This is a genomic window from Pandoraea commovens, assembly GCF_902459615.1.
In the GTDB taxonomy this organism is placed as follows: domain Bacteria; phylum Pseudomonadota; class Gammaproteobacteria; order Burkholderiales; family Burkholderiaceae; genus Pandoraea; species Pandoraea commovens.
In genome coordinates this window covers 1-57394 of the sequence record NZ_CABPSA010000011.1, presented here as the reverse complement: position 1 = coordinate 57394, position 57394 = coordinate 1, and the positions used below count along the sequence as shown (strand labels likewise).

The window sequence follows — 57394 nt, the reverse complement described above, 5'->3', positions numbered from 1 at the left end:
CTGCTGGGCGTACCCATCGCGTGGGGGATCGTGCTCACCGCGCTCGACACGATGATCGTGCTGGGACTACAGGGCAAAGGCTTCCGTCAGATCGAAGCCATCGTTTTCGGATTGATCGGCACGATGGCGTTCTGTTTCATCGCGCAGGTCGCGATGGTGCCGCCCGACTGGCACGCGGTGGCCGCGGGTCTTGTCCCGGGCGCGCCCAGTCACGACCGGCGCGACGCGATCGTACTGGCGCTGGGCATCGTCGGCGCGACGATCATGCCGCACAACCTGTACCTGCACTCTTCCGTCGTGCAGACCCGGCGGGTCGTCGGCGGCAAGCGCGGCGACGTGCACGACACGCTCGCGTTAGTGCGCATCGATACCTGGGTCTCGCTGCTGATCGCCATGTGTGTGAATGCGGCAATTCTGATTCTTGCTGGCTCTGTCTTTCACGCCAGCGGTCAGACCAACGTCACCGATATCGAGCAGGCGTATCAGTTAATTACGCCGATTGCGGGGGGTGCTGCCGCCTTCATGTTCGGCATCGCCCTGCTCGCGTCGGGGCAAAGTTCGACACTGACGGGCACTATCGCCGGGCAAGTCATCATGGACGGTTTCCTGCACATGAAGATTCCGTGCTATCAGCGTCGACTGATTACGCGCGGACTCGCACTCGTGCCCGCGCTGATCGGGGTGTTGTGGCTCGGCGACGGTGCTGTGGGCAAACTGCTCGTGTGGAGTCAGGTGCTGCTCAGCCTGCAACTGCCGTTTGCCATGTGGCCGCTCATTCGCTCGGTCAGCGATGCGCGCGTGATGAACGGCAATACGATCGGACGTCCGACGCAGGTGTTCGCGTGGTGCCTTTTTGCCGTCATCACTGCGACCAATCTCTTGCTGATCTTCGGGCTGGGCTGAGAACGGCCAATGTCGACAGAAATGTCTCCAGACGATAGGAAAACTCACAAACCGAGGTCACTCAAGCCAGCGGCTATCGGCCGTATAAGCCAACGCAACTCGCGCCGGATCACGCGAGTCCAGCCATCCTCGGCCATGCGAACTTTCTGAATTGCAGTCTCCCACGTGAACCGCGGACTCAGGGTACGCAGGATGCAAGTGGGCGTTACAACGCACCGAAAACGCGTGCTACCATCAGCACCCCTTACCAACGCTTACTACAAGCGACAGACAACTTTAAAGAGGTAAGGGCTTCAGATGTCCGCATCGGAACGATGCCACGATGCATCGTCCGGCGGGTGACAACACACTCAGGGGTATCACCGTGCAGAAAAGGAAGTCCAGCATTGCGCTGCTCAGCGCTGCCACGCTCGCTATGGCCGTGCTCGGCGGTTGCGCCACCGAAAGTTCGCGTACCGTGGAAGTCGCCAAGGTCGAGAGTGCCAGCCGTCCGTACGTTGGCGTGCGCACGCCGATCGCTGTCGGCAAGTTCGACAACCGTTCCGCGTACATGCGCGGCGTCTTTTCCGATAACGTCGATCGCCTCGGCAGTCAGGCCAAGACGATTCTGATTACCCATCTGCAACAGACCCAGCGCTTCAACGTGCTCGACCGCGACAACATGGCCGAGATCCGTCAGGAAGCCGACATCAAGAAGACGAAGCAGACGCTCAAGGGCGCCGACTACGTGATCACCGGCGATGTGGTCGAGTTCGGCCGCAAGGAAGTGGGCGACAAGCAACTGTTCGGCATTCTCGGCCGTGGCCGCGAGCAGATCGCTTACGCAAAGGTCAACCTGAACGTGGTCGATATCGCCACGTCGGAGGTTGTCTACTCAAGCGGCGGCGCGGGCGAATTCGCACTCTCCAATCGCGAAGTCATCGGCTTCGGCGGCACTGCGGGCTACGACTCCACGCTCAATGGCAAGGTGCTTGACCTCGCCATGCGCGAAGCCGTCGACAAGCTCGTTGCCGGTATCGAGAGCGGTGCCTGGAAGCCGGGCAAGTAAGCGCACCGACACCCTTTTTTGCAGCAAGCCGTAGCGTGTGATTCGTCACGCGCTCGGCTTTGCACGTCAGGACATCAATCGTCATGAATCGCACGTTCTCGTCCGGCCGGATCGCCGTCGCCGCTATCGCGGGCAGCGTCATCCTCGCACTCTCCGGCTGCGCCACACCGCCCAAGCCGCTGTATGACTGGGAAGGCTATCAGCCGCAAGTCTACGAATACTTCAAGGGCGAATCGAAGGAAGCCCAGATCATTGCGCTGGAGCGCGATCTGGAGAAGATCAAGGCATCCAATCACGCTGCGCCCCCCGGGTATCACGCTCACCTCGGCCTGCTCTACGCCTCTGTCGGCAAGTCCGACAAGATGGTCGAAGAGTTCCAGACCGAAAAGCAACTGTTCCCCGAATCGGCCAGCTACATCGACTTCCTGCTTAAGAACAAGACCCCGGAGGCCAAGCAATGATCGCCCGACTCTGCAAATGGATGACGGTCGCCGCGCTCGCTGCCGTGATGACCGGTTGCGCTGTGCATCAAGCCAAGCCGTATGACTACACCGCGTTCAAGGAAAGCAAGCCGAAGTCGATTCTCGTACTGCCGCCGCTGAACGAATCGCCGGATATCGACGCGACCTACAGCGTGCTCTCGCAAGTCACGGTGCCTCTGGGCGAAGCCGGCTACTACGTGATGCCGGTGACGCTGGTCGACGAGTCGTTCCGTCAGAACGGTCTGACCGTCGCCGGTGACATCCATCAGGTCAGCCCGGCCAAGCTGCGTGAAATCTTCGGCGCGGACGCTGCGCTCTACATCAAGATCAGTCAGTACGGCACGAAGTACATGGTGCTCGACAGCGCCACCGTCGTGACGGTCTCGGCCGAACTCATCGATCTGCGCAACGGTGCGAAGCTGTGGAGCGGCGCAGCCAGTGCGTCGAACAACGAGGGCAACAACAGCGGTGGCGGCGGGTTGATCGGCATGCTGGTCACAGCGGCCGTCAAGCAGATCGTCAACAGCGTGTCGAACGCCGGTTACACGGTCGCAGGCACGGCCAATGCGCGTCTGCTGTCCGCCGGACGTCCTAACGGCATGCTCTACGGTCCGCGTTCGCCGAAGTACGGCACTGACTGACCGGGAAACTGGGCAGACCTCGCACTGTCACCTATAGTGGTAACGCATGGCGCGGTCGGCCTTCCCGACCGCTCATCGCCCGGACCGATAGCGACACCCCGCCGCAGCGCGGGGGCAAAAGTGCCAGACGATGCGCCCGTCAGGTGTGCGCCTCGTCGGCTTGCGTATGTGTCGGCAAGCCTCGTCCGGGAGTCATCATGGTTCACCGCTTCGCTTCTTCTGTCCCCCAGCCCCTTCGCATCACCACCCTCGCTGCGGTCGCAGCGCTTCTCTGGTTGCCCGGACTCGCCGCCGCCGATCCGATGCATCTCTCCGACATCAAAGACGCCAACGGCCAACAACTCAGTGTCGACGACTTACGTTCGCTAATGCCCGGCGCTCACATCACTAACGTTATTCAGAACGGCAGCACACGCAAGTGGGTCAACGAGTCCGGCGGATCGCTCAATGCGACGAGCGACAACAAAGGCAACATCGGATCGGGTGGGCGCAGTGTGCAGGTCGCGCATGCCACCGGCACCTGGTCGGTCAACGACAACGGCTCCTATTGCGTGAATCTGGAATGGCGAGCGCTCACCGAAAACTGGTGCCGCTTCATGTTCAAGGTGGGCGACAAATACTACGGCGTCACTTCTCTCGCCAACGGAGCGGCGATCGCGACCGAGTTCAGCATCGAGAAATGATCCATCCGGCAAGCGGACAAAAAGCGGACGAAAAAACGCCCCGGGCTGCGAACAGCACCGGGGCGCGACTGCAAGCTGCGTTTTCCGTCGTCAGCGAGGCAGTGAGGTCGCCAGGACCGCGACGACTTAGAAGTCCGTCGTCATGGACAGCAGGAACGTACGCGGCGCCCCCAGCGTCAGGTAGTTGCTCGACGACACGCTCGACCAGTACGCCTTGTTCGTCACGTTGAGCACGCTCAGACGGAACGTCGTCGACTTGCCGTAAATCTGCGTGGCATAACGCGCGCCCACGTCGAATCGATCCCATGCCGGAATCGACGCCGTGTTCGCAATATTCGCGTACTCACGGCCCGTGTGAATCCAGCGCGCGTTCAACGTCAGGCCCTGCACCCAGGGAATGTCGTATTCCGCACCGAGGTTGTACTGGAACGTCGGCACGCCGACCGGACGATTGCCGTTCGTCGCCGCGCTCGATTGATTGAGCAGCGTGCCGTTGATGTACGACACCCCGGCGATCACGCGCACATTCCTGACCGGGCTGCCATACACCGAAGCTTCGACGCCGCGGTGGCGCTCAAGCCCGTCTGCCACATAGACGTTCGATGCATTCGTATAAGCCGACGGCTTTTCGATCTGGTAGAACGCAATCGACGCACCGAAACGCGCCGTATCGTACTTCGCGCCGAATTCAATCTGCTTCGAACGATACGGCGGTAACGACTGACCGTAGTTCACGGTCCCCTGCGGTGCCGTCGTCCCTGCGGCAAGACCTTCGCTACGGTTCGCGAACAACGACACGTTCTGCCACGGCTTGACGACGATGCCGAACAGCGGCGTGGTGATGGCGTCGTTGTAAGCCAGCGATTGCACACCGGTGTAACCGTAGTTGTTCACACCGATCGACTGATGACGCACGCCGACCGTGGCCAAAACGCGGTCGTTGAAGAAACCCAGCGTGTCCGACGCGGAGACACTACGCAACAACGTGAGCGCCGTCGTCTGCGGGTCGTTCAGGTTGCCACCTTGCGACGACGTCGCCGGATAGGCCACTTGCGGCGGATTGACGAAGCTCGTATTGAAAGCGGAGGCGAACGTGAACGCAGACTGCGAGTCCAGACGCGTTCCCGACGCCCCTGCCGTGAAGAAATGCGACACCGGCCCCGTCGTAAAGCGACCGCGCACGCCCACTTCACCGGAGAGCGCATCTTCCTGGTGCGGTGCATTCAGACGCGTCGCCGTCACAGGACTCGACGCCCCCTTCCACGTAGGATTCGAATACTCCCCGTTCTCGTTCGTGTGACGGATACCGCCAGTGACGTAGGCCGTCCAGTGCGGCAGGAAATCGTACTCGGCACGCAGAATACCGACGCTGTCTTCCAGCGTGGTGTAGCTCCACGACTGCGCGTAGTTCGACGTCGCCGCCGGCGGTTGCGGCAGCACGTTGCCCGAGAAGTTGTACAGCGCCCGACCCGAGCCGATGTGCTGCTTCTGATAGAGGAAGTCCGCCGACAGACGCAACTTGTCGCCGCGCCAGTCAAGCGCAACCGATGTCGTCCGCGAGTTCGAATGCTCCCGGTCGACGGCGGTCTCACCGTCACGAATCGCCTGATTCACACGAATACCGAACTGGCCTTCGCTGCCGAAGCGGCGGCCGACGTCGATGTGCGTCCCGAATTCGCCTGAACCGCTGCCATCGATGGTCACACGGTTCAGAGGCGTGTCGTCTGCCCGCTTGAGTTGCAGATTCACACCGCCACCGATGGACGAACCGCCCGGCGACGCGCCATTCAGAAACGCGTTCGCCCCCTTGAACAGCTCGACACGTTCGAGCGCTTCGGTCGAAACCAGTTGACGCGGCGTGATGCCATAGAGCCCATTGAGCGAAATGTCGTCGCCCGCCAGCGTGAAGCCGCGAATCACGAACGTCTGTGCGAAGTTGCCGAAGCCGCGCGACATACGCACCGACGGGTCGTTATCGAGCACGTCGGAAAGCGTGCGCGCTTGCTGATCTTCGATCATCTTCGACGTGTACGCACTCATGCTGAACGGCACGTCGAGCGTGCTCTGATTACCGAGCACCCCGAAGCTCATGCCGCGTGCCACCTGTCCGCCCACATACGCTGGCTGCGTGTCGTTGGGCGACGTCTCCCGATCTCCCGACACGGTCACCGTTGGCAATGCGACAGGATTTTGTGCGCCTGCCTGTGCTGCCCCTGCAGCATCACCCGCCTGCGCAGGCTGCGCCACGGCGTTGCCACCGAAAACGACCGAGCCGAAGGTCAGCGCCGACGCGACGACAATCGGGCGCAGCGAGCGCCATTGACCTGCACTGGGCGTGACGATGCCAGCGCGAGAGACTCGAGCAAAACGGGAAGAACGGGAAGCGAGCGACATGAGGAACAACTTGTTGGAGTGCGCCCCGGCAACGGACCGATACCTGGACTGGGAAGAGACTTGCCGGTCGGCGGCGAATCCCTTTCCACAAGAGAGGAAAACTGCGTACGACAACGGCACCCTCGAGAGCCTCGCCGGGCACGACGCGACATCTCAATTCGGTGAAAGTTTAATAATAATAGTAATGATTATCAATACCATTACCAAAAACGACACGTCAGGCGGCCTTGAATCGAGCTACGGCTCTGAGGGCAAATCGGTTGCGAATCAAGCGCTCATGCACGTCAGGTAGCACTTGAGCACAGTAGTGCCGTTCGACTCACTGAGCCGTTGAGGAAAACCTATCAGTTTCGGGAGGGGACGGAAATGAAGGGAGGCGGACGGCCGACAGCAAAGAGCGTGCGACGACGCGATGGGGCCGCCGTAAACGACAAAGCCCGCCAAAGTGGCGGGCTTGTGTGGCCAATCCCGGAACAGCGGGAGTGGCATCCGGACTCACGGTTGGGCGCCGTCGCACGTCATCACAACGATGACGGGAATCGCCCGATAAGACGATCGACTTGCCTGGTTGCGCCAGCAGCGACCGCTCGTCCGGAAGGACTTCTGACTTGCTTAGTAACCGGCGGTTTCGAGCGCGCGGATACGGTGTTCCAACTCAATGATGTCCTTCGACTCAGCCAGGAATGCTTCACGACGACGGCGCTCAGCAGTTTCAAACCAAGTGTTCACGACTTCAAACAGGGCGGCAAACATGACGTTTCTCCAATTCATTAGTGTGCTGCATCGCAGCAGTGCTTCGCATTATATAGGGTTTTCCCGTTAAGGGTTAGCCCCTATATGTGAAAAACCAACAAATTCTGCTAGAGCATCACTTCGAATGGAGTCAATTCCATAAAATTCACATAAAAATCAAATGTTTATATAAAAACAACAGCACCAAAACGACCCGCTGCGGCATGCCGTCGCACTGCGCAATCAAAATTCGCGAGACAAAAAAAGCGCCGCTGTTGCGGCGCGTCATCCTGAAAAATGAGGCTTCCCATGTGACGGATCCGTACCGTCACATGACTGTCACGACCTCGGCACCCTTACGGCACGTGGCGTGCGACCTGGGCATCGCCGTCAGCGACCGCCCCGCCGGTGGGTGCCCCGGTGGTCGAAGTCGTCGGCACGGTGCCCGGTTGTGTCGCGGTGCCGCACGCGGCCGCTGCATTCGTCGCGCAATCGCTCTTTGCGCCCAAATTGCCGGACAGATCCGCCGATGCCAGCCCTTCCAGAATCGGGCAGTCAGGGCGGTCGTCGCCGTGGCAATGCATCGCAAGATGCGAGAGCGTGTCGCGCATGGCGACCAGTTCGCCGATGCGCTGGTTAAGTTCGTCTACATGGGACTGCGCGAGCGCCTTCACCTGTGCGCTGGAGCGCCCCCTGTCCTGCCAGAGCGCCAGCAACTGGCGAATCTGGTCGATGCCGAAACCGAGCCGACGCGCCTGACGAATGAACCGAAGCAGATGCAGGTCCTGCTCGCCATATCGTCGGTAACCTGCCTCGGAGCGAGGGCTCGGAGGCATCAGGCCGATACTCTCGTAGTACCGGATCATCTTGGCCGTCACGCCGCTGGCCTGCGCCGCTTGTCCGATGTTCATAGCTACCTCACTGGGGGGAACGAGGGTTGAACGACGGGAGAGAGGAACCGTTCATGTCCTTCCCGGTATCCGACGGCACGAGTCGGGCACTGATCGGCGCATGATCGGAAATCCGTGACCAGGGGCGCCCGTGCAAGACTTGCGCCCCTTCGATATGAAAGCCGCGCGCGTAGATGCGGTCAAGTCGCAACAGCGGCAATCCACTCGGAAAACTGCGTGCCGGACGCCCGACACTGTTCTGAAACACCTCCGTCAATGCCAGCTTGTCGGCTAGCAAACGGTCCGCCTGATTGCTCCAGTCGTTGAAATCGCCCGCGATGATCAGCGGCGCATCTGCAGGAATGGCATCGGCCACCCGCTCCGTCAACATTTCGAACTGACGCCGACGTCCCTGCCCTGCGAGCGACAAATGCACGCAGAGACAGTGCAGCGGCTGGGGCAGCCCCGGCACGGCGATTTCGCAATGAAGCATGCCCCGCTTCTCGAAACTATAGGTCGTGATGTCGTGATTGTCCGATCTGACGATCGGATAACGACTCAAAATCGCATTGCCGTGGTGCCCGTGCTCATAGACCACATTGCGTCCATAAGCATGATCGCGCCACATCGCGCCCGCCAGAAACTCGTGTTGCGGTTGTACCGGCCAGTTAGTGTGACGCACTGCGTGGCGTTGGTGCATGCCCTGCACTTCCTGCAGGAAGACGAGATCCGGTGCGAGCCCCTCCAACCCCGCGCGCAGTTCGTGGACGCGCAAGCGGTTGAACGCGGAAAAGCCCTTGTGGATGTTGTAACTCGCAATATGCAGACTATTCATAGGCGGCAGCATTGACTCCGTGCCGGAAGACAGACGATATCACCTAGATGATGTCGCTTTCGGCGAATTTCAAGTCAGGTGGAAATCCGGGCGACGCATCGGAAGGTGGCTTCCAGGACGTCGCCCCTGATCATTTCATTATGCGCCGTTCACCTTATGCCCGTGGGAACCCTCTCAAACTCCCGCCCGGCGGGCCTCTCCAACGGCATCCGACTTTCCGGCGCTGCCTGCCGACACGGAGGTCGTCTCCTGATCGGCAGGACGCCAGCGGCGCAACATCAGTGCATTACTGACGACGCTGACGCTACTGAGCGCCATGGCCGCCCCGGCAATCACCGGACTGAGCATGCCAAACGCCGCGAGCGGAATCCCCACAACGTTGTACGCAAACGCCCAGAACAGGTTCTGACGGATTTTCGACCACGTGCGGCGGGACACATCGATGGCGTCGGCGACGCGCAGCGGGTCGCCGCGCATCAGCGTAATCCCCGCAGTCTGCATCGCGACATCCGTGCCCGAGCCCATGGCAATGCCGACATCGGCGGCAGCCAGTGCCGGTGCGTCGTTGATCCCGTCGCCGACCATGGCTACGACCGCGCCGTCACGTTTGAGTTGCGCGATGACCTCCGCCTTGTGCTCCGGCAGAACATCGGCATGCACCTCGTCGAGCCCCAGCGCCGTGGCAACCGCCTTCGCGCTCCCTGCGTTATCGCCCGTCACCATCACACACCGCACACCCAGCGCGTGCAGGCGGTCGATAGCCGGACGAGCGGTCGCCTTGAGCGTATCGCCGAACGCGAGTAGCCCGAGCAGACGACCGCCGCGAGCACGCTCATTCGCAACATCCCCCGCGACGTCGCCCACGTCGGCACTGCCCGTCTCGACCAGCCACGAGACAGTCCGTCCCTCGCCTGCCAGCCGCACGGCTTCCGACGCCAGCGCCCCCTGCGAAATACCGAGTTCATCGAGCAATCGCGCATTGCCCAACTGGAGGGTGTGACGGCCACTTAACGGGTCACTCAATGAGCCGCTAAAGGAGCCGCTCACAGCACCCGCACCCTGCACTTCCCGAATGTCGGCCCGCATACCGCGTCCCGGCAATGCAGCAATATCGGACGCGACCGGCACCGCCAAAGCCAGCCCGGCCTCCTCAGCGGCCGTCGTCACAGCCTTGGCCAGGGGGTGAGAGCTTCCCGACTGCACCGCGGCAGACCAGCGCAGCAGCGTGTCGGCGCTCGTCCCTTCCGCAGGCAAGTGCGCGACGAGACGCGGCTTGCCTTCCGTCAACGTCCCCGTCTTGTCGAACGCCACGACGCTGATCCGGTGCGCCAGCTCCAGCGCCTCGGCGTCCTTGATCAGGATGCCTTGTCGCGCGGCCGCCCCGGTGCCGACCATAATTGCCGCTGGCGTCGCCAGTCCCAATGCGCACGGGCAGGCGATGACGAGTACCGCGACAGCGTTGAGCAGCGAGGCCTCAAGTCCAAGCCCCAGTGCCCAACCGGCGACGACCGTCACAATGGCGATCAACACAACCACCGGAACGAAAACCGCCGCCACCCGATCCACAGCGCGCTGAATCGGCGCTTTGCCCGCTTGCGCGTCCTCGACCATGCGAATGATGCGGGCCAATGCCGTATCGGCCCCCACCGCCGTAGTTTCCACACGCAATGTGCCTGCACCGTTGATCGAACCGCCCACAACCTTGTCGCCATCGGCCTTGTCGATCGGCAACGGCTCACCGGTCAGCAACGATTCGTCGAGCTGGCTCGCGCCATCGCGGATCACCCCGTCGACCGGCACACGCTCACCGGCGCGCACCACAACCCAGTCGCCCACCTTCACCTGCGCCAGCGGCACCGAGACTTCACTCGCCGCGCCGTGCGGGTCACGCACGACACGCGCCGTCTCCGGACGCAGCGCCGCCAGCGCCCGAATCGCTTCCACGGTCCGCCGCTTTGCCCGCGCTTCGAGCCACTTGCCCAGCAGCACCAGCGTGATCACCACCGCCGCCGCTTCGAAATACAGATGCGGCATGCTGCCCGCCGGTGCGCGCCACCACTCATACAAGCTCAGACCGTAGGCCGCCGACGTGCCCAATGCCACCAGCAAATCCATGTTGCCGCTTCCGGCACGCACCGCCTTATAACCCGCCCGGTAGAAACGCGCGCCCAGCCAGAACTGCACAGGGGTGGCGAGCAGCCACTGCACCCACGGCGGCGGCATCAGATGCACACCGAACGGCTCGACAAGCATGGGGAGCAACAACGGCAGCGACAGCACGGCAGCGACCGCCACCGGCCACCATGCCGGACCGCTCTGCGCCGATGCCGCCTGCGCGGGGTCCGTGACGACCGACGCCTCATACCCCGCCTTCTCGACGGCAGCACTCAGTACCGCAACATCGACCACCCCGCGCACGCCACGCACCGCCGCGCGCTCGGTCGCCAGATTCACATTGGCTTCGACCACACCCGGCACATTGCGCAACGCCTTTTCCACGCGCCCGGCGCACGAGGCGCATGTCATGCCGCCAATGGCCAGTTCGAACGATTGCTCCGCAACCTGATACCCGGCGTCGCTGACGGCGGCCTCAACCGCGCCCAGCAGCGCGGCCGGCGCGACGTCAGGCGCAGCCTCCACCGCCGCCGTTTCGGTCGCAAGGTTCACACTGGCGCTCGCCACACCGGGCGTGCGCCGCAAGGCCTTCTCCACCCGCGTCACGCAGGATGCGCAGGTCATGCCTTCAATACCGACCGACCAGTTCTGAGTCATTTATAGGCCTCCAGGAGGACTGTCATCATGCGTCACAGCATAGACCTTGCCATGACAGGAAGGTCAAGCACTGTGCGGCAACTTGTTACGCATTCCGGTGGAAACAGCAGGACCACACCCGTCACACTTTAACGATAGCGCTACCGGAACCGGCCATGTTTGGGGGACGTCTGACCCGACACGCGATTCGTCTGAAAAAGCGCTTGAGCTTACCTCTATGGGAAGGTCTATCATCCATTCACCTGATCAGTGTCACCGTCAACTGAATCGTCTTTCAAGGAGAGCAACATGCAAGTCCAAGTCGAAGGTATGAGCTGCGGCCATTGCGTTAAAGCCGTCACGCGTGCGATCACCGAGCTGGACGCCGATGCGAAGGTCAACGTCGATCTGGGTGCTGGTCGCGTAGACGTCCAAAGCGACCTGTCGCCCGCAGAAGTCAGCGCCGCCATCACCGACGCCGGTTACACGGTCAAGGGCACCAGCGCCTGATTGAGTGACGGCCGACCAGCGTCCAAGTTTGGCCTGAACTTCGTTCGACGGACGTTCGACGCCCTCAGCCGACGCCATCTGCCCACATCAAACACGGCCACAAGAGGCTCCCCGCGTCTTGTGGCCGATGTGCAATCCCACGCGCCTCGCGCGGCCTTCCCTGCAGACCTCTCCCGCCCTGTGCTACGCTCTGTCTCGCCGCATACGTAATGACGCCGCGCAATGCGTGACTACCACGCGATGCAACGCAACGTTCGTACGGCATACACGTCTTCAGGGCGGGGTGAAAGTCCCCACCGGCGGTATGTGACACCACGCAGTTCGCTGCGTCGTCATGAGCCCGCGAGCGCTTGTCACCGTCGCTTTCGCGACATCGGCAGGGTCAGCAGATCTGGTGCGAAGCCAGAGCCGACGGTCATAGTCCGGATGAGAGAAGATGCGTCGATACCCGCGTGCTATGGGATGCCGTCCCATGGCGACGTCCGTTCGCATGCCCCGAAAACGTTTTTCGCCCGATTGACTTACGCGAGGAGCGTTTCATGTCCACCAGTACCCGCAACACCCAGGCTGTTTCGCACGACACCCCCTCCGCCGCCTCGACCGACGACCTGCATGCCTACCCCGCATTCGTCGACCTGCCGCCGGTGGAAGTTCGTCTGCCCGCTGCGCTCGACGCCATGCGCGAAGGCCGTCCCGTCATTCTGATGGATGATCTGGACCGCGAGAACGAGGCCGATCTGATCGTCGCCGCAGAGAAAATCACGCCCGCCACGATGGCCATGCTGATCCGCGAATGCAGCGGCATCGTCTGCCTCTGTCTGCCGGACGAGACGCTGCGCCGTCTCGATCTGCCGCCGATGGTCGAGCAGAATCAGAGCCGCTACGGCACCGCCTTCACGGTGACGATCGAAGCGCGTCAGGGCGTGAGTACCGGCGTTTCCGCCGCCGACCGCGTCACCACGATCCGCGCCGCCATCGCCGACGACGCCCAACCCTCCGACCTCTCCCGCCCCGGCCACGTCTTCCCGCTGCGCGCGCAGCCGGGTGGCGTGCTCACGCGTCGCGGACACACGGAAGGCTCCGTCGACCTCGCGATCCTCGCAGGCCTGAAGCCCGCCGCCGTGTTGTGCGAACTGATGAATCCGGATGGAACGATGACGCGTGGTGCCGATATCGAGCGCTTCGCCAAGCAGCACGATCTGCCGATTCTCACCATCGACGAACTGGCGACCTACCGCCTCAGCCACGCGCAAGCCGCCTGATCGAACGCTGATCGGGTAAGCGACAGCCCTTGCGGCAACGACGCATCACGTCGTTGCCGCATCGCCTCCATCCGGCTCCGGGCATCGGCCTCCACCGATCTCGCCCCATCGTCACCTATCGGTCGACGCTTCCCTCTAACGCGAAACGCACATCCGGGCGCGGCGACTTCTATAATCGCTGACAAGCCGATTGCCTAGCATCATAAAAGTTACGAGGAAGACGTCATGAGCATCAAACCGGAAGCCGCCGCCGTTTTGGCCCAATGGGAAGCCGACGAAGCCGCCGTGCGTGAGCGCATTACGCGCAACGGTCCGGCGCGTTATGGCGTCGCGACACCGTCCGACGTGACCGGCCTCACCGGCCAGGAAATCTTCGACGCGATGTTCGACGGCAAGCTGCCGATGCCGCCGATCAGCGAGACGCTGGGTTTCATCGCCGTGGAAGTCGCCAATGGCCGCGCTGTGTTTCAGGGGCGTCCGGCGCTGCCCTATTACAACCCGCTCGGTTCTATCCACGGGGGATGGTTCGCCACGCTGCTCGACTCGGCCGTGGCCTGCGCGATCCATTCGACACTACCGGCCGGACGCAGCTACACCACGCTGGAACTCAAGACGAACATGGTCCGCGCCCTCACGCGTGACGTGCCCGTCGTACGCGCCGAAGGCAAGGTCATTCAGGCGGGTCGGCAGATCGGCATTGCGGAAGGCCGTATCGTCGGGCCGGACGGCACGCTCTATGCCCATGCCACGACCACCTGCCTGATCTTCGACTTCCCGCCGAAGAAGGCATAAGCCTCCCGTCGTACCAAAGAAAAAGCCCGCCGAGGCATCCCGGCGGGCTTTTTCACGTGACGGCAGACTCAACCGTAGCGTGTCCTTCAGTGCGACGACGATCCCCCGCCGCCATGCTCACCATCGGGTTGATGTTCGAGTGTCTCTTTCAGCGCAATCTGAAGCTTGGCGTGCATGCGCACGAACCAGCTACGCATGATGACTGCAAGCACCAGCGTGCCCGCCACAATCAGCACGATCATCTCGGTCGACGGCAGGATGCTCGCGGAGAGCGCCGCCACCAGCAGAATGACCCCGACCATCGCAGCAATCGGCAGGATCTCGGCGACCACGCGGCGCACCTCGAAGGTGTAGCGGCCCGTGAGGCTCGGCGGAATCGACAACTCCACCAGCAGCAACGACAGCGACTTGAGCTTGCGGTACACGGCGATCAGGAAGGGCAGCGACAACACCAGTGCCCCGCCCCAGACCACCGCACTTTGCAGACTCGGGTCTGCGACCCACGGCTTCATCAGATCGGCAAGACGACGATAGAAGAACGCACCACCGAGGAAGATCGTCACGACGAGCGCCAGATTGATCGCCACGCTCACCACAATACGACGCACGATGGTGACGAGCGCCGCGCTGTCACCCGTCAGTTGAATGCTTTGCAGCCATTGCGTGTACTGTCCGAGCACATAGGACAGACGCCCCGGCATCACGCGACCCAGCCAGCCGGTGAACGGGTCGGCGCCCTTGATCAGATACGGCGTAAGCAGCGTCGTGATGACCGAGACGGCCACCGCAATGGGATAAAGGAAGTCGCTGGTCACCTTCAGCGACAGACCGAGCGACGCGATGATGAACGAGAACTCGCCGATCTGCGACAGCCCCATGCCCACACGCATCGACGTGCGGCCGTCCTGCCCCGAGAGGTAGGAGCCCAGCCCGCACGACACGATCTTGCCGACCACCACAGCCACCGTGATCACCAGAATCGGCCACACGTACGTGACCAGCACATGCGGGTCGAGCAGCAGGCCGATGGTCACGAAGAACACCGCGCTGAACATGTCGCGCAAAGGCGCGACCAGCCGCTCGATGGTGTGCAACTCCCGCGCTTCGGCCATGATCGCGCCGATCAGGAACGCGCCGAGCGCCACGCTGTAGCCCATCTGAATCACGAGCAGGCAGAAGCCGAAGCACAGGCCCAGCACCACGACCAGCAACATTTCGTCGCTCTTGAACTTCGCCACATAGCCGAGAATGCGCGGCACCAGCAGAATGCCCACGACCAGCGACACGACCATGAACAGCAGCAGCTTGCCCAGCGTGAAGGTCGCTTCGCCCGCATCGACCTGACCGCTGATGGCGATGCCCGAGAGCAGCGCGATCATGCCGATGGCGAGCACGTCTTCCACGATCAGCACGCCGAAGATCAGTTGCGCAAAACGCTCGCGCTTCATGCCGAGTTCGTCGAGTGCCTTGACGATGATCGTGGTCGACGAGACCGCAAGCATCGCACCGAGGAAGATCGAATCCATCGCCTTCCAGCCGAAGAAGCGGCCGATCTCGTAGCCGATCCAGAGCATCAGCACGATTTCGGTAATCGCCGCCACGAACGCCGTCACGCCCACCCGGGCGAGCTTGCGCAGGCTGAACTCCAGACCCAGCGAGAACATCAGGAACACGACACCAAGTTCGGCAAGGATCCCGATGGTCTTCTCGTCATGTATCAGCGCGAACGGCGGCGTGTACGGCCCGATGATCACGCCCGCCACGATGTAGCCGAGCACGACTGGCTGCCGGAACCGGTTGAAGATGACCGTCACGATGCCTGCCAGCAGCATAATGACGGCCAGATCCTGAATGAAGTCGATGGCGTGATGCATCCGATACGTTCTCCCCGCAGCGCGTTGCGCCGATATTGATGTTCTTGACTCCACGCCGATGACACGCCGCGTCTCCCCCGGGAGGCGCAGCGACAACACGAGACGTGATGCTTGATGAAGGTGGGAAGCCGGCCGTGGGCAGCGTATGAGCTGCTTGCCTGCCGACTTGATAGACGTTGCGTTCGTTCGCCCGATTCCCTGCAAGTCCGGACGGACCAGCCGTCGAACCCGTTGCCGACGCCCTCGTATCAAAGGGCTCCGGTTCGGAGACCGGAACGGAAAAGCCAACGAACATTCGGCCCAAAACGGGCGCCGGATCAATATACGCGATGGCCTGACACGCGCGCAACCCAAGATTGACGGGGGTTTTCATAAAAAATTCCCGTTTTCTACACCATCGCACGAAATTTTTTTTCTTGATTTTTGTCTTGTCTCCTTGTGAAATATCACACAAATATCAATTGAATTTCACTGTGTAATTCCCTGGAGTGGTCGACGTATGAGTTCCTGTTTGTCTTTCACGGTGGCCGGTGACGGCGCTGCCCTTCGTATCGATGTCTCCATCGACACGCTCATCATTGCCGGATGGGCCGGACGCGACCGACACGCGGTCGAGCATCACATCGCCGAACTGGCCGCGCTGGGCGTGCGCCGTCCGTCGACCACCCCTTGCTTCTATCGCCTCGCCCCCGCCCTGCTCGCTCAGGACGACGCCATCGACGTCGTCGGCGAGACAAGCAGCGGCGAAGCCGAATGCGTGCTGGTCCGCCACGGCGACGAACTGTTCGTAAGCATCGGCTCGGACCATACCGACCGCGAGGTCGAAGCCTATGGGGTGACCGTCTCCAAGCAGGTCTGCGCCAAGCCCGTGGCACGCGAAGCATGGCGTTTTGCCGATGTCGCGGCGCATTGGGATCAATTGGAACTGCGCTCATGGGTGACGCGTGCAGGCGAGCGGCGTCTTTATCAGGAAGGCACGGTCGCGGGTCTGCTCTCGCCGCAGGAACTGATGGCCAAACTCGGGCCGGACGGCTTGCCCGCAGGCGCGGCAATGTTCTGTGGCACACTCGCTGCCATTGGCGGCGTGGCTGGCGGCGAGCAGTTCGAGATCGAACTGCACGACCCGGTCCTCGGCCGCACGATCCGGCACCGCTACGCCACGCAGGCGCTGGCGATTGCCGACTGACTGCCCCCATCCGATGCCCAACGAGACACTTTTCGAGCCCCACCAGACGGAAGTCGCGGGCGACGCCCACCGCATGCCGCCTGAGCCGTCTGTGCCACATGACGGCCGCAGCCTGACCGAGCGCGCCTACGAAGCCATCAAGCACGACATCATCACGTTGCGTCTGCGCCCCGGCGAGACGCTCAACGAAGCGCAATTGATGCAGTCGACGGGGCTGGGACGCACGCCCGTGCATCAGGCGATGCATCGTCTGGCACTCGAAGGGTTGTTGGTCATCTTGCCGCGCAAGGGGGCCATGGTCGCGCCCGTCTCGCTGAACGACGCACTCGAAATCATCGATGTGCGCATGGTCAACGAGACGTACTGTGTCGAGCTGGCCGCCCGCGCCGCAACGCCGGAGGATCTCGCCGCCATCGAGGCCGTGCTGGCCCGCTCGCGTGAGGCCATCGCAGCGCGCGACGTCGCCGCCATGATGCGCATCGACCGCGAATTCCATCTGGCGATTTCACGCGCATCGCGCAACCAGACGCTTGCCGAGTTGCTGCGCGGCTTGCACGAGCGCTCGCTGCGCTTCTGGTTTCTCGCACTGTCGACGCCGAGTCATCTGGAAGGCGTCTACGAAGAGCACCTCGAACTGTTTGAAGCGCTGGCCGCCCATGACGGCGAACGCGCCCGACGGGCGATTGCCCGTCACATCGAAGAATTCCGCACCCATATTCTGAAAGCGATCTGAACATGAGCCACGACGCCATCGATCTGCAACGCCCCCTGTCCGACCTCGCCGCCGCGCTCGACGCAGGCCGCACCACCAGCCGTGCCCTCACCGAGCAGGCGCTCGCGCGCATCGCCGATCCGGCCGGTCAGGGCAGGGTCGTCTTCACGCAGGTCGACGCACAAGCCGCCCGCGACGCCGCCGACGGCCTCGACGCCCTGCGCCGCGCCGGCGCCCGTTTGTCGCCGCTGATGGGCATTCCCGTCTCGGTGAAAGACCTGTTCGACGTGGCAGGTCAGGTCACGCGGGCAGGCTCCACGGTGCTCTCCGACGCCGCCCCCGCCACGCACGACGCACTGGCCGTCGCGCGTCTGCGTCAGGCAGGTGCCGTGATCGTCGGTCGTACCAACATGACCGAGTTCGCCTTCTCCGGTCTCGGCCTGAATCCGCATTACGGCACGCCGCGCTCGCCGTGGCAGCGTGAAGTCGGGCACATCGCGGGTGGGTCATCCTCAGGCGCCGCCGCGTCGGTGGCCGATGGCATGGCCGCCGTCGGCCTCGGCACGGATACCGGCGGTTCGATCCGTATTCCGGCCGCGTTCTGTGGTCTGACGGGCTTCAAGCCGACGGCTTCGCGCACGCCGCGCGATGGCGCGCTGCCGCTCTCGACCACGCTCGACTCCGTCGGCCCCATCGGCCGCTCGGTCGATTGCTGCGCGTGGGTCGATGCGATTCTGTCGGGCACCGTCCCAAATGAAACACCGATCGCACCGCGCGACCTTCGTGGCATGCGCTTCGGCATCTTGACGAATTTCGTGCTCGACGGCGCAGAACCCGCCGCACTCGCCATCTACGAGCGCGCCCTTGCCACGCTCGCCAAGGCGGGTGCAACGCTCGTCGAGTTCAAATTCGCACCGTTCGACACCCTGCCCGCGATCAACCGCTTCGGTTTCTCGCCCATCGAGGCGTACGCATGGCATCGCAAGTTGCTGGCCGAGCGTGCGCACGGCTACGACCCGCGCGTGCTGGTGCGCATTCGCAAGGGCGAACCGGCAGGCGCGGCCGACTACATCGATCTGCTGAACGCCCGCGCCGCGCTCATCGCAGCGGCGAATCCCGTGTGGCAAAGCTTCGACGCCGTGCTGTGCCCGACCGTGCCGCTCACGCCACCGGCCATCGCACCGCTCGAAGCCAGCGACGACACCTTCACCGCCACCAACGCTCTGGTGCTGCGCAACCCAACGGCCATCAACATGATCGACGGGTGCGCCTTCTCGTTGCCGTGTCAGGGTCAGGGCGAGGCCCCCATCGGCCTGATGGTCAGCGGTGCTGCAGGCGACGACGCGCGCCTGTTCCCGGTCGCCCGCGCCATCGAGCAGGCCCTGCGCCCAGCCCGCTGAGCGCAATCCTCAACTTTCGGACGATTTCGTACAGAAATGCGCGCAAACGTCCGATTTTTCGATGGAAAGTTCCGAAAAATCCCGCAATTTTTCATCTCACATGCGAATCGGGCTGGGGTTACAATCCCAGCCCAAGTGCCTGCCGCCCGGCGTCATGCGGGGATTTGCGGGATTCGTGGGATTCGTGATGGCCTACCGCCTGAAGTGAAATGAACGCTCAACTCGACCCGGCTTTTCGCCGCGAACGTCTGCTGTATCTCCTGCTCACCGTGGTTTGCCTCGCCTTGCTGGGCGGTGCGCTGTACTTCCAGTACGTGCTTCACGAAGACCCGTGTCCGCTGTGCATTCTGGCGCGCTACGCGCTTGTGCTGATCGCGATCTTCGGGCTGGTCGGCGCGGTCTCGCGCGGCTGGGCAGGGATTAAAGTGGCACGCGTGCTCGCGGCGCTCTCGGCGATTGGCGGGATGGCTGCGTCGGCGTATCTCATCTACGTGCAGGCCAATCCGATGGTGAGCTGCGGCTACGACGTCGTCGAAGGGTTTGTGGACGCGCTGCCGACCTCGCGCCTGTTGCCGCAGGTCTTCCAGGTGCAGGGTATGTGCCAGACGATGTACCCGCCGATCCTCGGTCTGACGCTGCCGATGTGGTCGCTCGCGGCATTCGTCGTGATCTTCCTCGCGCTGGCGCTGCATCGCCCGCGCCGCGCCATTTCGCTGCGCTAACGCACCGGGCGGCGCTCCCAAACGCACAACGGCCGTCTGCCCCTCAGGGCGACGGCCGTTGGCTTTTTGGCAGTCACTCGAACGTCGTCAAGGCCGCACCAGCGCCGGCGTCGGCTCTCCTGCGCCGCTGGCCGCGTCGAGTTCGGTGGCCACTTCGGCGATCCGTCGGCGCAACCACGTCACCTCGGGCGCGGCGTGCGTGCGTTCATGCCACAACTGATAGAAGCGCATCGGCGGGAAGTTGACCGGCGACGGCACTACGCGGATCGGCAGATAGCGCGCGTAATGCTGCGCAAACTGACGCCCCGTCGTGAACACCAGATCGGTGCGCATCAGCACATACGGGACGAGCCCGAAATACGGCATCGTCATCTGAATGTTGCGACGCAGGCCCTGCTCGGCCAGAAAACCGTCGATGAAGCTCTGACGCTCGGCCACATACGGCATTGGCGCGAGGTGCGGCAATTCCAGGTAGTGCTTGAGCGAGATGCCCTTGTTGGCCAGCGGATGCTGTGCGCCGAGCATGCAGACCACTTCGTCGTCGAACAGACGCGACATATGCAACTGCGGCGGCGGTTCCAGCCAGTTGCCGATCACCACGTCGAGCGAGCCGTTTTCCAGCGCGCCCGCATAGTCGAAACCGGCGTTGATGGGTTGCACGTGCAGACGGGCCGACGGCGCGTCGCGGCGCAGCACTTCGGCGATATTGGGCAGAAAAACGGCGTCGAGGTAGTCCGGCGCACCGAGCCGGAACGCCCGCGTGGTGGTCTGCGGCGCGAATTCCGTGGTCGGGTGCGTAATGCGTTCGATCGCGGCGAGCGCATCGGTGGCGTAGCCCAGCAGCTCACGACCGCGCTCGGTGGCGACCATACCGCTCTTGCCGCGCACCAGAATGGCGTCGCCCGTGATCTCGCGCAGACGGCGCAGCGAGTTGCTGATGGCCGGCTGCGACTGGCCGAGCTTGAGCGCGGCGCGCGACACGCTTTGCTCTGTGAGCAGCGTATGGAGCACCCGCAGCAGGTAGGCGTCGATCTGTTCGCGGGGTCTTTGCATGTGCGGGGGCGCTCTGAAGGCGTGTTGAAGACCGGAAAACGGCGGGTTGAGCCGTAGTTTATGACAATGGCGGGTCATCGGGGCGTCCGAATAGCCATCATCATGGCGGCGAAATATTTCCCTGTGCCGCCGGTGCTATCTTCGGCTCATCCCCACGCCGGCCGTTAAAAAGACCAATGCGGCAACGCCGGCGCGTCCACAATTGCACTGCACTACACTGAGAATCATGGAGACACAAGCCATCCGCTTCTTTTACCGCGGCAAGGTGCACGAGGTCACTGGCGAAGCCACGACCCGCACCGTGCTTCAGTACACGCGCGAAGACCTGCACTGCACCGGCACCAAGGAAGGCTGTGCCGAGGGCGATTGCGGCGCTTGCACGGTCGTGATCGGCGAGTTGGCCGACGATGGCAATGTGGCGCTGCGCGCGGTCAACGCCTGCATCCAGTTCCTGCCCACGCTCGACGGCCGCGCGCTCTTCACGGTCGAAGACCTGCGCCATGCCGACGGCACGCTGCACCCGGTGCAGCAGGCGCTGGTGGATTGCCATGCCTCGCAGTGCGGTTTCTGCACGCCGGGCTTCGTGATGTCGCTGTGGGCCATGTATCTGAACCGTCCGGTAGAAGCGGGCTGCCCGAGCCGCCGCGAGATCGACGACGTCCTGTCGGGCAACCTGTGCCGCTGCACGGGCTACCGCCCCATCGTCGACGCCGCCCAGAAGATGTACGACCTGCCGCGTCACGAATTCGACCGCAAGGCGCTCGCCGAGCAGTTGCAGGCGCTGCAACGCGGCGACACGCTCTCGTACGAGCACGACGGTCACGTCTTCCACGCCCCGCGCACGCTGGCCGAACTGGGCCGTCTGCGCGCCGCTTATTCGGACGCACGCATTCTCGCCGGTAGCACCGACGTCGGCCTGTGGGTGACGAAGCAATTCCGCGAGCTGAAGCATCTGATCTACATCGGCCAGGTGGCGGAACTGCGCGAGATCTCCGAGGGTCCGAACGGCATCTATATCGGTGCGGGAGCTTTGCTCAACGATGCGTTCGATGCGCTCGTCAACCACTACCCGGATCTGGCCGAACTGCGTCAGCGCTTCGCCTCGTTCCCGATCCGCAACGCCGGGACGCTGGGCGGCAACGTCGCGAACGGCTCGCCCATCGGTGACTCGATGCCCGCGCTGATCGTGCTCGGCACGCGTATCGTGCTCCATCGCGAAGGCGTGGTGCGTGAAATGCCGCTCGAAGACTTCTATATCGCATATCAGAAGAACGCCCTCGAAGCGGGCGAGTTCGTGCAGGGGATTCGCGTGCCGCTGCCCGCATCGTCGCAACGTTTCCGTACGTACAAACTCGCGAAACGCTTCGACCAGGACATCTCCGCCGTGTGCGCCGCATTCGCTGTAGAACTCGAAGGCGATACCGTGCGTTCGGCCCGTATCGCTTTCGGCGGCATGGCCGCGACGCCCAAGCGCGGCAGCGCCATCGAAGCCGCACTGAACGGCCAGCCGTGGACGGAAGCGACCGTGCGTGCCGCGATGGCCGCCCTGCCGACGGACTATCAGCCGCTTTCGGACATGCGCGCGACGAGTGCTTACCGACTGGCCGGTGCGCAGAATCTGCTGTATCGTTTTTTCCTGGAAACGCGCAACGACGCGCCGCTTGCGGCACACGAAGTCAACGCGTTCGCCAACGTCTAACCGGAGCCGCCCATGAACACGCAAGTCGAAGGCTTCATGACGCAGACCGCACAGACAGCTGCCCAGGTTGGCCGCTCGCGCCCGCATGAGTCGGCCGAGCTTCACGTAGCTGGCGAAGCCACCTACACCGACGACATTCCCGAGCTGCAAGGCACGCTGCACTGCGCGCTCGGTGCGTCGCCCAAGGCACACGCCCGCATTCTCTCGCTCGATCTCGACGCCGTGCGCCGCGCACCGGGCGTCATCGCCGTGCTCACCGCCGCCGACATCCCCGGCGTGAACGATTGCGGCCCGGTCATCCACGACGATCCGATCCTCGCGGACGGTGTCGTCCAGTACATCGGCCAGCCGATGTTCGCCGTGGTCGCCGAATCGCACGACGCCGCCCGTCGTGCCGCACGACTGGCCAAGGGCGAATACGAAGACCTGCCCGCCATCCTCACGCCTCAGGCCGCCAAAGCCGCTGGCGCGGGTGTACTCCCGCCGATGCAACTGCGTCGCGGCGACGCCGATGCCGCCCTGCAAGCCTCGCCCAACCGCATCAGCGGCACGTTCGAATGCAACGGGCAGGAGCAGTTCTATCTCGAAGGACAGATCTCGTACGCCATCCCCAAGGAAAACGACGGCATCCACCTCTATTGCTCGACGCAGCACCCGAGCGAGATGCAGGCGCTTGTCTCCCACGCGCTGGGCTGGCATAGCCATCAGGTGCACGTCGAGTGCCGACGCATGGGCGGTGGCTTCGGTGGTAAGGAATCGCAATCGGGCCTGTTCGCGTGCGTGGCCTCACTGTGTGCGTCTCGTCTGAAGCGGCCCGTCAAGCTACGTCTGGATCGTGACGACGACTTCATGATGACGGGCAAGCGTCACGGGTTCTACTTCGAGTACGACGTCGGCTTCGACGACGACGGTCGCATCACCGGCGCGAAGGTCGACATGACGCTGCGCGCAGGCTTCTCGGCCGACCTGTCCGGCCCGGTCGCCACACGTGCCATCTGCCACTTCGACAACGCCTACTTCGTGCCGGACGCCGATCTGCGCGCCCTGTGCGGTAAGACGAACACGCAATCGAACACGGCGTTCCGTGGCTTCGGCGGCCCGCAAGGCGCGCTCATCATGGAAGTGGTGCAGGACGCCATCGCGCGACGTCTGGGTAAGGATGCCCTCGACGTGCGCCGTGTGAATTTCTACGGCAAGACCGAGCGCAACACCACGCCGTACGGGCAACTCGTCAAGGACAACATCATCCACGAGCTGGTCGCCGAGCTGGAACAGACGAGCGACTATCGCGCGCGTCGCGACGCCGTGCAGGCGTTCAACCGCACAAGTCCCGTACTGCGCAAGGGCCTTGCGCTCACCCCGCTCAAGTTCGGTATCTCGTTCAACGTGCAGGCCTTCAATCAGGCCGGTGCACTCGTGCACGTCTACCGCGACGGCTCGATGCTCGTGAACCACGGCGGCACGGAGATGGGTCAGGGCCTGAACACCAAGGTCGCGCAAGTCGTGGCGCACGAGTTGGGCGTCGACCTCTCGCACGTGCGTGTCACGGCGACCGACACGACCAAGGTCGCGAACACGTCGGCCACCGCAGCATCGACCGGCGCAGACCTGAACGGCAAGGCCGCGCAGAACGCTGCATGGCAAATCCGTCAGCGCCTGGCAGAGTTCGCGGCAACGAAGTACGGCTGCGCCGCCGACGAAGTGACGTTCGCCAACGATGTCGTCAGCGCGAACGGGAATCACATCCCCTTCCCCGATCTCGTGGAAGCCGCCTACTGGGCGCGCGTGCAACTCTGGTCGGACGGCTTCTACGCCACGCCGGGCCTGTCATGGGACGCCAAGACCATGAACGGCAACCCATTCTTCTACTTCGCGTACGGCGCAGCGGTCTCGGAAGTCATTCTCGACACGCTCACCGGCGAGTGGCGTCTGCTGCGCGCCGACGTGCTGCACGACGCCGGTAAGTCGATCAACCCGGCGCTCGACATCGGACAGGTCGAAGGCGCGTTCATTCAGGGCATGGGCTGGCTGACGACGGAAGAACTGTGGTGGAACAAGGACGGCAAGCTCATGACGCACGCCCCCTCCACGTACAAGATCCCCGGCATCAGCGATTGCCCGACGGACTTCCGCGTGAATCTGTTCGACAACGCCAACGTGATGGACTCGATCCACCGCTCCAAAGCGGTCGGCGAACCGCCGCTGCTACTACCGTTCTCGGTCTTCAATGCACTGCGCGACGCCGTAGCCAGCGTGAACGACTATCGCGACGAACCGGTGCTGAACGCGCCGGCCACGTCCGAAGCGCTGCTCATGGCGATCACCGAGTTGCGCACGCGGAGCGCCGCCTGATGCATCGCTGGGTCGACGCCGCCCACAAACTGCTCGTACGCGGTGAGGCCGCCGTATTGGTGACGATCGCGCGCGTGGAGGGTTCTGCACCGCGCGAGGCAGGCACGCATCTCCTCGTCACGCGCGAGCACGTGTGGGAGACCATCGGCGGCGGCCATCTCGAATGGCGAGCGATGGACGTCGCCCGTCAACTGCTGCGTCAGTACGGACAGCAAGGCGCGCGTCACGTCGAGCGCTTCGCCCTTGGCCCGAGCCTCGGGCAGTGCTGCGGCGGTGCGGTCACCCTCGCCTTCGAAGTGCTCACGCTGGGCGATCTGGCCTGGGTGAGCGCGTTGCACAAACGTCTGGCGGCCGGTGAGGCGAGCCTGCGCAGCGTAGCGTTTGGCGCACCCGGCGCAGACGCTGCGGCCAGCCAGCATCAGGGCGGGCCGGTCATGCTGACCGAACTCGATGCTGACGAACCTCTCGCCCACCCGCACACCCTCACCCGCGACGCCGACGACGCCGCCTGTTCCTTCTGGCAAGGCAGCGACGGCTGGCTGTGGCTGAGCGAGCGCCTCGCGCCGAGCGACTTTCACATCGTGCTGTTCGGTGCGGGACACGTCGGACAGGCCATCGTGCAGGTGCTCGCCACGCTGCCGTGCCGCGTCACGTGGGCCGACGAGCGCACCGAAACGTTCCCCGAGACGGTGCCGCCGAACACCGTCGTCGAATCCACGGACACCCCCGAGGCCCTCGTCACCGAAGCGCCGCCGGGCGCGTTCTTCCTCGTCATGACGCACAACCATGCGCTCGACCAGCGTCTGTGCGAGGAGATCTTCAAACGCGACGATTTCGCCTATTTCGGGCTGATCGGGTCGATGACCAAGCGCCGCCAGTTCGAGCATCGTCTGCGCGACCGGGGCGTGCCGCCCGAGCGCTTCGAGCAGATGATCTGCCCCATCGGCGTGGCGGGCATCTCCGGCAAAGCGCCCGCGACGATTGCGATTGCCGTGACCGCACAACTGCTGCGCGTGCGTGAACAACAGATGCGCCAGAGTGCACCGGCCGGTGCGCAGGACAGCGGTATTCCTGTCTGAAACGCGGCCAGCCTCCCCCGGACACCGGAGCGACCACCCGACGCGCCAATGCACGACAAACGCCTGCGACGGTAAAATCCCGCCCATCTCCCCCAAGAAGACACACCATGCCCCTCACGCCAGAACTCGCCAAGACCCTTTGCGCCATGCCCAAGGCGGAGCTGCATCTCCACATCGAGGGCACGCTGGAGCCCGAACTGATCTTCCGGCTCGCGGAGCGAAATCAGGTGAAGCTGCCGTATCCGAGCGTCGAAGCCCTGCGCGACGCCTACGCCTTCACCGATCTCCAGTCCTTTCTGGACATCTACTACGCCGGCGCGAGCGTGCTGCTCACCGAAGACGATTTCTACGACATGACGCGCGCTTATATGGCGCGCGCCGCCGCCGACAACATCCGTCACACGGAAATCTTCTTCGACCCGCAAACGCATACGTCGCGCGGTGTGTCGATGGCCACCGTGGTGAACGGCATCGAACGCGCGCTGGCTGAAGCCGAAGCACAGCAAGGCATCACAAGTCGTCTGATCCTGTGCTTCCTGCGCCACCTGCCCGAGGAAGACGCCCTGCAAACGCTGGAAACGGCGCTGCCCTATTTCAACAGCCACGGCCATCGTCTCGTGGGTGTGGGGCTCGATTCGTCGGAACAGGGCCACCCGCCCAACAAGTTCGCGCGTGTCTTCGAGCGCTGCCGTGCGCTCGGGCTGCGTATCGTGGCGCATGCCGGTGAAGAAGGTCCGCCCGCGTACATTCACGAAGCGCTCGACATGCTGCGCGTGGAGCGCGTCGATCATGGCGTGCGCGCCATCGAAGACGAAGCGCTGCTCGACCGTCTGGCCCGCGAAAAGATCGCGCTGACGGTGTGCCCGCTCTCGAACGTGCGTCTCAAAGTGTTCGATCACATGGGGCAGCACACGCTGCACCAACTGCTCAAACGCGGACTGGCCGTAACGATCAACTCGGATGATCCCGCTTACTTCGGCGGCTATCTCAACGAGAACTTCCTTGCGACGTTCGATGCCCTCGACATGACGCTCGACGACGCTTACACGATGGCAAGGAATAGCTTCGACGCTTCGTTCATCGACGACAGCGAAAAGCAGCGTCTGATCGGCGAACTGGAGCGATTCCGCGCGGCGCAAATCGACGTTTGGGCCGGTCGTCACATTACCTCCCGATGATGTCGAACATTCCCCATTAGGAATATTTTCGCTGGGGCCCGATGCTATTTTTCGAGCGTGCCCTGATACACGTCGCGAGGTGCCCCCACACCGCGCAACGCCGGGCGCTCATCACATAGAAAATATCGGAGACAACACCCCATGGACTCATCGCTCAGCCCCCCGGCGAGTAATGCAGCAGCGGCAGCAGCGGCAACGCTGGGTGCAGCCCCGGCTGCACCGGACGCAGCACACGACAACACGCGCGTGGCGGGCGCGCAACCCACGTCGACACTCGACCGCTATTTCGGCATCACGTCGCTCGGCTCCACGTTCCGCACCGAAGTGATAGCGGGTATCACGACTTTCCTCGCGGCGATGTACATCATCGTCGTGAACCCGGCCATTCTGTCGAAGACGGGTATGGCCTTCCCGGCGGCACTCACTGCTACGGTGCTCATCAGCTTTTTCGGCAGTTGCGCGATGGGTCTCTACGCGCGCAATCCGGTGCTGGTTGCGCCGGGCATGGGCCTGAACGCCCTGTTCGCCTTCACGATGGTGCACGGCGTGGGCATGCCCTGGCAGACGGCGCTGGGCTGTGTGTTCTGGTCGGGCATTCTGTTCGCGCTGCTCGCCGCGCTCAACGTGCGACGCTTCGTCGTCGAAGCGATTCCCTCGAACCTGCGCTACGCGATCTCGTGCGGCATCGGTCTGTTCATCACGGTGATCGGGCTGGTCAACGCGAAGCTCGTGGTCAGCGATCCGGTCACGGTGGTGCGTCTGGCGCACCTGTCGCCGCCGACCGTCACGTTCCTCATCGGCCTGGCGCTCACGACCGTGCTCGTCGCACGCCGCGTGAACGGCGCGCTGATGATCGGTATCGTCGTCACCACCCTCATGGCCGTGCCCATCGGCCGCCTCTGGGGCGACGGCAGCGGCTACTTCCCCAAGGAAATCGCCACGGCCACGCTGGTGAACTTCCAGGGCTTCTTCGCTGCACCGGACTTCTCGGGCATCGGCCAGCTCGACCTGCTGGGCGCGCTGAAGGTGGCGTACCTGCCGTTCATCTTCGTGATGCTCTTCACGGCGTTCTTTGATACCCTCTCGACCTTCATGAGCATTGCCGAAGCGGGCAACATGAAGGATCGCGACGGCAATCCGCGCAACATGCGTCAAGCGATGATCGTCGACTCGTTCTCGGTGCTGATCTCCGGCCCGCTCGGCACGAGCCCGGCAAACGCCTACATTGAGTCGGCGGCGGGTATCGCACAGGGCGGCCGCACCGGCCTGACCGCTGTCGTCTGCGCGCTGCTGTTCCTGCCGTTCCTGTTCCTGTCGCCGATGCTCTCGCTCGTGCCCGCTATCGCCACGGCCCCGGCGCTGATTCTCGTCGGTGTGTTTATGATGGAATCTGTGGCGCGCATCGAGTGGCATCGCATGGACGAAGCCATCCCGAGTTTCATCGCGCTCGTGATGATTCCGATTTCGTATTCGATTACCGACGGCATCGCCTACAGTTTCCTTGCCTTCGTCGTCCTCAAGCTGTTCACGGGACGCATCAAGGAAATCAAGCCTGCGATGTGGATCGTCGCCGCGCTCGCGGTGCTGCTGCTCACGCAAATGTAACGACACAAGGACCCCGCTAATGTCCACCACAAACACGACGCCGCAGGCCCTGCGCGCCGTCCGCGCGCAACTGGTCTACTTCACGCACGATCCGGCGCGCGCCTATCTCGATGGCACGCCGGGCACCGTTCACCACACGGACGGGATCGTCGCGTTCGAGAACGGCCGCATCACGGCCGTCGGCGACTACGCCAAGGTTGCGCCGACGCTGCCCGCCGGCACACCCATCGAGGATCTGCGCGACAAAGTCATCACACCGGGCTTCATCGACACGCACATCCACTATCCACAGACGGATATGATCGCGTCGCCCGCGCCGGGGCTGCTGCCCTGGCTCGAGAAGTACACGTTCCCGACCGAGCGCCGTTTCGAGAATCCGGAATACGCGGCGGATGTTGCCCAGTTCTTCCTCGACGAATTGCTGCGCGGCGGCACCACGAGCGCATTGGTGTACTGCACGGTGCACCCCGGCTCGGCCGACGCGTTTTTCAAGGAAAGCGACTCGCGCAACCTGCGCATGATCGCGGGCAAAGTGATGATGGATCGCAACTGCCCCGAGTTCCTGCGCGACACGGCCGAGACCGGCGCACGCGACAGCGAAGCGCTGATTCAGCGCTGGCACAACAAGGGGCGTCAGCTGTATGCGCTCACGCCGCGCTTTGCGCCGACCTCGACCGAGGCGCAGCTCGGCGTGTGCGGCGAACTTGCCGAACAGTATCAGGACGTGTTCATCCAGAGCCACGTCGCCGAGAACACCGACGAAGTCGAATGGGTACGCTCGCTGTTCCCCGGTCATCGCAGCTATCTCGACGTCTACGATCACTACAAGCTGCTGCGCAAGCGCGCCGTGTACGGTCACTGCATCTGGCTCGACGAGCATGATCGTCGCCGTATGTTCGAGACGGGAACGGTGGCCGCGCATTGCCCGACGTCCAACCAGTTCCTCGGTAGCGGCCTGTTCGACTTTGCTGCTGCCGAAGCGACGCGCATGCCGGTCACGCTCGCGACCGACGTGGGCGGCGGCTCCACGTTCTCGATGTTGCAGACGATGAACGAAGCGCACAAGGTCGCGCGTCTGTCGGGGTATCACCTCTCGGCCGAACGCATGTTCTACCTCGCGACCGAAGGGGCTGCACACGCGCTGGATCTGCACGGCACCATCGGCACGCTCGCCGTGGGCGCCGAGGCCGACTTCGTGGTGCTCGATCCGAAGGCGACGCCGTTGCTCGCGCGTCGTACGGCGCTGGCGGAGTCGCTGGAGGAATTGCTGTTCGCGTTCGCCATGCTCGGTGACGATCGCGCGATTGCCAAGACGTATGCCGCTGGCAAGCCGGTCCATCACCGCGCGGCCGCTTGATGGAATGATGGCCTGATGCGCTGATCGCAGTCGTTGCACCGATCCGGTCTGCTGGCGCATGCCGCAGGCCTGATGTCTTACGCGAGGGCGTGGGCGTCGTCGCTCTGGCGACGCGCGCGCCCTCGCGGTCGCCGACCGTGCGCAAGGGGCAAACGGTCGGGGATCTCCTTGGGCAGCCGATGGCTGCCCTTTTTTGCATTGAGCAGCCGACGGTCACCCTTTTTCTCATTGCGTCGCCGGTTACCGCGATGTCACGGAACCGTCGCTTGCGCGATAGCCCTGCGCCGATGCTATAATCCGCCTCGATTCATTGGGGAGTAGCCGCCCTGTCATAGACATCAGTCTTCGGCAGGGGCGTACGTCAACAGACTTGGCCGGTTCCGGCTATGGCGTGCGCAGCCCTCGGGCCTGGCGAGACCGATGACGATGCTTCCGCCATCCGGGCCGGGACGCATTGTCATTGGCTCGCATGTACACGGCCCGGCGGAGAAAAATAAGGTGTCCCCATTCCTCGTATCGACCGGTGTGGTCGCGCTTGCCGAAATCGGCGATAAAACCCAGTTGTTGTCCCTTGTGCTCGCTGCGCGCTTCAAGAAGCCCGTACCGATCATTCTCGGCATTTTCGTCGCCACGCTCGTCAACCACGGCTTTGCCGGGGCGGTCGGCGAATGGCTGTCGACGGCCATCAGTCCCGCCATCATGAAATGGGCCGTCGTGGCTTCCTTCATCGGCATGGCGATCTGGATTCTCATACCCGACAAGCTCGACGACGAAGAGGCCGACACACGTCGCAAGTTCGGCGTATTCCTCTCGACCGTCATCACGTTCTTCATCGCCGAGATGGGCGACAAGACGCAGATCGCGACGGTCATGCTCGCCGCGCGCTATCAGGACTTCTTCGGTGTGGTGGCGGGTACGACGCTCGGCATGATGCTCGCGAACGTGCCTGCCGTGCTCGTCGGCCACAAGTTCTCGGGACGCCTGCCGACCCGCACCGTGCATGCCGTGGCGGCCGTGATTTTCCTCGTGCTCGGCGTCATCACGCTGATGCAGTAATGATCTCGCCATCACTTCGGTAAACGAAAAAGACCGGCCTGGGATCGGCCGGTCTTCTTTGCATCAATCACACCATCACTGCCCGACTTTTTGCTGGACGTTGACGGTTTGCCCGCTCGGGAACGGCAGTTGCTTGAGTGCCGCGTCGATCAGAAACGGCATGGCCGAGGCCATCGACGTCCCGGCATCGCTCGTTTCGGCCTGCACGCGATACACCTCCTTGCCCGTCGGACGGTCCGTAAAGCGCAGTTGCAAGCCAGCCAGGCCGTACGGGTAATCGCGCTGGATGTACGCCGGCGGCGCGCCGTACGGATAACCGTACCAGCCCCACGGACGCCCCCACGGTCCCCAAGGACCGGGGGCGAACATCGGGTCGTAGGCCGGTTCCGTCACGCGCATCACCTGCTGCGTAATGCCGTAGGACATGCCGATCAGATAGTGCGCGCTCGACGGGCTTTGCTCACTGAAACCGTCCCCCGCGAGACGCGTGCGCAGCCACTGCTCGTATGTCGCATGCTCCTGATTGTTCTGCTGCTCGGGGGTGCGCGTGAGCGCATACGTGCGCGGCCCCTCGAAGCCCGGCGAAGTGCCGAACGCCGTGACCTGGCTGGTCACCGTGCTGGCACATCCGGCCAGTAACACGCTGGCGACGGCCAACGTCGCCATTCCCCATCGTTTCCACATGATTCTGTACTCCCGATTCCGAAACCCGCTGTAGACGCCTCGGTGCCGCTGCGCCTCATCAGCCTCATTGGTCATTTTGTTGCGACGATTTAAGCATAGGACGGCATCTCGCGCACATCCGATTCGTTTGACGGTTGCGTTGAACGAAAATTCAGCAAATTGTCGACTCGGACCGGGCGCCTTGCCAGCCAACCGGTAGAACACGTTCACGAGCCCGGAATACATGTGAACAGACCCTAAGCGCGCCACTCCGTTACAATTTGTGAATCCTTGGCCGTCCGCACATTACCGTCCATGCTCAGAACCGACCTCGCAGGTGTCATCCAACGCTCCGACTATACGCCCCCGGCGTATCTGATCGACACCGTCCAACTTGACTTCGACCTCGCCCCCGACGTGACCACCGTGACCAGCCGATTGCGCATTCACCGCAATCCGGCCGGCCCCGGCGGCGACCTCGAACTGGTGGGCCAGGGCTTGCAACTGGTCAGCCTCGAAATCGGCGGCAAGCCGTGGTCCGGCTATCGCACCGGCGAAGAATCGCTCACCGTCGTTGCACCGCCCGAAACGTTCGAACTTACGCTGGTCACCCGCTGCCGTCCGCAAGAGAACACGTCGCTCATGGGGCTGTACGTCTCCGGCGGCAACTTCTTCACGCAGTGCGAAGCCGAGGGCTTTCGCAAGATCACCTACTTCCTCGACCGTCCGGATGTAATGGCGACGTACACCGTGACGCTGCGCGCCGACCGCGAGGTGTATCCGGTGCTGCTCGCCAACGGCAATCTGATCGACAAGGGCGATCTGCCGGACGGCCGCCATTTCGCCGTCTGGGACGACCCGTTCAAGAAGCCGAGCTATCTGTTCGCGCTGGTCGCCGGACATCTGGTTTGCCGTGAGGAACGCATCGTCGCTGGCGACGGCCGCGAGAAGCTCCTCCAGGTCTGGGTGCAGCCGCAGGATCTGGACAAGACCGAACACGCCATGCATTCGCTCGTCAACTCGATCCGCTGGGACGAGGAGCGCTTCGGCCGTGTGCTCGATCTCGATCGCTTCATGATCGTCGCCGTGAGCGACTTCAACATGGGTGCGATGGAGAACAAGGGCCTGAACATCTTCAACACGAAGTACGTGCTGGCCGACGCCGCCACGGCGACGGACGACGATTTCGGCAACATCGAAGCGGTCGTGGGCCACGAGTACTTCCACAACTGGACCGGCAACCGCGTGACCTGCCGCGACTGGTTCCAGTTGAGTCTCAAGGAAGGTCTGACGGTGTTCCGCGATCAGGAATTCTCCGCCGACATGATGGGCTCCGAGTCGGGCCGCGCAGTCAAGCGCATCGACGACGTGCGCGTGCTGCGTCAGGCGCAGTTTCCGGAAGACGCCGGTCCGATGGCCCACCCGGTGCGCCCCGAGAGCTACGTCGAAATCAACAACTTCTACACGGTCACCGTCTACGAGAAAGGCGCCGAAGTCGTGCGCATGTATCAGACGTTGCTCGGCCGTGACGGCTTCCGTCGCGGCATGGATCTGTACTTCGAGCGTCACGACGGTCAGGCCGTCACGTGCGACGACTTCCGCGCCGCAATGGCCGACGCCAATCAGCGTGACCTCACACAGTTCGGCCGCTGGTATAGCCAGGCTGGCACGCCGCGTGTGACGGTCGATGCCGTCTACGACGAAGCCGCCCACACGTACACCCTCACGCTCACGCAACGTTGCCCGAAGGTCGGCGTCGAGTTGCAGGTCGAAACGCTCGTCAAGCAACCGTTCCACATTCCGTTCGCCGTGGGACTGCTCGATCGCGACGGCCGCGACATGGTGCTGCGCCTCGACGGTGAAGCGGCCGATGCACCGGCATCTACCACGCGCGTGCTCGACTTCACGCAGGAGCGTCAGAGCTTCACGTTCGTCGACGTCGCTCACACGCCGATGCCGTCGCTGCTGCGCGGCTTCTCGGCACCGGTGATCGTCGAACACGAGTACACCATCGACGAACTCGCGTTCCTGATGGCGCACGACAGCGATCCGTTCAACCGCTGGGAAGCCGGACAGCGTCTCGCGACGCGTCAGTTGCTCGCCCTCGTCGAATCGATTCAGATGGGCCAGTTGCCGAGCGTGGACAGCTATGTACTCGAAGCCTTCCGCCAGGTGCTGCGCGACGAAACGCTCGATCCGGCGTTCCGCGCGCAGGCGCTCACGCTGCCCGCTGAGTCGTATCTCGGCGAGCAGATGACGGAGATCGATCCGGCCGCCATTCATGCGGCGCGTCAGTATCTGCGTCAACGTCTGGCCGCATCGCTGCATACGGAATGGCTCGCGGCGTATCACAACCATCGTGTGCCGGGCCCGTATCAGCCCGACGCAGCATCGGCCGGTGAGCGTGCGCTCAAGAACCTCGCCCTGTCGTATCTGATGGAACTGTCCGACGCCGGCGTGGCGCAAACCGCCCGCACGCAATACGACACGGCCGACAACATGACCGACCGCTTCTCCGCGCTCACCGCGCTGGTACAACGCGGCGGTGCGGCACGCGAAGGCGACGCAGCTCATGGCCCGAACCACGCCGCCGAAGCGCTTGTGGACTTTTATCAGCGCTTCGAGAACGAACCGCTCGCCATCGACAAGTGGTTTGCACTTCAGGCGATGCAGCGTGGCGACGGCAGCCACTGTGTGATCGATGCGGTGCGCGCGCTCATGGGGCATCCGGCCTTCACGCTGAAGAATCCGAACCGCGCCCGCTCGCTGATCTTCAGCTTCTGCAGCGGCAATCCGGCGCAGTTCCACGCCACCGACGGTTCGGGCTATCAGTACTGGGCCGAGCAGGTGCTGGCGCTCGATGCGCTCAACCCGCAGGTCGCCGCCCGACTGGCGCGCGTGCTCGACCGCTGGCGCAAGTACACGCCCGCGCTGCGCGAGCGTATGCGTGACGCCTTGCAGCAAGTGGCGCAGCATCAGGCGCTGTCGAAAGACGTGCGCGAGATCGTCGAGAAGGCGCTCGCCTGATCGATGTCAAAGGCATGCGGCCGGGGGCGATCACCGTCACGGCCGCATGACTTCGAAGTACCCGCAGGTCAGGCAAAGTTTGTAAGGCCAGCGCGGCCCCGCACCGATCAACGGCCGCAGCGCCGGCACCGGAATCACCACATCCTCGAACGTCCCGCCCATGAGAAAGTTGGCGGGATCGTTGCATAACGTCACCTTGCCGCTCATCGCACTGACAGTGATGTGCACATCCTGCCCCGGATAGGCGGGCGGGTCGCGAAACGTCAGTTGATAGATCATCATCACGTCGGCGTCCGGCGGACTCTCGACCTCGTAGGTGCCGTTGCGCAGGTGCGAGCGAAACGTGAGGCGCAGCGACTCGTCGAACGCCGAGTGAGACGCAACCGGTGAGCGTACTTCCGCACGCACACTCCACCAGTGGGGCGAGCCATCCACGACATCCAGCCGCACGTCGACAGGCAGAAAGCGCCGCTTTTCCTCGCCGTCGTAGCACCACGACTTCATGCAGCCGTCGTAGTGCAACGCTGCGCGTTCCGGCGTTCCCTGCTCGTCGATCATCACCCTTGGATAGCGGCTGTCGACGGAAACTGGCGGCACGAGATCACCGCGCGAAAGGAGAATGAACTCATCCATGCGCTACCTCCCGACTTCTGCTCTGCAATTCCGAGTCGTTGCCGCGAGCGTGTCTTGCCGTCACCCGCATAGGCGCGCAACTTGCTATTTCTTGTTTCTCTCATGCATGCGCGCCATTTGGAGCGCAGTCTAGACAACGCAATGCAATTACGCACCTGTCAACCCTGACAGGTGCTGCGTCGCCCCCTCCCTTCCAAAGCACCTGTCGCACCATTGAAAGGCGCCCACGCCGATTCAGTCGAGGCCAACGTCGCGCTGTGCGCGGCGGTCGGCTGCACGCCTATGCACGACAAGCCGGGTGCGTGAGCCTCTGGCAGTATCCTGGGTGCGCGTGTATTATCAAAACGAACGTTTTTTACATTTTCGATTAATTTTGCTCATGCAACGCCCCCCTATCGAACTTCGTCACTTGCAGACCTTGTTGGCGTTGCGCGACACCGGCAGCGTCTCTCGCGCGGCGTTGTGGCTTCACCTGACGCAATCCGCTCTGTCGCATCAGATCAAGGCATTGGAGGATTTCTACGGCTTGCCGCTGTTCATCCGCAAGTCGGCCCCGCTCGTGTTCACTCCGGCGGGGAAGCGCTTGCTGGCGCTCGCGGAAGACGTCGTCCCCGCCGTCGACGAAGCGGGGCGCGATCTCACCCGGCTCGCTCAGGGGACACAGGGGACATTGCGCATCGCCGTGGAATGCCATACGTGCTTCGACTGGCTGATGCCCGCGATGGATGCGTTTCGTCAGCGCTGGCCGGAAGTGGAACTGGACATCGTGTCGGGCTTTCATGCCGACCCGATCGGGCTGCTGCATCAGGACCGCGCGGATCTGGCGATCATCTCCGAGCATGAGGAAGGCGAAGCGGTGGACTTCCATCCATTGTTCCGCTTTCAGATGATGGCGCTCATGGCGAACGACCATCCGCTTGCTGCCAAGTCGCATGTCGACGCCGAGGATTTCCGTGACGAGACGCTCATCACCTATCCCGTGCCCGACGACATGCTCGACATCGTGCGACAGGTGCTGCGCCCGGCGGGCATCGAGCCGACACGCCGCACGACCGAGCTGACGGTGGCGATCCTGCAACTGGTGGCGAGCCGTCGCGGGCTGGCCGCACTGCCGCTGTGGGCGATTACCGGCTATCTGGAGCGTCGTTACGTGAGCGCACGGCCCATCACGCCGCAAGGGCTGACGGCCGAACTGTGGGCCGCCACGCTACCGGCAACAACGGCACGCCCGTACATCGGCGAATTCGTCTCGATCATGCGTGAGACAAGTCTGCTGACGTTGCCAGGCATCGAGTTGATCTGACGACGTGTGCGGGCGGAGCGAAACCTCCGCCGTGTTGCCAGTCGTCAGGCGGGGCGCCGCACGATCAGGCGGCAGACGCGCCTGCCTGAACTCGCACTCGTGACGTCTTCTTCATGGAGCACAACGCCCTCATGCAGCGCTGCGCGAACGACTGCGGGATCAAACGCGCTATAGAGACGGCCGTCGTCGTGGCGCAGATCGGCCCCTTCAGTCACGCGCCACGACACGTAGAGCACACCGCCCGGACGCACCAGCGTCCATAACCGATCTGCGGCCTGAGCCACCTCATCTACCGGCAGATGCATCAGTACCGTCTCGCAGATCACGTTGTCGAACTGCGTCGTCACGCTTTCCATCGACGGCAAACGGTCGACGTGAAACATCACCCACGGGAAGGTCTTGCGCGCGAGCGCCACAAGCGCCGGTGAGGCGTCGTAACCTGCGACATCGAAACCTTGTCGAGCGAGCCATGCGGCGTCGCGCCCATTACCGCATCCCACGTCGATTGTCCGGCCGCCCGGAACGAAATGGCGGACAAGCAGTGCGTACATATCGTCCGGCGGCGGTTGCTCCAGCCAGTCCTCGCTGTAGCGTTCGGCATTGGCCTCATAGGCCGCTTCGGTCTGCAAATCCGCCATGATCGGGATCTCGGGTATGCGGTGAGCGGTCGCGCGACGAAGCGACGGGGAATCGCCCTCGTCGGCGCGATGCATGTCTTACTGCAATGTCTTACTGCGAAATCTTCTCCAGCGCGATGTCCTTCGTGCGCGGCCCCATCAGACCGATGGCGAGCATGACGACCAGCATGGCGCAAGAGATGAAAGCGAACACGCCGGTCACGCCGAAATTGCGCAGCACCGACGCGATCAGGAACGCCGTGAAAATCGCCGAGAAGCGGCTCCACGAATAGACGAAACCCACCGCACGTGCGCGAATGCCCGTGGGGAACAACTCCGTCTGATACGCGTGATAGCTGTACGACATGATGTTGTTCGCAAGCGTCAGGCCAATGCCCATCGCGATCAGCATGACCGACGACGTGACCTGCGAGAACACCATCCCGCACACGATACCGATACCGGCCGTCCACACAATGGCGTGCTTGCGCTCGACCTTGTCGGCCATCCATAGCCCGATCAGCGGGCCGACCGGTGCGGCCAGCGCGATCACGCTCGAATATGCGAGACTCGTCGTCACCGTGATGCCCTGTTTGATGAGCAGCGTCGGCACCCAGTTCGCAAAGCCGTAGAAGCCGACCGTCTGGAAGATGTTGAACAGAATCATCATGATGGCGCGCTTGCGATACGGCGGCACCCACATGTCGCGAAACGCGCTCTTGGGCACGACCGGCTCCGGCACGCCCGGCGCAGGCAGCGGCTTGCCGTACTCGCGCTCGACCTTGGCTTCGAGCGCCGAAAGCACACGCTCCGCCTCATCCAGACACCCCTTCTGCGCGAGCCAGCGCGGGCTCTCCGGCAGAGCACGGCGAATCCACCAGACGAACACCGCACCGTGCGCGCCGATGAGCACCACCCAGCGCCAGCCTTCCAGACCGAGGAATTCGCGCGGCACGAGCCAATACGCGAGCAGCGCCACGACCGGCACCGCCGTGAAACCGACGGCCTGTTCGCACGCGAAGGCGCGCCCGCGAATCTGCTTGGGCACAAGCTCCGCGATGTAGGTGCCGATCGTCACCAGCTCCACGCCGATGCCGAGGCCGACCACGAAGCGCCAGAAGTTCACGCCGGTGGCCGTCTCCTGAAACGCCATGATGACGTTGGCGACGGTGTACCAGAGCAGCGAGCCGGTGAACACCGCGCGACGCCCGAAGCGGTCGGCGAGAAAGCCGCACGCAATGGTGCCGATGAATAGGCCCGAGAACAGCGCGGCGATGAAACTCGCCACACCGGTCGTGCCGAACAGGCCCGGTGTCGTGGGCGTGAGGATGCCGCTTTTCACCAGACCCGGTGCGATGTAACCGGTGTAGAGCAAGTCGTAGAGTTCGAAGAAGAAACCGAGACTGAGCAGCACCACCAGTTTCCAGACAGTGCGGGTCGGGGGCAGACGGTCGAGTCGGGCGGAAATGTCGCCTGCGGTCAGGCGGGTTGCCGCTGTCGTTGCTTGAGCGGCGCGAGGCATGGAAGGCATTGATACGTCGGGGGATGGCATGGAAATCGTCTCCGGGCCCGTTCGGTCATGGCCGAACTGCTCACAGTCCGACGTCTCTTCGGACATCGGATACACCATGAATCGACAGGCGCGAGGCCGAAATTGTGCCACGAATGACACCGCGCCAGTCACCTTTGCCACGTACTACGAAAAATTGCGATGTTCACCAACAACAGCACAGCCTCTTTCCGATGTGACGGTGCGCAGCACATCGTATCGAATCGTCGATGTGCTGCGGCATGCGTCGCACACAGCGAAACCGTCGCAACGCGCGTTACCGCAATGCCGTCGCTTTCAATTCGTCGAAGCTGACAATGCGCCCCGCCAGCGCGCTCGCCGCGACCGTATACGGACTCGCGAGCCAGACACTGCCCGGTCCAGAGCGTCCCGGGAAGTTGCGGTTGATCGCGCTGATCGTGACCTGATCGGAAGACGTCGATTGCCCCGGCCCGCAGTTCGCACACGCGCCGCAGCCCGGCATGATGAGCGTCACGCCCGCTTCCTCGAACGTCTTCAGATAGCCTTGCACCTCGCAGTAGGCGCGCACGTCCATCGTGCCGAATTGCAGGAACAGCGACCGCCCCTGTGCGACGCGCAGTCCGTGGGCGACACCCCACGCGAGCACGTCGTGATAAGCGTCGAAGTCGTCGCGCTTGCCTGCGGTGCAGGAACCGCCGTAGGCGATGTCGATGGCGACGGGAGCGTCCAACTCGGCGAGCGCCACGCCGTTGCCGGGGTCGCCCGGACGCGCGAGCATTGGCGTGAGCGCGGCGGCATCGATGCGGATCACGTCGCGATAGCGCGCACCGACGTCGCTCGTCATCCACGGTTCGAGCGTGAAGTCGATGCCTCGCCGCTCCTTGAGGAACGCCACCGTTTTCTCATCCGGTGCGACGATGCCGGTAAAGCCGCCCAGCTCGGCCACCATATTGGTGAGCGTGGCGCGCTCGTCGACTGACATGGCCCGTACGGCACTCCCCGCATATTCGAAGACGAGGCCGATGGCGCCGCCGCTTCGGATGGCGTCGAGGCGCAGCAGATGCAGCACGACGTCCTTGGCCGTCACACCCGGCGCGAGGTCGCCGTCGATCTCGATGCGCAACGTCTGCGGCACCTTGCAGCGCACGTAGCCCGTCACCCAGCTGTTCGCGATGTCCGTAGCCCCCGCGCCGAACGCGAGGCAACCGAGCGCGCCCGCGTGCGGCGTATGCGAGTCGGTACCGATCACGATCTGGCCGGGCAACGCGTAGCGCTCGGCCATGAGCGCGTGGCAGATGCCGTCGGCACCGTGTTCACCGTCGTCTGCGAGTTGCCCGTGCGCCAGCACCGGATAGCGCGCGACGAACTCGCGATGACCGCTCGTCAGATTCGCGACACCGGGCAACAGCCCTTGCGAGACATGCGGGAAACTCTGCGCCGCGAGCACCAGATGGTCCTGAAACGCGATGATGCGCGCCGGATCGTGCAGCGCCGCCGGTTCACCGAATGCACGATGCATCAAATGCGCGCACATCCCCGTGAAGTAATCATGTGAGAAACGCCAGTCGACGCGCACGAACACGCCGTCGCCATGCTCGGCACCCGGCGTGGCCGGATGCAGGCGGCGCGCCATGATCTTTTCTACGAGGGTGCGGGGCGACTGGGTTGGCGTCGTCGCTGCGTCGTCATGCGCACGCGGCGCAGGCCACTCCGCAAACTTGCTGTACGCGAGCAGACCGCCGCTGCGGATGATCTGCTGCGTGAGGACATCGCGCCCCTTGAGAAATTCGGTAATCGGAATGGCTTCACCCGCGAGAATGCGGTCGAGCACACCGAAATCGGTCGTCGTCAGAATGCCGATGTTGTCGCAGTTCTGCTGATAGATGCGCTCGAAGCTCTCGGCAACGATCAGACGGATACCCGCCGACAACTCCGCCAGCGGGCTCGACTCACGCGACGAGCCCTTGCCATAGCGCTTGCCAGCGACGGTGACCTGAAAACCACCGCGACGCACCTCGTGCTCGCCCACGGGCATCTCGTTTCCCGCTTTGAAACCGACGTACGGATAGCGACCGAGTCGCTCGTCGTACGTCAGCATGACGGTGACGGGCGTGATTTCGTCCGTTGAAACGTTGTCGCGCAGCACGCCAGCCTCGGCGCGCGTGACGGACTCGCCCGACAACTGGCGGCGCACGATGGCCGGGTCGTCGGACAGAAACAGCACGCGGCCATCGAAACGAATGATGTCTTCCATGCGGCATTCACCTCCGGAAGACAGCATAGCGGCCCTGTCGTCGCCCTGCCGTGCCGTCTCGGCAAGGCGGGCGTGACCGATGGCGAAGGAGGGAAAGCGTGGGCGCCTGGGTGCTTAAAGGCTCGGTGGGCTCTGTGGGCTCTGTGGGCTCTCTGGGCTCTGTGCACCCTGCCCTTGCGCGAGGAAATTCACCACGGCCGACGCCGTCGCACTGAGTTGCTCACGCGACGGGAAGACCAGCCAGAGCTGACGATGCGCCCACTCGTCCGTGAGCGGGCGCACCACGATGTCCAGCTTGCCGACGTACAACTGCCCCACCTGCTCGGGGGCGATGGCGATGCCAAGTCCGGCGTGAGCCATGCGGCACAGCGCGTCGAGGCTGGAGACGCGGATCTTGATCCGCAACGACTCACCGGCTGCACTCGCCTGCTGACGCAGCATCTGCGTGAGCGCGCTGTTGCCCTGAAGCCCCACAAGCGTTTCGCCGACGCACGCGGAAAACGGAATCTCGCCGGTACGCGCCGCAAGCGGATGCCCCGCGGGCAGAATCACCGCGAGCCGGTCGCGGCGGTACGGCACCATCGTGAACGCTTCAATGCCTTCGACGGCATTGCAGATGCCCACGTCCACCGCGCGCTCGGCCACGCGTTGCAGCACTTCGTTGCTGTGCTGTTCGTCGAGCTCGACATCCACGGCGGAAAAGACACGCCCGAACGCCGCCAGATCTTCCGGCAGGAACTGCACAATGGCCGACAGATTGGCCGCAATGCGCACGCTGCCGCGCGCGCCTTCATGGAATTGGGACAGCTCGGCACCCAGCGATTCGATCGTGCCTAGAATACGTTCAGCGTAACGGCGTACCGTCTCGCCCACCGGCGTGACGGTGATGCCGCGCTGGTGACGCTGAATAAGCGGGAGTCCCACGATGGCTTCGATGTCGGCAATGCGACGGCTGATCGCGGAAGGCGCGATGAATTCGCGCTCGGCAGCACGCGCCATGCTCCGCTCCTGGCAGACGGCCACGAAAAGACGCAAAGAAGTGAGGTCAAGCTTGCGGAGAAGGTTTTCCATACCCGTACGGCAATACACCGGAAATGCCGGAAACGCCCGGCTGGCGCGGCCCCGCGAGGGGCACGTCTTTTGCTGGACAAACAACGAATCGACGCCTATTATACGCATCGCGTACACATTCCTGCCGACCCGACCATGAGTGCACAGCAGACTTTCCTGCGCGACGCGATGCGTCGCCTGAACATGACCCGCGACACCTTCGCCGAGCGCATCGGCGTTCGTCGGCGCGCCCTCGACACCTGGCTGCTGCCCGAAGATTCCAGCGAATATCGCACGATGCCGAGCATCGTGGAGAAATTCGTCGGTGAAATTCTCGGTCGCGAAGCGCCGTCTGCGGAATCTACGCAAAGCGCACACAAGCCGCTGCGCGAACGCATGGGCCTCGACGGCAAGCCGCATCTGATCTCCGTTGATCAGTTCTCGCGCGATTCGCTGGAAGAATTGTTCCACGTTGCCGACATCATGCAACCGATCGCGCGCCGCCAGAAGATCTCGCGCGTGCTCGAAGGCGCAGTGCTCGGCAATCTGTTCTTCGAAGCCAGTACCCGCACCCGCGTGAGCTTCGGCTCCGCCTTCTGCCGCCTCGGCGGCTCGGTGTGCGACACGACCGGCTTCACGTTCTCGTCGATGGCCAAGGGCGAATCGATCTACGACACGAGCCGTGTCATGAGCGGTTACGTCGACGCGCTTGTCGTGCGTCACCCGGAAAAGGGCTCGGTCGCCGAATTCGCACGCGCGACGAACATCCCCGTCATCAACGGTGGCGACGGCCCGGGCGAACACCCGAGTCAGGCCATTCTCGATCTGTACACCATCGGCCGCGAGTTCTCGCGTCTGGGCAAGCTGGTCGACGGCGCCCATGTGGCGATGGTCGGCGACCTGCGCTACGGCCGCACGGTGCACTCGCTGATCAAGCTGCTCGCGCTGTATCGCGGCTTGAAGTTCACGCTGATCTCGCCGCCGTCGCTGGAAATGCCGACGTACATTCTCGACCAGATCTCGCAGAACGGCCACGTCATCGTGCAGAGCAATTCGCTCGCCGATCTGGCCGGTGCGGACGTGGTCTACGCGACGCGCATCCAGAAGGAGCGCTTTGCCGACGAGGCCATCGAAGGCTACACGCCGGACTTCCAGATCAACGAAGCGCTGATCAACCAGTACTGCGATAGCCGCACGATCATCATGCACCCGCTGCCGCGAGACAGCCGCCCGGGCGCAAACGATCTGTCGACTGACCTGAATCACGATCCGCGTCTGGCCATCTTCCGTCAGACGGACAACGGCATTCCGGTGCGCATGGCGATCTTCGCGATCCTGCTCGGCGTGGACAAGCAAGTCCAGCACAGCATGCGCGATGCCGCCTGGCGCTCGCCGTCGCACATCGGTCCGGACGACGCGCTGTTCGACGGCCTCGACTGATTTCGCATGCCGCGAACGCATCGGAGAAATCCGAATCGTTCGTCGGACGATGCCGATACTGCACTGCCCCCAAGGATTTTTCGCGGGGGCAGTGTCGCTTTACGAGTAAAATTGCGGGCATCTCGATATGTACGCTTTTTCGCTTTCCCGGAGGCCCACATGCGGCGCAAGACCCTTACCCAATATCTGATCGAACAGCAGCGGGAATTCAACAACATTCCTGCCGAACTTCGTCTGCTGATCGAAGTCGTCGCACGTGCGTGCAAGTCCATTAGCCACGCCGTGTCCAAGGGCGCGCTCGGTGGTGTGCTGGGCAGCGCCGGCAGCGAGAACGTGCAGGGCGAAGTTCAGAAGAAGCTCGACGTGATTTCCAACGAGATCATGCTCGAAGCGAACGAATGGGGTGGCCATCTGGCGGCGATGGCTTCGGAAGAGATGGAAGACGTCTTCCACATTCCGAACCGCTATCCGCAAGGCGAATACCTCCTGATGTTCGACCCGCTCGACGGTTCGTCGAACATCGACGTGAACGTGTCGATCGGCACGATCTTCTCGGTGCTGCGTTGCCCGGAAGGCGTGACGGATCCGACCGAGAAGGACTTCCTGCAACCGGGCACGCAGCAAGTGGCGGCCGGTTATGCGGTATACGGTCCGCAAACTGTGCTGGTGCTGACGACGGGTCATGGCGTGAACTGCTTCACGCTCGATCGCGAGATGGGCTCGTGGGTGCTGACGCAGGAAGGCATGCGCATTCCGGAAGACACCAAGGAATTCGCGATCAACATGTCGAATGAGCGTCACTGGTATCCGCCGGTGCAGCGTTACATCGGCGAGTTGCTGCAAGGCAAGGAAGGCGTGCGCGGCAAGGACTTCAACATGCGCTGGATCGCGTCGATGGTGGCGGACGTGCATCGCATTCTGACGCGCGGTGGTGTGTTCATGTATCCGGCCGACAAGCGCGATCCGGACAAGCCGGGCAAGCTGCGCATCATGTACGAAGCGAACCCGATGAGCTTCCTCGTCGAGCAGGCGGGCGGTGCGGCCACGAACGGCACGCAGCGCATTCTCGACATTCAGCCGCAGAAGCTGCACGAGCGTGTTGCAGTGTTCCTCGGCTCGAAGAACGAAGTCGAACGTGTGACCGGTTATCACCACGAAGCCGACAAGAAGTAAGCGATGTAAAGACGCGGATTCGTCGTCGCGAAGACGATGCAATGTCGTGAAAATTTTTTCGCGACGACGGAAGCGCAGGATTTCTGAAATTTCAATGATTTACGCGTGACTGACGCAGTCACAGCAAAAAATCTTCGAAAAAAGTAGTGACAAATCCGTAAAGTCTGCTAATATCTCACTTCTTCGCAGCGCCGGAGTAGCTCAGTCGGTAGAGCAGCTCATTCGTAATGAGAAGGTCGGGGGTTCGATTCCTCTCTCCGGCACCAGCGACTTAAATCGTTGGATGCAGTGAAGTCCTAAAAACCCGCTAAAGCACAAGCTTGGCGGGTTTTTTGTTTTTCCACGAGGTACCATGCGATGCCCCCAATCGATCATCAATCTGGGGGCACATGTGGGGGCATGACAATGCCCCTCGCGACCGATGCCCCCAACACGGCATGGAGTCGCACACATGGCGCTTACCGACGCGAAAGCACGCACCGCCAAACCCGCCGAAAAAACATACCGCCTTGCCGATGCTAACGGCATGTATCTCGAAATCGCCCCCTCTGGGGCGAAGTATTGGCGACTCAAATATCGGTTTGCTGGCAAGGAGAAGCGGCTAGCGCTTGGCACGTACCCAACTGTTTCGTTGGCAGTAGCACGCCGAACACGCGACGAGGCCCGAATGCAACTTGCAGACGGAATCGATCCCGGAGAGACGCGCAAAGCACAGAAACGTACAGCTCGTTTGAACGCGGAAAACTGCTTTGAGGCGGTCGCTCGGGAGTGGCATGCGAGATATGCCGATAACTGGACGGACGGCTACGCCGAAAAGGTTTTGCGCCGTCTGACGCTGTATGCCTTTCCATGGATAGGCGGACGGCCGATTGCAGAACTGGAAGCTGCGGAAGTACTCGATGCGTTACGGCGCGTCGAAAAGCAACGCAAGCTTGAGACGGCACACCGCCTTAGGGTCAACATCGGTCAAGTGATGCGTTACGCCGTGGCGACAGCACGAGCAAAACGGGACGTCACAGTCGATCTACGAGGGGCCTTAGCGCCGATCCAAACGAAGCACTTCGCCGCCATCACGGACCCTGCCGAACTTGGCCACCTGCTCAACGCCATCGACGGCTACACCGGCACATTCCCCGTCAGTTGTGCGCTCAAATTGTCCCCCCTGCTCTTTCAGCGCCCCGGAGAACTGCGGCAAGCAGAATGGACCGAGTTCGATTTAGAGAGCGCGACATGGGAAGTCCCCAGCGTCAGAATGAAGCGAGTGAAAGCTGCAAAGCTAAGTGGCGCAGCGCACATCGTGCCGTTGTCAACGCAGGCCGTAACGATACTTCGCGATCTCCATGCTTTGACCGGCGCGGGACAGTATCTTTTCCCCAGCGCTCGCAGCAACAGTCGCCCGATGAGCGACAACGCGCTTAACGCGGCCCTACGTCGGCTTGGCTACGGCAATGAAATGATGACCGGCCACGGGTTTCGAGCGACCGCGCGGACAATTCTTGACGAAGTGCTTGGTGTGCCCATAGTCATTATCGAGGCGCAATTGGCTCACTGCGTGCGCGACCCTCTCGGACGCGCTTACAACCGAACCTCTCATTTGCCACAACGCAGAGAAATGATGCAGCACTGGGCAGACTACTTGCACTCGCTTCGATATCCGAATTCAACGCACGAGATTCGTTAAGCCCCCCATACGCCATGAACGTTTTCGAGAAGCATCGACTCATTTCGAGTGTCGACGCATCGAATAATTTATTCGGAAGTTACTGAAACGCAAGTATCCGATCGGATGCCATGATGAGTCACGTCCCCCGATGAACTATTCCCATCAAGTGGAGGAACCGTGACAGACTCGACCGAGAGCGGCCCTACGCCGCACGATGTTGGCAACATCAAAGAAACGGACAAGCCCAAAGGCGAACAGCGGCTGCCGACATTGCCGCAATCATTTCCTCGTAAGGGCTACGTTATTTGGTTTCATGCACATGGCAGATACCTTGGCTACGCGTGGGACGAGGAGGAGAGAGAAATCCAACGGGCGCATGTACCTGACCCGGACCATGCGATTTACTTCGATACATTTGCGGAGGCGATGGTGGCGACAGAACGATTGTTCAGCCCGTACTACATACTTCACTCACCGAAGCCCGGAGCCGAGCCGAAACTGGTGAGGTAATTTTGAAGACGGCCCATCTCATGCGGTGGGCCGTTGATGATTTTCGGCGATATACACAAGCACTTGCTATAGACCATTTAGCGCCCCCCCGTAATCTGCCTCAGCGAGGGTTTAGGTGGCAAAATTTTTGAACACCAGTGCGACAAACTATTTTCTTGAAGAATTGATCAAAGGGGCCGTTGATCGAGTAATTCTGATCAGCCCATTTCTCAAGCTCAATGATCGAATAAAGGAGCTACTTGCAGACAAAAACCGTCTGAAAATTGACGTGAGGTTGGTCTATGGGAAGAGCGAGTTGCAGCCGCCGGAAATCGAATGGCTTAAGGGGCTTACCTACGTTCGCACCAGTTACTGCAAGAACTTGCATGCCAAGTGCTACATGAGCGAGGAATTGTGCGTCGTTACGAGCCTGAACCTGTACGAGTTCAGTCAGATCAATAACAACGAGATGGGAGTACTCGTTCGGAGATCGGAGGACGTCGAGCTATACCGAGACGTGTATGACGAGGCTCAGCGCATCATTCGTATTAGCGAAGAAGTTCGTATTACGCTCGAGCGCCCAGGCGGGGACGTCATCGACGCAGTGTCGCCAGACGACCGCTCAACCGGAGGAACGGTAACGAAGCTCCCCTCGTCAAAGCTTGGTAAGCGTCTTGGAATACGGACGAGCGAACTATTGGAGCGCGCTGTAGCGGCCGGTTATTTTGAATTGATAAACGGTGAGCATGTCCTCTCCGCTTTAGGGGAGAATTGCGGCATAGAGTTCGTGCCAAAATCCCGCCATGGCGCCTACTTTCTTTGGCCAGAGAACATCTCGATCTAAGCCCAGGTGACACGTGACGGGGAGATGCTGAATGCCTCTCACCGTCCCGAGGGTGCCTGTCTTTTGTCTCGGCTATTCATCGCACGTGGCAAATCCCGACTTCCTAATAAACGGAAGTATTTCCGCAGAAGGCTTATTCGCTTCCGGTCGTTCCGTTTCTCTTCGTTGGGGTCGGTTTCGACATAGCAAGTCCCATCCTCCGCAGTGCCGCCTGGTCTTCTCGATGGCTGTGGCGATAGTTATCGAGTAGCGCCCTTTCATCCGGTGACAAGCTGCTGCTCTCCATAGCGATAGAGCGAGCCCCGGTAAGCACGTACTGCACATCCACGCCTATCCCGGCAACCGCGCTGAGGTATCTAGCATCGGGAACCCGTCTCCCATTTTCATACGTCGTCTGCGCACGTCTAGTCACACCTCCAATTGAGGCGAACTCTTCCTGATTCAGGTTTAGGCGCTTGCGTTCATCTCTCAAGCGGTTGCCGACGTCTAACATCTCGGACATATCCCATATCTATGAGATCAAACGATCTCTATACTTTTACATGAGAGCAATTGTTCTCAATATCAACGGAGACCATTGCATGACCACCAACGCAAAACTCACCATCACTTACGAAGACCTCGGGGATGGAATAGTCCGTACCTCGCTCACCATTCACTCACCTTCTCGACTTCAACCACGTGAAGCAAGGATCGAGCAAGCAAGTCGTGCTTGGAAAGCAGTCCTTCGCGAGTACGGCGTGAAATACGAAGCCGATGCCTTCGAAATCGTCCCCTCTGAGGCAGTTCGTCACTAACGTTCCACCCAACTAAGGGCCACGCTATGACCAGCAAACAAAAGCTCACCATCCTCGACGTCACCCGACGCGAGGGCATATCCAGCAAGACAGGCCGCCACTACGACATGCGCATCGCGGAGTGCGTCCTTTGGCAGAACACGAGTGAAGGCGAAGACGCCGTAGTTGGCACCATCACGCTCCCCGATGCCCTCAAGGACGTAGGCAAAGGCGAATACCTTGCCGACTTCATCCTTACGCGGTCAATGGAAGGACAGCTTGTCCCTCGCATCATCGCGTTGCAGCCTTACGGCGACGGCGCCCGCCCTTCCGCCCCGACGAAGAAGCAGAAGCTCACCATCCTTAGCGTCGTCCGCCGTGAGGGCATCTCTAGCAAGACAGGGCGCCCCTACGACATGCGCACCGCACAGTGCGTCCTTTGGCAAGCGACGCCTGACGGCGACCGCGCCGTTGTTGGCACCGTCCCGCTGCCTGAAATCGCCAAAGAAACCGGCAAAGGCGAGTACTTCGCAGAGATGGCCATGGCGCAATCGATGGACGGCGCTCTAGTCCCGCGCATTGTAGCGTTGCAGCCCTACGTAAGTAGTACACGCCCGACGGCCACACCGAAAGCTGCGGCCGCTGCCGCCGCGTAATTTGCGTTATCTCACGTCGTCCGTTTGAGCGACGACCACCTGTAGTTAAATCCGGCCCCCCGCCAGATTCTTTGCACCGTCACCGCAGGAATGCCGTGATGGGATTGGGGGTTGCGATGCTTCACCAACTGTCACTTGATCTGTTCGGCGGCTTTTGTCCCGCTCGAACTAAGCAACGGCGTATCTCGCGCCCTCCCCTCGCTCCACAACGCCCGTGGAGACAACTTCGTCTCAAGCTGCACCTGCGGCGTCTCATCAAGACCGGTAAGGGCTTCATCTGGACGCGTCCTGACGGCATCCAGTTCGTCTGCAAAACCATGCGTTCGCTCATCGCGCGAATCATGGATTACGACGGTCATTTGATCCCCGCAAGCATCCGCGCTGCGATGAGCAAATCGCGCATGTGCCGGTGAGTGCCGCAACCGCATAGGTCCCGATATGACAGCCCCCACGACCGAACTTATAAACCGCACCGTGACCGCCACAGACGGAACGTGTATGTGCATTGCGCGCGTCGGCGGACTTAGCGTCCCCGACACCGAACGCTTCGCCCGCATGCTCGAAGCAACCGCGTTGCTGTACGAAACCGTGCAAGTGCTTGCCGGTGCGCTTGATCTCGCTTACGAGGCGCACGAGCTAGCGCAACCGGCCTGTTCAAAGTTCGCGTGGCAGATCCTCAAGAACATCAATCGCGGGGGCTGACGGTGACGAATCAAATGACGCGGGTGCTGACCTGCAAGCCCCTTCGCAACTCGATGACGGCCACACCGATGGACCGTCAGCTATGCCCGCCGGAGAACGGTCAGCAGTTCGCCGTCGCACGCATTACCCAGGTCTCACCGAGAACCAATGAAACGCCGCTTGACGCCCCACAGATGGCGGGTTTCTGGACATTGGCATTCACGATGGTTGTCGGGTTGTACGTCGTGAGTGCTCATTTGGGCGCAATTCTCGGTTTCATACGCCGGGGATAAGCCAGCGCGCCGGACGCACTCCGGCATCACTCGAAGGAGAAAACCATGAAGGAAAAGCTTGAACGTCTGAAGGCAATCGGAGGCCGTGCAGGTGTTGCCGCCGTAATGATCGCCACCCCGTTTGCCGCACATGCCGAAGCCGGTGGCGGTACCGGCGCTGTCGACCTGAGCGCGATGACCAACTCAATCAGCTTCGCTCAGGTCGGCACCGCAATTCTCGCTGTGGCGGCAAGCTTGGCGCTGATTTACGTCGGCGTTAAGGGCGCGAAGATCGTACTCGGGTTCATTCGCGGCTGATGAACAGCAATTGAGGTAGGGAAGCGATCCGGACGCTTCCCTTACCGACGTCTGCGTTGCCTGCGCTCAACAGGCCCCGTCCAAAGGGAAATGACCAACATGACCAATAGCGCTACCGCAAAGAACATGGTGGTCGGATCAGTGGTGATCTGCTCCCACAGACCTTTGATTCCGCCCACCAGCATTTGAAGATAAGGATTCTGCATATGGAACACCTCCTCGTAAGTGATCTCGCGAGCATGCGACTCGCTGAATTCATGAACACGTTCATCGGGCCGGTCTGCTTCCTCTCCGCATTAATGACCGTATCCCTGTTGATGACGACCAAAGGCCTCGTATGGCTGGCGGACTTAGCCCTAGACCGTGCTCGGGCTTGCATTGCGAGTCGAATTCACGCCTCGCGTCGTCAGACTGCCGACGACGACGTTGGCTAGTTTTCGATTCACTGCAATCGCTTTCGAATACAACCTCAACCGTACCCGCGAGGCCACGCCATGCCATTTCAAGAACTATGGAATCTGACGTTTTTTGCGTGGGGATTGGTGTGCGGGTGGGCTGTCGTTACGGGCTTGCGGGGGTGACAATGAAAAGAATCGCTCTTATCGCTCTCTGTCTCTGCCTCGTGGCAAGAAGCACCTCGGATGCTCAGGCCAATCCACTCACTCGGGCCTTCACGACCCTCGTCATCAATCAAATCATCGCACTCGTCACGCAAAAGGCCGTGCAACGAGACGGAGTTAGACCCGACGACCCAATGTTGGATGAGACGCATAGAGCAATGTCGTTGGTCGCGACCGAATATGCGCAGCAGAGTGTCAACGAACGATTTTTGATGGCGGCAAATGGCCCCACGTGGTTCGGGCTTGCGTCGGTGCTACTGGGTTCGCAGCTAGGCCAAATCGCTGCTGCCAAGATCGAAGACAAAAAGGTCACGATCAGCGCTACGCCTGACGGAGCTTTTGAGGTTACGCATGAGTGGCACGAGCCCGCAAAAAAAGTTTGGGTGCCGACCTACACCGGCTCTACCAGTCCCGCAGCGAAACAAAGCCCGTGGGCTGCAGTCGCGGCAACTGGTGCTCGGGTGTATGCAGACCGGAATTGCGATACTGCGGAGTGCGCATTGTTTCCGAAAGAGTCATGGGGAAATCGCCCTCGGCCGGATGAACTGTATCGAGGGTGGTTCGAACTCAAGAAGTCGAATATCGTCGCTTACGCGGAGAATTGGGCGCAGGTGAATGCATATTTGTTGGTTTATGCGCAAGCGGAACTCATTGACGAAGAAAAAAAATTTCGGAACCTCCAAGTCGATGTTCCCGATAACAACAAAGAAAAAACAGGGTACCAATCTTATTTTCCTCAAGTGTCCTACGAATACGAGGAATGCAAAGATGTCGTTGAAAGGCGGCTTGACTTCTCCAATCCTGCTTGCACGAAAGAGCGGCAGGAGTCTCCCTCAGTCCTAAAGGATTATTTGTGTACGAGTGAGTACGAGACAAAGCAATGCAACTGGAAGTCATCCTTCGAGTCGTTTGTCTCGATATCACTTCCGTCCATTTCTCGATCCGTTCCGGACTCTCGACCTGGGCGGCGAAAGGAGCGTGAGGTTTACGACTCGTTAGATGAGGCATTTGACGGACTAACAGACGACGAAAAGCGCCTAGAACTGAATCCCGGATTTGTCGCCAACGTTGCCAATGCTCTCGTCAGCAAAGCGAGTCAACGAAGGGATTACGCAGGTGTGCCTCACAGCGTAACGTCCCCGATCACTCCCCAGGACGTGAAGGCGCTGACAGATGAAAGAGGGCGCGATCTGGCACCGCGTGTCGTCGATGTCTTTTCGCGACCGATGGATGAGTATGAGCGCGTCGTGCCGATCAGCGTTACTGTGGTACCTGATCGCATTTGGCCTGGCACTCGCCCATGGCCCGACGACCGTCGCGATCCACGCGACAGGGAACGCCCATATGAGCCGGATCGGGAGCGTCCCGTGGACCCGCTATCGAGAGACGTCAATGTCGTCAACCGTCCCACTGTGGACATTGGCAACCCTATCAAGGTTGATCTCGGCACAGCCCCGCAGGTCGCAACACCAACACTCGAAGATCCTCCTACGGCGGCCATGATCCTAGATCCAATCCTGAAGCTCGTGCCGGGCTTCAAAGAATGGAAGACGCCGAAATACAAAGCGCAATGCCCTCGTCCTTCGTTTGAGCTATTCAATACGCAGATTCGCATGGACGCAATGTGCGACCTCGCGGAGAAATATCGCCCGATGATTACGTCGATCATGCTTGCTGTGTTCGTGCTGATCGCCGCCACTATTGTCCTTGCAGCGTGAGGCCACCATGTCGACTCTCTTCGAAATTCTCCTCTCTGGATTGAACGCCACGCTTCAGTTCGTATTCCGCTCAGTCGTCATCAAATTCGCCATGTTCTTTGGTCTCTGGTATGTGACGAGCGAATTCGTGGACGTCATCAAGGGTAGTAGCCTGCTGCCCAACGCCAATGCTCTCGCAAACGCACTCGGGAGCCTTCCTCCGGGGGTCTGGTACTGGCTCGAATTGCTGGCGGTCCCACAAGGTTTGCCGATAGTGCTGGCGGCAATGGGCAACAGGTTCGCTATCCGCCGCATCCCGATGCTGGGCTAAGTCATGGCCATAAACGCTTATACGGGCTTGATGGGATCAGGCAAGAGCTACGAGGTCGTGAGTAGCGTCATCGTGCCCGCCGTGATTGCCGGACGCCGCGTGGTGACGAACATCGACGGCATACAACCCGGCCTCATTCGCGAATACTGCATCGACGTTCGCAAAGCCGACGCCGACACGTTGGGTGAAATCGTCCCGGTGACGAATGACGACGTGACGCGTGACGACTTCTTTCCGAACGAGGCAAATCCCGACGCCGAAACACTCGTTAAGCCGGGTGATCTCGTTGCAATCGACGAGGCATGGAAATTCTGGGCAATAGGCAGCAAATTGAAGCCCGAGCATATGGATTTCTTCCGTATGCATCGTCACTATGCGCACCCGGAAACGGGCATCACTTGCGACGTTGCGCTGATGATTCAGGCGATTGGCGATCTACATCGCCAGGTGCGCGCAGTGGTGGAAGTCACGTTCGTCACGAAGAAGCTGAAGGAACTTGGTTTAACCCGGAACTACCGCATTGAGCTGTACGAGGGCGGAAAGGTCACCAAGTCAAACCGCATCGACATCTTTACCAAGCGCTATGGCAAGGCCATATTCCCGCTGTATCAGTCCTACGCTGGCGGCAAAGGAAAAGAGCGGTCGATAGATCGACGTCAAAACATCCTCTCGAATAAGCGGCTTTGGTTCACCGTCGGCCTCATGTTGGCGGTTGGCACGATGAGCGTGCGTTTTCTGGTTGGCTACTTCAACGGCGGATTCGCGGGTACCAAAGCGCCGCAGGGAGTCGCCTCGTCAACAAACGCTCACCTCGCCAAGTCCGACTCGGGCGTTGCACGTCGTCCTGACGCACTGACGTTTAGTGGTGAATGGCGCATCGCTGGCAGCTACAGCGTCGGCAACGACCGTTATGTTGTCGTCATCAACAACGATGGCCGATTGCGAGTCGAATCACCCTCCGTCTTCATCCTTGATGGCATCGCACGAATCGGCAGCATCGACGACCAGCGAGTGACGGTGTGGACGGGCGGCAAGTCATCTCCGTACATGGGGGACACGCAATGAAGCTCAGCGTCCTGTTCGGCATGCTCTCGCTCTCGTTGTCCGCACTCGCCACGGAAGCAAAGACGGTTCCTGCACCCATCGATTTCTCAGGTTTCAAGGCTGAGGCGGAATATTCGCCACTGGACTATTCATCGCGGCCGATGCTTGAGGCAGAACAAAAGCAACGTGCCAAGAGCCGGACACGCATCGCTCCACTCCAAGGCAAGACGAACGGTTCGTTTGATTTCCAGCTTGTCAGCGTCTCCCAACTGGTAACGCTGCTCTACGGGGAAGCGGTCAAAACCCCATACGTCATCGCTCCCGAAGTGCTTCAGGACCAACGTCTTGTCTCATTCCGCTTCAACACTAAAAACGGTGATTTGAAAGCGTTCCTTTCGATGTTTCTCGACTCACTCGGCTTTGGCGTCGAAACGCGATCGGGTGTTGATTTCGTCTTCAAGCGGCGAGACGTGGAAGTTGCCGTCGAACCTGACCGCGACACCTTCGTCTACCACCCGAGATATCGAGACACGGCTTATCTATCGCGCCTTGCTAGCCCACTTTTTCAGGGGCGATTTACCGTCAATCGAGAAATTTCCGCACCTGATAACGCAAGAGTCGGAGGTGAAGTCACGCCCGGCTCCGCCGCGTCGCTGATTGACCAGCGAGGCGACACATTGCTTTTCCATGGCACGCCGACCGAAATTGCAGCACTCAAACGCTTGCTCCCCCAACTCGACACGCCTATGGGCGAAGTCAGCGTGCGTGCCGCTGCATATGAAGTGGTCAATAGCGTCGAGCGCGGTTCGGCCTTTCAACTCGCGCTAGATCTGCTCTCGAAGGGATTGGGAATCGAAGTCACGATTGACGGCGATAAGTTCGGAAACGCGATTCGCCTGAGGGCGGGTGATTTCTCTACTGCCCTCTCCGCGCTCTCTAAAGACTCCCGCTTTCAGGTCATCAACAGCCCGAATCTGCGTATTCGCTCCGGGGCCAGAGGTAGGCTGACCGTCGGCCAGAAAGTCCCTGTCTTGAAGTCCGTGAGTTACCCGCGCGGTGGCGGCGAACCCGTTCAGTCAGTCGAGTACCACTCGTCAGGCGTCATTTTTGAGCTATCCCCGACCGTAAAAGATCGAATTATCGATTTGCGTGTCACGCAGCAAATCAGCGACTTCGTGAAGACGACGACAGGTGTCAACAACTCCCCGACGCTGAACACCCGCGAAGTCAGCACCGAAATCAGCCTGCACGACGGTGACTTGATCCTCATGGGCGGACTGACGACGAACAAGAGCACCGACAACCGCACAGGACTGGCCTTCCTGCCCCGCTTTCTCGATAGCCATAGCGACGCCTCGTCCAACACCGAAATCCTGTTGATGCTCCAGGTAGAGCGTGTGAGGGCGACTAGCGTCGGGAGTGTCGGCGCAGTGGCCGAAGCTGAGAGAGCCCACGAGCCGAACCGCGAAGTCCGGGCCGATGACGCGCGGCCCAGCGCGCCCCGCGCGACCGAGCAGCGGGTAGCACTGCCGACGTCAACCGAAGCGCTAACGTCGACCACACATTCCCTCACTGCAAACCGCCCTGCCGTCAGTCCAGTGCGTGAAGTGGCAATGATGCGAGAGAAGGCGACGCGCCGCGCTGCCCCCGCCGCCCGCAGGGGCGAGGACGGCGGGGGCGCGCGAAGCGCGCCCCTAGATTTATATCAGTAACACTTAACGTACAAACACCCGGCAAGGCCCGCCAGCAAAGGCAAGAACACTCCCCCCGAAAAAGAGAAGGCCCCGAACGCTGCAACGAACGGGGCCAGTACATCAACACGACAATCAGGAGTTGCCATGCTTGAAAACAGTGTAGACGACTATCCCTTCCGCCGTGAATGGGTCATCGGTGGCAGAGACTTTGGTGAAGGCCTGCATGAGATCAATGCAACCCGATTCGACCGCTATATGCGTGCCCAATCGCTCCACCGCATACCGAAGGCGAAACGCGGGGAATCAGAAAAGAAGGAGGACAACCGGCTCTCGTCAGCCAAGCGCGCCCGGCGGCAAGTCAGATTGCGCTGCAAAGCCATGCAGGCAGACCGGATGATCACCCTGACATACCGCGAGAACATGGAAGACAAGGACCGTCTCAAGCGCGATTTCGACTCGTTACGCCGTCGTTTGGGGAAGTTTCTGGACTTCAAGTACATCGCCGTCCCCGAACGGCAGAAGCGCGGCGCGTGGCATATACACATCGCCGTGAGGGGGCGGCAGAACTATCGAATACTTCGCGCCATCTGGCATTCCATCGTCGGTGCAGATAACGGCAATGTCGACGTGCGCAACCCGTTCCGCCAGAGAGGGCTGCGCCACAAGCTAGCCGGATATCTGAGCAAGTACATCACGAAGGACTTCGCCGAGCACGAGATGAACGAGAAACGCTACTGGACCAGCAAGGGCATTTCAGTACCAGAGCGCCAGCCCATCGCCCACATCTTGAGCGATGACCCGGTGAAAGCCATCGTGACCGCTTTCGAAGCAGCTGAGGCCGCAGGCGCGAGCCTTGATCACTGCCAGGTGTACTGGAATCAGGATCTGGGGTGTTTATGGCTAGCGACAAGGGAAAACTGACCGAAATCCGCAATACCTTAGTCGTGACTATCAAAAAGGAACCTACTATGCGAACCGCAACGAAAGTACCAGCCACGGAAAATGCTACCCTGCCAAGCGTCGGCTTCGTCCGATTGCCTCAAGTTCTGGCCGCCTACCCTGTGTCCCGCTCGGTTTGGCTGCGGGGAGTCAAGGATGGCCGATTCCCGAAGCCGGTTCACCTCGGCCCACGTACGGTGGCATGGCGCGTCGAAGACATCCGATCACTGATCGGGACCGTTTCAAACGGCCTTTTCGGGAATGGGGGCATCAGTGGGGGCATCACAAAACCGGGATCTGCTAAACCTTGACGTAGCAAGGCTTGCAGCGGGGTATTAGGTTCCTCTCTCCGCACCAGCGACTTACTCAGTCCCTGGTGATGCAAGCAAGACGAAGTACTCAGCAGTGTCAAGTCCTGAAATAGGTTGACAGTTATTTCAGGTTAAAACGCCCGATGCACCGCATCGGGCGTTTTGTATTTCA

At 61.8% G+C, this 57394-nt stretch carries 50 protein-coding genes, 1 tRNA gene, 1 pseudogene and 2 riboswitches (1 of these 54 cut by a window edge); of the genes and pseudogenes, 37 read left to right on the top strand and 15 right to left on the bottom strand.

The window, feature by feature from the left end; genetic code table 11:
* The 5 genes from PCO31010_RS24080 to PCO31010_RS24055 form a co-directional block, all read left to right on the top strand.
* Window positions 1–903, top strand: the 3' portion of a protein-coding gene (locus PCO31010_RS24080; RefSeq protein ID WP_150666481.1) for an Nramp family divalent metal transporter. The gene continues 408 nt to the left of window position 1, outside the view; the window shows 903 of its 1311 coding nt (coding positions 409–1311); the start codon falls outside the window, past its left edge; the stop codon is at window positions 901–903.
* Window positions 904–1318: 415 nt separating this feature from the next.
* Complete coding sequence (locus tag PCO31010_RS24070; protein ID WP_246184761.1) at window positions 1319–1951, top strand: CsgG/HfaB family protein; 633 nt, start codon at window positions 1319–1321, stop codon at window positions 1949–1951.
* A gap of 83 nt (window positions 1952–2034) precedes the next feature.
* Window positions 2035–2412 carry a DUF4810 domain-containing protein gene (locus PCO31010_RS24065; RefSeq protein WP_039397056.1) on the top strand — a complete coding sequence of 126 codons (378 nt, stop codon included), beginning with the start codon at window positions 2035–2037 and terminating at the stop codon, window positions 2410–2412.
* Window positions 2409–3074, top strand: a complete 666-nt coding sequence (locus PCO31010_RS24060) for a DUF799 domain-containing protein (protein WP_217426192.1) — start codon at window positions 2409–2411, stop codon at window positions 3072–3074. Before PCO31010_RS24065 ends, PCO31010_RS24060 begins: the two co-directional genes overlap by 4 nt.
* Before the next feature lie 197 nt (window positions 3075–3271).
* Window positions 3272–3757, top strand: a complete 486-nt coding sequence (locus tag PCO31010_RS24055; RefSeq protein ID WP_150666480.1) for a DUF995 domain-containing protein — start codon at window positions 3272–3274, stop codon at window positions 3755–3757.
* A 126-nt stretch (window positions 3758–3883) separates the two neighbouring features.
* Here PCO31010_RS24055 and PCO31010_RS24050 read toward each other — a convergent pair whose 3' ends face one another.
* The 5 genes and pseudogenes from PCO31010_RS24050 to PCO31010_RS24030 all read right to left on the bottom strand — a co-directional run bounded on the left by PCO31010_RS24050 (window position 3884) and on the right by PCO31010_RS24030 (window position 11380).
* Window positions 3884–6151, bottom strand: coding sequence for a TonB-dependent receptor (locus PCO31010_RS24050; RefSeq protein WP_150666479.1), 2268 nt, complete (start codon window positions 6149–6151; stop codon window positions 3884–3886).
* Window positions 6152–6763: 612 nt separating this feature from the next.
* The gene (locus PCO31010_RS24045; RefSeq protein ID WP_150666478.1) at window positions 6764–6904 is read right to left on the bottom strand and encodes a DUF3563 family protein; all 141 of its coding nucleotides are present in this window, start codon (window positions 6902–6904) and stop codon (window positions 6764–6766) included.
* Window positions 6905–7401: 497 nt separating this feature from the next.
* Window positions 7402–7794: pseudogene (gene cueR / locus PCO31010_RS24040) on the bottom strand (Cu(I)-responsive transcriptional regulator); the annotation flags it as partial.
* A gap of 7 nt (window positions 7795–7801) precedes the next feature.
* Entirely contained in the window at window positions 7802–8608 is an 807-nt protein-coding gene (locus PCO31010_RS24035) for an endonuclease/exonuclease/phosphatase family protein (RefSeq protein WP_246184756.1), read from the bottom strand.
* Between the two features lie 174 nt (window positions 8609–8782).
* Window positions 8783–11380: a heavy metal translocating P-type ATPase gene (locus PCO31010_RS24030; RefSeq protein ID WP_150666475.1), complete on the bottom strand. Its 2598-nt coding sequence runs from the start codon at window positions 11378–11380 to the stop codon at window positions 8783–8785.
* Window positions 11381–11668: 288 nt separating this feature from the next.
* Between PCO31010_RS24030 and PCO31010_RS24025 the strand changes: the two genes are divergently transcribed.
* The 3 genes from PCO31010_RS24025 to PCO31010_RS24015 all read left to right on the top strand — a co-directional run bounded on the left by PCO31010_RS24025 (window position 11669) and on the right by PCO31010_RS24015 (window position 13923).
* A complete protein-coding gene (locus PCO31010_RS24025; protein WP_150666474.1) occupies window positions 11669–11869 on the top strand; it encodes a heavy-metal-associated domain-containing protein in 201 nt (66 codons plus the stop codon).
* Between the two features lie 265 nt (window positions 11870–12134).
* Window positions 12135–12311: riboswitch (FMN riboswitch) on the top strand.
* 97 nt (window positions 12312–12408) lie between these two features.
* On the top strand, window positions 12409–13131 hold the full coding sequence (gene ribB / locus PCO31010_RS24020; protein ID WP_150666473.1) for a 3,4-dihydroxy-2-butanone-4-phosphate synthase: 723 nt from the start codon (window positions 12409–12411) through the stop codon (window positions 13129–13131).
* A 225-nt stretch (window positions 13132–13356) separates the two neighbouring features.
* On the top strand, window positions 13357–13923 hold the full coding sequence (locus tag PCO31010_RS24015) for a PaaI family thioesterase (protein ID WP_150666472.1): 567 nt from the start codon (window positions 13357–13359) through the stop codon (window positions 13921–13923).
* Between the two features lie 86 nt (window positions 13924–14009).
* Here the strand turns inward: PCO31010_RS24015 and PCO31010_RS24010 are convergent, their stop codons facing one another.
* Window positions 14010–15797: a cation:proton antiporter gene (locus PCO31010_RS24010; protein ID WP_150666471.1), complete on the bottom strand. Its 1788-nt coding sequence runs from the start codon at window positions 15795–15797 to the stop codon at window positions 14010–14012.
* Window positions 15798–16296: 499 nt separating this feature from the next.
* Between PCO31010_RS24010 and PCO31010_RS24005 the strand changes: the two genes are divergently transcribed.
* The 4 genes from PCO31010_RS24005 (at window position 16297) to PCO31010_RS23990 (ending at window position 19817) form a co-directional block, all read left to right on the top strand.
* Window positions 16297–16983: a DUF2848 domain-containing protein gene (locus PCO31010_RS24005; protein WP_150666470.1), complete on the top strand. Its 687-nt coding sequence runs from the start codon at window positions 16297–16299 to the stop codon at window positions 16981–16983.
* Window positions 16984–17056: 73 nt separating this feature from the next.
* Entirely contained in the window at window positions 17057–17716 is a 660-nt protein-coding gene (locus PCO31010_RS24000) for a GntR family transcriptional regulator (RefSeq protein ID WP_150666533.1), read from the top strand.
* Between the two features lie 2 nt (window positions 17717–17718).
* Window positions 17719–19095, top strand: coding sequence for an amidase (locus PCO31010_RS23995; protein ID WP_150666469.1), 1377 nt, complete (start codon window positions 17719–17721; stop codon window positions 19093–19095).
* A gap of 209 nt (window positions 19096–19304) precedes the next feature.
* Window positions 19305–19817: a disulfide bond formation protein B gene (locus PCO31010_RS23990; RefSeq protein WP_150577024.1), complete on the top strand. Its 513-nt coding sequence runs from the start codon at window positions 19305–19307 to the stop codon at window positions 19815–19817.
* 87 nt (window positions 19818–19904) lie between these two features.
* Here the strand turns inward: PCO31010_RS23990 and PCO31010_RS23985 are convergent, their stop codons facing one another.
* On the bottom strand, window positions 19905–20870 hold the full coding sequence (locus tag PCO31010_RS23985; RefSeq protein ID WP_150666468.1) for a LysR substrate-binding domain-containing protein: 966 nt from the start codon (window positions 20868–20870) through the stop codon (window positions 19905–19907).
* Between the two features lie 226 nt (window positions 20871–21096).
* Here PCO31010_RS23985 and xdhA point away from each other — a divergent pair, with 226 nt between their 5' ends.
* The 7 genes from xdhA (at window position 21097) to PCO31010_RS23950 (ending at window position 31196) form a co-directional block, all read left to right on the top strand.
* Window positions 21097–22569: a xanthine dehydrogenase small subunit gene (gene xdhA / locus PCO31010_RS23980; protein WP_150666467.1), complete on the top strand. Its 1473-nt coding sequence runs from the start codon at window positions 21097–21099 to the stop codon at window positions 22567–22569.
* A gap of 12 nt (window positions 22570–22581) precedes the next feature.
* Window positions 22582–24921: a xanthine dehydrogenase molybdopterin binding subunit gene (gene xdhB, locus PCO31010_RS23975; protein WP_150666466.1), complete on the top strand. Its 2340-nt coding sequence runs from the start codon at window positions 22582–22584 to the stop codon at window positions 24919–24921.
* On the top strand, window positions 24921–26000 hold the full coding sequence (gene xdhC, locus PCO31010_RS23970) for a xanthine dehydrogenase accessory protein XdhC (RefSeq protein ID WP_150666465.1): 1080 nt from the start codon (window positions 24921–24923) through the stop codon (window positions 25998–26000). The genes xdhB and xdhC overlap by 1 nt, the downstream gene beginning before the upstream one ends.
* Window positions 26001–26107: 107 nt before the next feature.
* Window positions 26108–27178, top strand: a complete 1071-nt coding sequence (locus tag PCO31010_RS23965; protein ID WP_150666464.1) for an adenosine deaminase — start codon at window positions 26108–26110, stop codon at window positions 27176–27178.
* A gap of 141 nt (window positions 27179–27319) precedes the next feature.
* Window positions 27320–28783, top strand: a complete 1464-nt coding sequence (locus PCO31010_RS23960) for an NCS2 family permease (RefSeq protein WP_246184755.1) — start codon at window positions 27320–27322, stop codon at window positions 28781–28783.
* A 19-nt stretch (window positions 28784–28802) separates the two neighbouring features.
* Window positions 28803–30140, top strand: coding sequence for a guanine deaminase (guaD, locus tag PCO31010_RS23955; protein ID WP_150666463.1), 1338 nt, complete (start codon window positions 28803–28805; stop codon window positions 30138–30140).
* Window positions 30141–30440: 300 nt separating this feature from the next.
* Window positions 30441–30625, top strand: a riboswitch (yybP-ykoY riboswitch).
* Between the two features lie 13 nt (window positions 30626–30638).
* Window positions 30639–31196, top strand: coding sequence for a TMEM165/GDT1 family protein (locus PCO31010_RS23950; protein ID WP_150666462.1), 558 nt, complete (start codon window positions 30639–30641; stop codon window positions 31194–31196).
* 75 nt (window positions 31197–31271) lie between these two features.
* Here PCO31010_RS23950 and PCO31010_RS23945 read toward each other — a convergent pair whose 3' ends face one another.
* Window positions 31272–31880: a DUF4136 domain-containing protein gene (locus PCO31010_RS23945; RefSeq protein ID WP_150740104.1), complete on the bottom strand. Its 609-nt coding sequence runs from the start codon at window positions 31878–31880 to the stop codon at window positions 31272–31274.
* Window positions 31881–32174: 294 nt separating this feature from the next.
* On the opposite strand from PCO31010_RS23945, the gene pepN reads away from it, so the two are divergent.
* Complete coding sequence (pepN, locus tag PCO31010_RS23940; RefSeq protein WP_150666460.1) at window positions 32175–34886, top strand: aminopeptidase N; 2712 nt, start codon at window positions 32175–32177, stop codon at window positions 34884–34886.
* A gap of 36 nt (window positions 34887–34922) precedes the next feature.
* Here pepN and PCO31010_RS23935 read toward each other — a convergent pair whose 3' ends face one another.
* Window positions 34923–35519, bottom strand: a complete 597-nt coding sequence (locus tag PCO31010_RS23935; RefSeq protein WP_150666459.1) for a hypothetical protein — start codon at window positions 35517–35519, stop codon at window positions 34923–34925.
* A gap of 379 nt (window positions 35520–35898) precedes the next feature.
* On the opposite strand from PCO31010_RS23935, the gene PCO31010_RS23930 reads away from it, so the two are divergent.
* Entirely contained in the window at window positions 35899–36822 is a 924-nt protein-coding gene (locus PCO31010_RS23930; protein WP_150666458.1) for a LysR family transcriptional regulator, read from the top strand.
* Between the two features lie 44 nt (window positions 36823–36866).
* Here PCO31010_RS23930 and PCO31010_RS23925 read toward each other — a convergent pair whose 3' ends face one another.
* The 4 genes from PCO31010_RS23925 to PCO31010_RS23910 form a co-directional block, all read right to left on the bottom strand.
* A complete protein-coding gene (locus tag PCO31010_RS23925) occupies window positions 36867–37460 on the bottom strand; it encodes a class I SAM-dependent methyltransferase (protein ID WP_150666531.1) in 594 nt (197 codons plus the stop codon).
* A 91-nt stretch (window positions 37461–37551) separates the two neighbouring features.
* Window positions 37552–38970, bottom strand: coding sequence for an MFS transporter (locus PCO31010_RS23920; RefSeq protein ID WP_150666457.1), 1419 nt, complete (start codon window positions 38968–38970; stop codon window positions 37552–37554).
* Between the two features lie 295 nt (window positions 38971–39265).
* On the bottom strand, window positions 39266–41224 hold the full coding sequence (locus PCO31010_RS23915; protein WP_150666456.1) for an aconitase family protein: 1959 nt from the start codon (window positions 41222–41224) through the stop codon (window positions 39266–39268).
* A gap of 114 nt (window positions 41225–41338) precedes the next feature.
* Window positions 41339–42295, bottom strand: a complete 957-nt coding sequence (locus PCO31010_RS23910; RefSeq protein WP_150666455.1) for a LysR family transcriptional regulator — start codon at window positions 42293–42295, stop codon at window positions 41339–41341.
* A 135-nt stretch (window positions 42296–42430) separates the two neighbouring features.
* On the opposite strand from PCO31010_RS23910, the gene PCO31010_RS23905 reads away from it, so the two are divergent.
* The 6 genes from PCO31010_RS23905 (at window position 42431) to PCO31010_RS23880 (ending at window position 47883) form a co-directional block, all read left to right on the top strand.
* Window positions 42431–43714, top strand: coding sequence for an aspartate carbamoyltransferase (locus PCO31010_RS23905; protein ID WP_039402605.1), 1284 nt, complete (start codon window positions 42431–42433; stop codon window positions 43712–43714).
* Between the two features lie 159 nt (window positions 43715–43873).
* A complete protein-coding gene (locus PCO31010_RS23900; RefSeq protein WP_039397012.1) occupies window positions 43874–44887 on the top strand; it encodes a class 1 fructose-bisphosphatase in 1014 nt (337 codons plus the stop codon).
* A 190-nt stretch (window positions 44888–45077) separates the two neighbouring features.
* Window positions 45078–45153 (top strand) — tRNA-Thr (locus PCO31010_RS23895).
* A gap of 185 nt (window positions 45154–45338) precedes the next feature.
* Window positions 45339–46568, top strand: coding sequence for a tyrosine-type recombinase/integrase (locus PCO31010_RS23890; protein WP_150666454.1), 1230 nt, complete (start codon window positions 45339–45341; stop codon window positions 46566–46568).
* Window positions 46569–46727: 159 nt separating this feature from the next.
* Window positions 46728–47060: a hypothetical protein gene (locus tag PCO31010_RS23885; protein ID WP_150666453.1), complete on the top strand. Its 333-nt coding sequence runs from the start codon at window positions 46728–46730 to the stop codon at window positions 47058–47060.
* 115 nt (window positions 47061–47175) lie between these two features.
* Entirely contained in the window at window positions 47176–47883 is a 708-nt protein-coding gene (locus PCO31010_RS23880; protein WP_150666452.1) for a phospholipase D family protein, read from the top strand.
* A gap of 133 nt (window positions 47884–48016) precedes the next feature.
* Here PCO31010_RS23880 and PCO31010_RS23875 read toward each other — a convergent pair whose 3' ends face one another.
* Window positions 48017–48376, bottom strand: coding sequence for a helix-turn-helix domain-containing protein (locus PCO31010_RS23875; protein ID WP_217426194.1), 360 nt, complete (start codon window positions 48374–48376; stop codon window positions 48017–48019).
* A gap of 88 nt (window positions 48377–48464) precedes the next feature.
* Between PCO31010_RS23875 and PCO31010_RS23870 the strand changes: the two genes are divergently transcribed.
* The gene (locus PCO31010_RS23870; protein WP_150666450.1) at window positions 48465–48680 is read left to right on the top strand and encodes a hypothetical protein; all 216 of its coding nucleotides are present in this window, start codon (window positions 48465–48467) and stop codon (window positions 48678–48680) included.
* A 26-nt stretch (window positions 48681–48706) separates the two neighbouring features.
* Window positions 48707–49315, top strand: a complete 609-nt coding sequence (locus tag PCO31010_RS27140) for a hypothetical protein (RefSeq protein ID WP_343039225.1) — start codon at window positions 48707–48709, stop codon at window positions 49313–49315.
* A gap of 131 nt (window positions 49316–49446) precedes the next feature.
* Here the strand turns inward: PCO31010_RS27140 and PCO31010_RS26715 are convergent, their stop codons facing one another.
* Entirely contained in the window at window positions 49447–49674 is a 228-nt protein-coding gene (locus tag PCO31010_RS26715; protein WP_174985123.1) for a hypothetical protein, read from the bottom strand.
* Window positions 49675–49813: 139 nt separating this feature from the next.
* On the opposite strand from PCO31010_RS26715, the gene PCO31010_RS23855 reads away from it, so the two are divergent.
* From PCO31010_RS23855 to PCO31010_RS23820, 8 genes are all read left to right on the top strand, one after another.
* Window positions 49814–50017, top strand: coding sequence for a hypothetical protein (locus PCO31010_RS23855; protein WP_150666448.1), 204 nt, complete (start codon window positions 49814–49816; stop codon window positions 50015–50017).
* Between the two features lie 317 nt (window positions 50018–50334).
* On the top strand, window positions 50335–50586 hold the full coding sequence (locus PCO31010_RS23850) for a hypothetical protein (RefSeq protein ID WP_150666447.1): 252 nt from the start codon (window positions 50335–50337) through the stop codon (window positions 50584–50586).
* A 511-nt stretch (window positions 50587–51097) separates the two neighbouring features.
* The gene (locus PCO31010_RS23845) at window positions 51098–52924 is read left to right on the top strand and encodes a hypothetical protein (RefSeq protein ID WP_150666446.1); all 1827 of its coding nucleotides are present in this window, start codon (window positions 51098–51100) and stop codon (window positions 52922–52924) included.
* A gap of 7 nt (window positions 52925–52931) precedes the next feature.
* Window positions 52932–53234: a DUF2523 family protein gene (locus PCO31010_RS23840; protein WP_150666445.1), complete on the top strand. Its 303-nt coding sequence runs from the start codon at window positions 52932–52934 to the stop codon at window positions 53232–53234.
* Between the two features lie 3 nt (window positions 53235–53237).
* Window positions 53238–54299 carry a zonular occludens toxin domain-containing protein gene (locus tag PCO31010_RS23835; protein WP_150666444.1) on the top strand — a complete coding sequence of 354 codons (1062 nt, stop codon included), beginning with the start codon at window positions 53238–53240 and terminating at the stop codon, window positions 54297–54299.
* Window positions 54296–55990: a type II secretion system protein GspD gene (locus PCO31010_RS23830; RefSeq protein WP_174985120.1), complete on the top strand. Its 1695-nt coding sequence runs from the start codon at window positions 54296–54298 to the stop codon at window positions 55988–55990. The genes PCO31010_RS23835 and PCO31010_RS23830 overlap by 4 nt, the downstream gene beginning before the upstream one ends.
* Before the next feature lie 126 nt (window positions 55991–56116).
* Window positions 56117–56893: a rolling circle replication-associated protein gene (locus PCO31010_RS23825; RefSeq protein WP_174985117.1), complete on the top strand. Its 777-nt coding sequence runs from the start codon at window positions 56117–56119 to the stop codon at window positions 56891–56893.
* A complete protein-coding gene (locus PCO31010_RS23820; RefSeq protein WP_343039224.1) occupies window positions 56869–57222 on the top strand; it encodes a helix-turn-helix transcriptional regulator in 354 nt (117 codons plus the stop codon). The genes PCO31010_RS23825 and PCO31010_RS23820 overlap by 25 nt, the downstream gene beginning before the upstream one ends.
* Window positions 57223–57394: the final 172 nt, after the last annotated feature.

What these genes read in the sequence shown, in the direction of transcription:
- PCO31010_RS24050 (WP_150666479.1), bottom strand. Translation starts at nt 6,151, where the DNA reads ATGTCGCTCGCTTCCCGTTCTTCCCGTTTTGCTCGAGTCTCTCGCGCT.
- ribB (WP_150666473.1), top strand. Translation starts at nt 12,409, where the DNA reads ATGTCCACCAGTACCCGCAACACCCAGGCTGTTTCGCACGACACCCCC.
- PCO31010_RS23905 (WP_039402605.1), top strand. Translation starts at nt 42,431, where the DNA reads ATGAGTGCACAGCAGACTTTCCTGCGCGACGCGATGCGTCGCCTGAAC.
- PCO31010_RS23915 (WP_150666456.1), bottom strand. Translation starts at nt 41,224, where the DNA reads ATGGAAGACATCATTCGTTTCGATGGCCGCGTGCTGTTTCTGTCCGAC.
- PCO31010_RS23920 (WP_150666457.1), bottom strand. Translation starts at nt 38,970, where the DNA reads ATGCCTTCCATGCCTCGCGCCGCTCAAGCAACGACAGCGGCAACCCGC.
- PCO31010_RS24025 (WP_150666474.1), top strand. Translation starts at nt 11,669, where the DNA reads ATGCAAGTCCAAGTCGAAGGTATGAGCTGCGGCCATTGCGTTAAAGCC.
- PCO31010_RS23900 (WP_039397012.1), top strand. Translation starts at nt 43,874, where the DNA reads ATGCGGCGCAAGACCCTTACCCAATATCTGATCGAACAGCAGCGGGAA.
- PCO31010_RS23835 (WP_150666444.1), top strand. Translation starts at nt 53,238, where the DNA reads ATGGCCATAAACGCTTATACGGGCTTGATGGGATCAGGCAAGAGCTAC.
- PCO31010_RS23820 (WP_343039224.1), top strand. Translation starts at nt 56,869, where the DNA reads ATGGCTAGCGACAAGGGAAAACTGACCGAAATCCGCAATACCTTAGTC.
- pepN (WP_150666460.1), top strand. Translation starts at nt 32,175, where the DNA reads ATGCTCAGAACCGACCTCGCAGGTGTCATCCAACGCTCCGACTATACG.
- PCO31010_RS23890 (WP_150666454.1), top strand. Translation starts at nt 45,339, where the DNA reads ATGGCGCTTACCGACGCGAAAGCACGCACCGCCAAACCCGCCGAAAAA.
- PCO31010_RS24010 (WP_150666471.1), bottom strand. Translation starts at nt 15,797, where the DNA reads ATGCATCACGCCATCGACTTCATTCAGGATCTGGCCGTCATTATGCTG.
- PCO31010_RS23870 (WP_150666450.1), top strand. Translation starts at nt 48,465, where the DNA reads ATGACCACCAACGCAAAACTCACCATCACTTACGAAGACCTCGGGGAT.
- PCO31010_RS24035 (WP_246184756.1), bottom strand. Translation starts at nt 8,608, where the DNA reads ATGAATAGTCTGCATATTGCGAGTTACAACATCCACAAGGGCTTTTCC.
- PCO31010_RS24055 (WP_150666480.1), top strand. Translation starts at nt 3,272, where the DNA reads ATGGTTCACCGCTTCGCTTCTTCTGTCCCCCAGCCCCTTCGCATCACC.
- PCO31010_RS24015 (WP_150666472.1), top strand. Translation starts at nt 13,357, where the DNA reads ATGAGCATCAAACCGGAAGCCGCCGCCGTTTTGGCCCAATGGGAAGCC.
- PCO31010_RS24070 (WP_246184761.1), top strand. Translation starts at nt 1,319, where the DNA reads ATGGCCGTGCTCGGCGGTTGCGCCACCGAAAGTTCGCGTACCGTGGAA.
- PCO31010_RS23825 (WP_174985117.1), top strand. Translation starts at nt 56,117, where the DNA reads ATGCTTGAAAACAGTGTAGACGACTATCCCTTCCGCCGTGAATGGGTC.
- PCO31010_RS24045 (WP_150666478.1), bottom strand. Translation starts at nt 6,904, where the DNA reads ATGTTTGCCGCCCTGTTTGAAGTCGTGAACACTTGGTTTGAAACTGCT.
- PCO31010_RS24065 (WP_039397056.1), top strand. Translation starts at nt 2,035, where the DNA reads ATGAATCGCACGTTCTCGTCCGGCCGGATCGCCGTCGCCGCTATCGCG.
- PCO31010_RS23935 (WP_150666459.1), bottom strand. Translation starts at nt 35,519, where the DNA reads ATGGATGAGTTCATTCTCCTTTCGCGCGGTGATCTCGTGCCGCCAGTT.
- PCO31010_RS23910 (WP_150666455.1), bottom strand. Translation starts at nt 42,295, where the DNA reads ATGGAAAACCTTCTCCGCAAGCTTGACCTCACTTCTTTGCGTCTTTTC.
- PCO31010_RS23985 (WP_150666468.1), bottom strand. Translation starts at nt 20,870, where the DNA reads ATGCAAAGACCCCGCGAACAGATCGACGCCTACCTGCTGCGGGTGCTC.
- PCO31010_RS23990 (WP_150577024.1), top strand. Translation starts at nt 19,305, where the DNA reads ATGAACGCTCAACTCGACCCGGCTTTTCGCCGCGAACGTCTGCTGTAT.
- xdhB (WP_150666466.1), top strand. Translation starts at nt 22,582, where the DNA reads ATGAACACGCAAGTCGAAGGCTTCATGACGCAGACCGCACAGACAGCT.
- xdhA (WP_150666467.1), top strand. Translation starts at nt 21,097, where the DNA reads ATGGAGACACAAGCCATCCGCTTCTTTTACCGCGGCAAGGTGCACGAG.
- PCO31010_RS23840 (WP_150666445.1), top strand. Translation starts at nt 52,932, where the DNA reads ATGTCGACTCTCTTCGAAATTCTCCTCTCTGGATTGAACGCCACGCTT.
- PCO31010_RS23995 (WP_150666469.1), top strand. Translation starts at nt 17,719, where the DNA reads ATGAGCCACGACGCCATCGATCTGCAACGCCCCCTGTCCGACCTCGCC.
- PCO31010_RS23930 (WP_150666458.1), top strand. Translation starts at nt 35,899, where the DNA reads ATGCAACGCCCCCCTATCGAACTTCGTCACTTGCAGACCTTGTTGGCG.
- PCO31010_RS23845 (WP_150666446.1), top strand. Translation starts at nt 51,098, where the DNA reads ATGGAATCTGACGTTTTTTGCGTGGGGATTGGTGTGCGGGTGGGCTGT.
- PCO31010_RS23875 (WP_217426194.1), bottom strand. Translation starts at nt 48,376, where the DNA reads ATGTTAGACGTCGGCAACCGCTTGAGAGATGAACGCAAGCGCCTAAAC.
- PCO31010_RS23830 (WP_174985120.1), top strand. Translation starts at nt 54,296, where the DNA reads ATGAAGCTCAGCGTCCTGTTCGGCATGCTCTCGCTCTCGTTGTCCGCA.
- PCO31010_RS23925 (WP_150666531.1), bottom strand. Translation starts at nt 37,460, where the DNA reads ATGGCGGATTTGCAGACCGAAGCGGCCTATGAGGCCAATGCCGAACGC.
- PCO31010_RS23945 (WP_150740104.1), bottom strand. Translation starts at nt 31,880, where the DNA reads ATGTGGAAACGATGGGGAATGGCGACGTTGGCCGTCGCCAGCGTGTTA.
- PCO31010_RS23850 (WP_150666447.1), top strand. Translation starts at nt 50,335, where the DNA reads ATGAAGGAAAAGCTTGAACGTCTGAAGGCAATCGGAGGCCGTGCAGGT.
- guaD (WP_150666463.1), top strand. Translation starts at nt 28,803, where the DNA reads ATGTCCACCACAAACACGACGCCGCAGGCCCTGCGCGCCGTCCGCGCG.
- PCO31010_RS24000 (WP_150666533.1), top strand. Translation starts at nt 17,057, where the DNA reads ATGCCGCCTGAGCCGTCTGTGCCACATGACGGCCGCAGCCTGACCGAG.
- PCO31010_RS26715 (WP_174985123.1), bottom strand. Translation starts at nt 49,674, where the DNA reads ATGACCGTCGTAATCCATGATTCGCGCGATGAGCGAACGCATGGTTTT.
- xdhC (WP_150666465.1), top strand. Translation starts at nt 24,921, where the DNA reads ATGCATCGCTGGGTCGACGCCGCCCACAAACTGCTCGTACGCGGTGAG.
- PCO31010_RS27140 (WP_343039225.1), top strand. Translation starts at nt 48,707, where the DNA reads ATGACCAGCAAACAAAAGCTCACCATCCTCGACGTCACCCGACGCGAG.
- PCO31010_RS23965 (WP_150666464.1), top strand. Translation starts at nt 26,108, where the DNA reads ATGCCCCTCACGCCAGAACTCGCCAAGACCCTTTGCGCCATGCCCAAG.
- PCO31010_RS24030 (WP_150666475.1), bottom strand. Translation starts at nt 11,380, where the DNA reads ATGACTCAGAACTGGTCGGTCGGTATTGAAGGCATGACCTGCGCATCC.
- PCO31010_RS23960 (WP_246184755.1), top strand. Translation starts at nt 27,320, where the DNA reads ATGGACTCATCGCTCAGCCCCCCGGCGAGTAATGCAGCAGCGGCAGCA.
- PCO31010_RS23855 (WP_150666448.1), top strand. Translation starts at nt 49,814, where the DNA reads ATGTGCATTGCGCGCGTCGGCGGACTTAGCGTCCCCGACACCGAACGC.
- PCO31010_RS24005 (WP_150666470.1), top strand. Translation starts at nt 16,297, where the DNA reads ATGAGTTCCTGTTTGTCTTTCACGGTGGCCGGTGACGGCGCTGCCCTT.
- PCO31010_RS24060 (WP_217426192.1), top strand. Translation starts at nt 2,409, where the DNA reads ATGATCGCCCGACTCTGCAAATGGATGACGGTCGCCGCGCTCGCTGCC.